The organism is Legionella wadsworthii DSM 21896 = ATCC 33877, from assembly GCF_000701265.1.
Classification (GTDB): domain Bacteria; phylum Pseudomonadota; class Gammaproteobacteria; order Legionellales; family Legionellaceae; genus Legionella; species Legionella wadsworthii.
Genome location: NZ_JNIA01000001.1, coordinates 1 through 57,142 on the forward strand (window position 1 = coordinate 1; position 57,142 = coordinate 57,142).

Genomic DNA, 57,142 nt, shown 5'->3' on the forward strand with positions numbered 1-57,142 from the left:
TGTTGTGGTTGATGAATGCTGAGCCAATTAAGTTATTATTTCTTTGCACGGGGAACTCTTGTCGGTCCATTATGGCTGAGGCAATAACTAATCATTACTCGAATGGTCGCTATCTGGCTTTTAGTGCAGGTAGCGCTCCGACTGGAAACGTACATCCGATTGCAATTGAAACCCTTACGCGCCATGGTATCAAACCCAATATTCTTCGCAGCAAATCCTGGAATGAATTTAAAGCAAAATCTATTGATTTAGTCATCACAGTCTGTGACCAGGCAGCTAGTGAAAGCTGTCCAATTTTCCAGGGTCAACCAAAGAAACTCCATTGGAGTATCCCTGATCCTGCCCAAGTAGAAGGTTCAGAAATGGAAATCAATACAGCATTTGAAGCGATTTTTAATCAACTGAAACAACGAATAGAAAAGGAGCTGCTGTCATGACCACTTGCAGCACCCGTCGCCTTTCTTTTTTAGATAGATATTTAACGTTATGGATTTTCCTGACAATGGCTATTGGCGTTGTTATCGGTTCACTCTTTACCGGAACACCACAATTTTTAAATTCATTATCTATTGGTTCCACCAATATTCCCATTGCGATTGGACTCATTTTAATGATGTACCCTCCACTGGCCCGGGTAAAATATGAAGAATTACCACTAGTATTCAAAGATTGGCGAATTTTATTATTGTCCCTAATTCAAAACTGGCTTATCAGTCCATTTCTCATGTTTGGTCTCGCTGTTTTATTCTTACATGGATATCCTGAGTACATGACTGGACTTATCCTCATCGGCTTAGCGCGTTGTATTGCTATGGTGATTGTATGGAATCAGCTGGCAGAAGGCGACAATCAGTATGTTGCAGCTTTAGTGGCGTTTAATAGTATTTTTCAACTGCTTTTCTTTAGTGTCTATGCCTGGTTTTTTCTAACAGTCTTGCCGCCCCTGGTTGGCATGACTGGACAAATAGTCCACATTGATTTTATAACCATTGCAGAAAGCGTCTTTATTTATCTGGGCATTCCTTTTTTTGCAGGTTTTCTGACTCGCCTTATACTGATAAAGAGAAAAGGGCTGGCCTGGTATGAAACTAATTTTTTACCAAAAATTTCACCCATTACCCTGATTGCCCTATTGTTTACGATTCTGACGATGTTTTCTTTAAAAGGCTCGATGGTATTGCAACTTCCCTTAGGTGTAATTCGGATTGCAATTCCTCTGACTATCTATTTTATTGTGATGTTTCTTGTCAGTTTTGCGATGGGCAAGCTTATCGGTGCTAACTATGAAAAAACAACAGCCGCTTCATTTACCGCAGCTAGCAATAATTTTGAATTGGCAATTGCTGTGGCCATTTCTGCCTTTGGGCTTAATTCTGCTGTCGCATTTACAACAGTTATTGGCCCTCTTGTTGAAGTGCCTGTACTCATTTCACTTGTGAATGTAGCATTTTGGTTGAGATGGCAATGGTTTGATAAAGCAAATAAAGCGTATTAGTTACCTGTGTTTTATGAGGTTGTGATGGCATTGATTAAACTTATGAGTTTTCGTAATTCTCGTTTTTTACGTAAGTATTAAGATCGATATGGTGTACACCCTAGAAAATAGCGGTCGCAATGAAGGCTTTAGCAAACCAATGCGGTCATAGTGATGTAATGTTTGTACCGAAACACCAGTTAATTTGCTTAAGTCTTTTACGAACCATTGAGTCATAGTATTGCCTCCTTAAGAACAAAAGTAAGGTATATAAGAAGATTTGATAAACAAGCTAAAAACCTACGCCAGATAATGGATAGAATCAGGTTTTATTTTTCAAATGCATCAATTACACATGTACCCTGACTTGCCCCATCTTTCCGCTCCAATGATTGTCATCCCTTATTTCTGTTTACCACGCAGATATAAAACTTTTGTGTTAGATCCTGGATTAACTCGTTCTTCCGTTTCAAAAATGTCTGGTTTTCCTTTAACCAAATCGCTTAGCTTCTTGAAGCCATAAAGCCTGGAATCAAAATCAGGCTTTAACTTAGTTAAATAACCACCAAATGTTCCTATGTATGCCCAACCAGTATCATCGTATGAGTTATTTAATGCTTCTAGAATGAATTCTTTTGGAAATTCTTGTGCTGAGGGTTCATTAGCTTTCGCCTGTTTAACAGGCTGCTTTCTCTTTTTTGATTGACTAATTGATTGATCAGGTGGTGCTACAGGGCGTAGTACTTCAGTGAAAATGAATTTATTGCAGGCATTACGAAATGCCTCTGGTGTTTTTTTCTCTCCAAATCCAAAAACTTGCAACCCTTCTTCACGAATACGGTTAGCAAGACTTGTAAAATCACTATCGCTTGACACGATACAAAAACCACCAAACCGATGCGTATAAAGTAGATCCATAGCATCAATGATAAGCGCACTATCAGTTGCGTTTTTTCCAGAAGTGAAAGCAAACTGCTGTACTGGTTTTATAGCATATTTATGTAACACCTTTTTCCATTGCGCGCTAGATGGTGAGGTAAAATCACCATAAATTCTTCTTACGATAGCGTCTCCATAACCAGCAATCTCGGTCAAGAGACCATCAATAATTACTGCCCGAGCATTATCGGCATCAATAAGGACAGCTAATTTTAGAGCAGTTTCTTCTGTTGTAATTTTTGTCATGTCATTGACCTTATTTATCAATAAGCAATCATTTTCACTCTACGTCTTTTTCTTTGTTTAAAAATAATGTTGCCTCTTGATATTCTCGCCTGATTTCTTCCTTCAATTGTTCAACAGTTGGCAAATGAAGTTGATATTTTCTAGCAAATATTTGTTTGTTATTTTCTGGCAGGGTAAATTTTACGACCGCATCATTTTTTTCGGCGCAAAGAAGTAGACCTATTGTCGGATTATCATCATTCTGCTTGATTTCACGATCATAATAGTTAACATACATCTGCATTTGCCCAACATCACCATGTGTTAGGTGATTAATTTTTAAGTCAATTATTGTATAGCACTTTAAAATCGTGTGATAAAAAATTAAGTCGGGATAAAAATGATCGCCGTCGATTGTGATCCTTTTTTGTCTACCAATAAAAGCAAAACCTTTACCCATTTCAAGCAGAAACTCTTGCAAATGATCAATAATGGCGGATTCAAGATCGCTTTCCGTATAGGTGTGATGCTCTTTATACCCTAAAAATTCTAATATCACTGGATTTTTTAATGAATCTTCGGCAGTTGTAATAATCTGGCCTTTATTAGCCAACGCCAATACCGCTTGTTCATCCTGACTTGCTGCTAAACGATCAAATAAAAAAGTTCCCATTTGCCTTTGAAGTTGAGGTACAGACCAGTAATTATTAGCAGTCTCAATTTCATAAAATTTGCGAGCATTCCGCCTTGTCTCACGCATTAAAAGACGATAATGAGACCAACTCAGATTTGGATTAAATTGAGGTACTTCAAATTGGTCACCAGGCTTGTGACTAATTTCATTTTGATAGGTTAAATAGAATTGGCGCATGTATTTGAGGTTTGTAACTCCAAATCCCTTCCCAAATTCCTCATTAAGGCGAGTAGACAAGCGTTCTAACAGCGCTTTACCATAAGCTGCCCTATTTTCACCATGTTGCTCTTGTTCAATAATATTTTTTCCTATGTTCCAATATGCAATAACCTGCTCATGATTAACAGCTTTCAATACATTTGATCGGGCTTGACGGATATGCTCCACAATTACTTGATAGACCTTTTCAAGACTTTTATCAATGGATGTGTCAGTCATTTCAATAAGTCCCTCATTCACAGATTAATAACGCATTCATTTTATTGAGCTTAATTTGCATATGCTCCACATACGAATTCTAATTTGTTCATTTTATCAAACCTTGATTTTTAATAATAGATATTAAGGTATGGACGAGCTCCAGCTATCTCGATATAGATATAAATCACATACACGCAATTAACCGCGCTGACCAAAAAACCTAAACCAACAAAAGTTCTAGATGGAAACCTGTTAGTTGAGGCCATACCAATTTGCTTCTTTCGTCATAATTTATTGTATTAGATTGGAAAGGGCAGATTAAACCCTAACTAAATTGCAAAAATAACCTATGTTTCAACGAGGAGTTTGTTGTAAAAAATCAAACAGAATCAGGCCATTGTCGCGAGCTATGAAATACTCTTAATATTTCAATGTGATTTTGTTTAACTCGATAAGGAACAATGAATGGAGTCCCGTTAATGACTAATTCTCTGGTATCAAAAATTCTGCCAGCCCTTCCCATCAAAGGGTTATCCGCAAACATTTCAACTGATTTAATTATTTTCAATACTGTATCAATGGCTGCATTCGGATTGTCCTTTGCTATATAGCTTTCAACTTGTTTTAAATTTTGACTGGCTCCTCTTGTCCATTGAATTTTCAATCTCTCTTGCTCTCCCAATAGGTAACAATGCTTTCATGATCCACTAATTGACCGGAATCAGCTTCAGAAATACCTTTTATAATTTCATTAAGTTGCCATTCTTGCGTTTCAAGATAGCTGTTTATTGCTTCTGAGGCTAAGAACGATTTACTGCGATGAGTCAGCTCCGCCAATTTATTCAAACGTATTTTAGCCTGGGTATCCAGGCGGACTGTCATAGTTGTTGAAGTCATGGTTTTTCTCATTGTGTTACCATGTACACATTATAGCACTATTTTCTGAGATTAGAAAAAAATCCATAATGCACGATAAACCCCTTCGGTAAACAAATGTGGTCCATGATGGTTGAAGACTTTAAATCACATGACGTGAGTAGGTTCAAATTATGGAGCGACCCCGGTGCTGAAGCATTTTATAAGAAAATGGGATGCATCAAAATTGGTGTTAAAAAATCTCCCATGATGCCAAATAGATATCCCGTTATTTTTGAGTATGAGATTTTGAAGGAACCTTGATAAGTTTCTTTTCTATTTTATCCCGTGCAAATGTGACTTTTTTGAGCAACCCAAACCGTTGCTTCTCCACAATCTGGGTCCCTAATCTTATGTACAAGGACTTTAAAGTGACACTCTAGAAGGATTTGAGTATATTCCTCAGACGAAAGAGAGGCATGATATAAATCATATCCTCCATTATCACCCCAAACTTCTCCGTATTCCGGTCCGGAAGTAAATATTAATAAACCATTTTGCTCCACTAAAGAGGCAAGTGATTTTAATGTTTTTCGTTGATCGTCATGAGGTAAATGAAAGAAACTATGCCAAGCAATGACAGCATCGAATTTCTCTTGTAAATCTAAAGTCCTCATATCAGCAAGCAACCATTTTGCATTTGGAAATCGTTTTTGCATTGGTTAATCATTAGTTAACCGCTGAACGAGTTTGATGGGTGTTTCGGAAGAAGCTGAAACATGTTTTAAATGAGCAGGAATTTCTATAGGTTTGCTACTCATCACTACAGTTGGAAGCTCATCGTAAGGCCAAGGGTCAAATGATAATACTTTCTCAAAAGAATGCCTACCCATAATGAGTCCATCGACCGTAGATATGAACTCTTTATAACCACCATCCTCACCAGAGGGCACAAGCGCATTTGCTTTCGTTAGCCAATCAATAGAACCATCCTCTCTTGAAATAAAGCCATCAAGACTTGTGGCAATAAAAACAGAGCATTTAGTAAACATCATTATTTATCCTTTGTATACAGATTTATTGATTGAGTTCATGCAGCATAATAGCATTTCCTTCAGAGTCGATGATAATTGCCATTCTACATACAGGTGACGAAAAGATATCCAACTTGAATGTTACCCCATTCTTTTTTAATTGTTGCGTTAAGGAATCCAAATCTTCCACTTCAAAAGCAATACTACCTCCGGACACCGCACTTGGTTTAACACCTTCTGCAAGGGTTGTAATCGCAAAGCATCCGCCTTGTGGTAGGTCGTACTCTATCCAATGACCATTCGCAGATACTGTGCTAGGTGTTAGACCAAGGTTTTTTTTATAAAAATCCATCGCGCGATCTAAATTTTCGGCGGGATACATGGTAAACGCTACTTTTTTTAACATGGTTTTTCCTTTAAATAATTTTTCCCACTATTATAAGCTCGCATTATTTCTGCTCATAGTCCACTATCACTACCGTTTCAATGACAAATCGGCAACGCTCTTCAATCGTTTTATTAGGCACAAGCACAATTTCAAAACCAAACTCTTTGTATACATCTATGTGAATTTGCTCAAAAATAAGGGCGTCTTCATAACTGATTTTGCGAGCGGAAGTTGGTTCAATAAAACCCAGGTTCTTAAAAAAGAATACTTTGCATTGATAGATACCCGCTTTTAGGCAACGGTCAACTTCAGCTAATAAGATAGATGAGGGTGTAAAATCACGATTATGCCAATGAGCGGAATAACGTCCTAATGCATATGCACAAAATGGCGATCGATCATAAAACTGCAAAGCACCTTGAGCATTCAATTGCCGTAATTTTTGTGTTAAAACAATCTTATCTACAAAATCAGTCTGTTCCCATGGGCGCATAGCTCCCTTTGCCTGCTCCTCTGCAATGACATCTGTTGCAGACTCAGGAATCACTACATACCCTAATCTTTTCAATGCCAAAATAACAGAAGTTTTTCCACTGCCTGGGGTGCCAGTAAAGATAAAACGATTTGCTAGTTCTAACTTATTCATGTAATTCAAATCTTTTTTTGACCTCGCCGTTTATCTCAATGTTTTCAAGAAACAGTTTAAGAGGTCGAACCCATAGTTCAAAATCGCCGTAAAGCGCTCTGTACAACACCATATCTTCCAAGCTTTCTGAGTGCCTAGCAACATCAATCACTTCATATAGATTGCCTTTATAATGACGGTATATTCCTTTTTTTATAAAACTCATAGTACCTTCTTCATATAATAACGCTTATGACCCTTAGGGCAGTCATCCAGAACCCCAAACTCTTCATAACCATGTTTGAGATAAAAATCTTTTGCTTGAAATTCAAAGGTATCGAGGTGAATTAAAGTAACTCCTAATTCTTTTGCTTTCTCCTCAACTTTATTGAGTAAAATGGTACCCAAACCTTGGTTTCGATATTTTTCCTCAACAAAAAAGACACTGATGTACAGGATCTTCCATGTATAAACCTCCGAACAAATACCCGCTATTACCTCATCACCGTTTTTAATCGTAACGTTTATATCAATTACTTCAGGTTTTTGTGTTGCAGAGACGCACGATTTATTAAACTCAAACAACTTTTGATCGATAATTTTAAATGAATCTTTGGCATTGAACTCCAATTTATATTTTGTATTTGGTACATACACATCGCAGCTATCAGTTGTTTTTTTAGTTACAGTATCACTTTCTGCATGAAAATTTTTGGTTAATTTTTTGGTAAACCACAAAATTAAATCATCATCCAAGGGATATGTTTCCCCCGGAATAGTTAGTTTATAATCATAAGTTACCCCTAAACCATCAGGAATATAACCTCGGTTAACATAAAGTCGTTGAGCTTGTCCATATCCGCCATCAGGACCACCATATAATCCAACACCAATTCCTACAACATCAAACTGAGTGGCCGCCTTGTCTTCAGCAACAGTGAGCAAAGCACTGGCTATTCCATGCTTGCGAAAAGCAGGCAATACATTTAAGTCCATAATTTCTGGGATACCTTTATGAGCAAAGGATTCATAGTGTGAGGCCCATTTTAGAGTAACATAGCCCGCAATTTGGTCTTGAACATAGGCTACCCAAACTACTCGCTCAGATTGTAGTTGTTCTTGATGGTACCCTTCAAACAAGACGTAAGGTTTTTGCCAATTTGCTTTTTGAAAGGCATCAACAAGAACAGGAATATCGGATAATTCCAGTGGCTTAATACGAATTGACTGTTGTTTTACTTCTATGGGTTCAAGCTGTTTCATCATGTACACCATATTCCACTCATATCCTGCAGGTTTTAAATCAAAAAGAGCGTTAAAACCAACGGACTGATAGAATCGGTAGGTTTTAAGGTAATTCTCTTCCAATTCAGAGGGGCTTAGGGTTTCAACGGTTATAGTTTTAGCACCTTGTGTTGCAGCAAAATGGCAAGCCGCTTTGATTAATTGCTTTCCTACACCTTGACGATGATAATCACGTTTTACAGCCATCCAGTAAATATTAGCATTATCAGGATAGGGAAAATCAATTGAAACAAGGCCAAACGTATTATCCCCATCTTTTGCCGCAAAATTAGTGCGTGTGGTCACACCTATTGCGTAGTGCTCGTTCGCTTCTGGCAAACCAAAGTATTCTGGCAAATCCATTTGAATGGTTCGAGATAAGGATTGAGCTAAATCTCCCGTTATTTTTTCGATTTGAATCATAGTATTTTCCCTACTGCAGTATCTCTCGCATCACCTTCATAGCCATCTGGATCATTAAATGGCATGTCGATGTAATCATTATTTCTATAAAATCTTAGCGCATCCGGTGAGGACTCCACGTGCAAGCTTTGATAGCCTTGGGTTTTGAGCCACTTTTCACATAAAGCCAAGAATTGGCTACCGTATTGATGGTTTCTTTTTTCCTCATCAATCACAATGATACGCAAAGCTGCTCTCTTGTGAGGCCATAATTGCAGATGGGCATAACCAATGATGTCATTTCCCTGAGATAAAACGAAATGAACGTGAGCATCATGCTCAAAAGTCCAAGTGTACGGGTCAGAATGACCTGCTTTATCAAAAAAATAGAACTGTCTGAAATGACGTACTTTATCCCATTCGCGCGGTGTTAATGCCTTCACCACTCTTAATCCATTAAACCCTGCTTTTTTATCAATTGTTGCAATAAAGTTTTCTTTACCCAGGCAATAGGCAGAAATGTCATAGGGATGTTGATCCGCCAACTCTTGTTTTAAGCGTACATAAGCTTCTTTATCTTCCGGATGTGCTCTCATCCAGTCCCTAAATTTTAAATGTCGCTCGATTTCGGAACTTCCAAGTTCAAAAATATGAGCATGATGTGTTCGTAGGTTATCTCCCTTTTGGAAATAGCGGCGAAAAGGGATGCCGTATTCTCCCTTTGCTTCATATCCAAGTACTTGCATGGCAGCATTGGCACTGTCTACTTTGCTAATATCTAAAACAACTGGAATCATATCGATGATTGGTTTTGCAGCCAAATCAGGTACTGATGTGGAGCCGATATGATGAATTTCAATGCAATTACTACCTAATGCTTTTTTAATTCGCTCTGCTTCCTGTTCAAATTGCATAGGCCAATTAGCATCATAAGAAACTACTTCGATAAGCCGTTGTTCGTTGACTTCCATCATCTATTCTCTCTCTTGAATATGCTGAACCATTTCATCCACAAATGCAGTGACTTCTTGATAGGTTTCTTCGGTCAAGATATCGCTTGCATGATTTAGTTCCGCTTTAGTTAATGCTCGTTGAATTAAAGCTCGCCATTTTGGGAATTGATTTTTAGCCCAAGTTCCAGCTTTTAATTTAGAGCCTTGTTCCTGATATTGGAGCACATACAAAGCCCTGCATAGAGTTAATACAGCATAATATTGGTACCCTAAAGAATTTCTGGTATGAATAACCCAATCTTGCCACTCAATGGCTTGTTTTTTGACATGCTCTATAAATTCACTGTCTGATACAGGAGCAATAATCGACTTTGCTGATGGACCATATAGAATGAAGCTATTTGTTTGCAACAAATAATAATTAATAAGCCAGTCAGTCCCCGCCTGTTTGAGGTGAAACGGTTCTCCTGGGCTAATGACAGCGATTTGACCTTGCTCAGTCTTAAAATGTTGTAACATTCTATGCGACGCATAAGCTACTTCAATTCGGTCATTCCAATCTGGAAAATGCTGAACCAGATTTGCATGCAAATCATCCAAAGCCGTGAATTCTTCTGGTGTCATTTCTTGGTTTAATGTCACAAGAACATCAATGTCGCTGGTTGTTTCATCAAAATCACCCCAGATGAATGAACCATACAGATAAACACCCAACAAATGTTCTTTTAAAATTGATTGCAAGCCGGATAGTAAATCATTAAGTAAATGATTCACTTCCGAATAATCTGTGTGTAATTTACTCATTCACTACCCCACTATTGGCTGACTCTTCAGCTTCTTCGTTTCGCACATCAGGTAAGAATCCACCGACCTGCGCATCCCACAAGGTTTTGTACAAACCACCGCGATTCAACAGCTCAGCATGCGTCCCGTCTTCAACAATATGACCTTTATCGAATACTAAAATTCGGTCCATATGCAGCAGAGTCGATAAACGATGCGCAACTACTAAGGTTGTTTTTCCCTGCATCAACTCCCAAAGACTGTCTTGAATGTTGGATTCCGTAATGGAATCGAGCTGAGACGTGGCTTCGTCCAACATTAAAATGGGTGCATTTTTTAAAATCGCGCGAGCAATGGCAATGCGCTGGCGCTGACCTCCTGAGAGCTTCACGCCACGTTCACCAACTAAGGTTTCATAACCTTCTGGTAAAAGACTGATGAATTCATGCGCATGGGCCTTCTTGGAGGCTGAAATGACTTCCTCATCCGAGGCTTTTGTCCTGCCATAACGAATATTATCCATGAGGCTTCGATGAAAAAGAGTTGGGTCTTGTGGAATCATGGCAATGGCTTGTCTTAAACTCTCTTGAGTCACTTCGGATAGGTTTTGACCATCGATTAGAATTTGCCCATCCACTACTTCATAAAGTCGCAAAATCAAATTAACAAAAGTGGACTTACCGCTTCCTGAATAGCCCACTAACCCCACTTTTTGGCCTGCTTCAATGGTTACCGACTTATTCTGGAACAGGGAGTAACCACCTTGGTAATGAAATTTTACCTTTGAAAATTCAATTTGTCCTTGCGTGACCACTAATTCGGATGCATTGTTTTTATCCTGTATCTCATGGGGGATGACCAATGCATTTAAACTTTGTCTTGCCTTGCCTAAAGCTTGGTTAAATTGGTCCACTTGGTACATGGTATACCACATCATATGCCCCAATTCCATGGAAAGCCCAAGAATCAAAGCAAAATCACCAATGCTCACCAGTCCCTTGCCATATAAGTGAATTAAGGTGATCGAGGACAAACCCATCATCACTGCAATCATACCGCCTTGTGCACAGCATAACAAAACAATAAACAACTCTTTTCTTTGAAAAGCTCGTTGTACCATGCTAAAAAACGTGTTCATACGTTCCACTTCATACGTTTTCCGTGAAAAGATACGAATATTGGATTGATTCGCCAAGCTATCGACTAATTGCCCAGAAAGCTGCGATTCAGAACTGGCATGGTCATCAGACAATTGGACTAATCGTGCTGACATCCAAATACTAAATGACGCAAAGGCAATGAACCATAAGAATAAAATATAAAAGAACAGGACATTAACAAAATAGGCTGTAATAAAGGAAACCACTAACAATGAAGCGCCACGAAGAAAATCGACAGACACGCGATGCAAAATAATCTCAAGATTATCAGCAAGAGTCGTAATTTGTGTGGCAATTCGCCCAGATAAATTATCCTGAAAAAATTGCGTACTACTTCCCAGCACATACTCAAACATTTGGCTAATAATTTGGTTTTTAATCACCACCTCGTATTTATAGTTCAAGTACCCGATTGTTCGCCAAGTGATATTGTCAAAAACAATAAAGTTCGCTACTAATAATCCAGCGATCCAATACAAAGAGGGAAAATCAGTATTTGCCTTTGCCGCCAAGGTATTAATGAAAGACTTAACCAATAAACTATTAAAGGGTCCCCAAAATCCAGCCATTAAAGCAAGCAGAATAAATAAAAAAACCATGCGGCGATACGGTTTTAAAAAATGCCACATAAAAGAACCGATGTGATTAGGTAAACGATTAGTCATGATGAGCACCCTCTAATTGTTTCCCATTGAAATGATGTATCTTGCCTTGATAAATGTGATACCTGGTTTCAATGTGAATTGATTCTAAAAAGTCATGGTCGTGAGAAATAACTAACATTGCTCCTGGAAATTCACGTAATACTTCGATGATATGAGTGCGTGTTTCCAAATCTACATTGTTGGTTACCTCATCTAAGATAAGTAGCTTAGGCGGTTTGGCAGCAATTAAGGCTAAAGAAAGTCTTGCCTTTTCACCACCAGAAAGATATTTGACCTTTATTTCTACCTCTTCATTTTTGCGAAATAAAAAGTCATTTAAATGGGCACGAAGTTCAGCATGAGAAGCATGGGGTATCTGACTTTTCATCAAATCCAGGACTGTTTCGTCACAATCCAGATGTTGATAATGCTGATCGAGATACCCAACTGTATTGCACTGAGGAAGAGTCCACTCACCTGTTCTCTTAATTTGGCTATCCCCCAAGAGTGCTTTGACAAAGGTGGACTTCCCTGATGCGTTGTCCCCATACAATGCCACCCGTTCCCAGCCATTCAAGTGAAAATGAATCCCTTCAAGAATCACATCGAAAGCCTCGTAGGCAATAGAAGCGTCTTGAATCCTGATGAAGGGCTTTTGGTGATCAAGACCGTTTAATTTAAATTTTGGCTTAATCGTTTGAGGAAGGTTTAGAGAAGAAAGCTCTTCAAGCACCTGTTGTTTTTTATGATTAATTTGACTTAACCGTTTATTTCCTGTTGTCAATGCCTTGGCGAGTTTTGTATGAGACCGAATCGTTGGCCATTTGCGTTGGGCTATCTTTTTTTCACCTGAAACACGAGAACGTTTATTACGTTCTTGTGTCTTCATTAGAGCAAGATGTGATTCTTTTTTCTCACGTGCAATCCGTGTTAACTCCTGTTCAATCGATGCCTTCTTGTCTTCAAGCATCTGCTGATACTCAAAATAAGCCCCTCTAAATACAGTGAGCTTGCCCAAATCAATATGCCATAGAGTATCTACGACTGTATTGATGAGCTCCGTATCATGAGAAGCAATGACCAACGTCCCCGGATAATGCTGAAGCTTACGCATTAAAGAACGACGATTGCGACTGTCCAGATGATTTGTGGGTTCATCTAACAGCAAAACATTCGGATCTTCAGACAATATTTTGGTTAATACTTGGTTTAATCGTTGACCACCACTTAATTCAGGAAATTCTTCAATCACTTGGGGTAAATAACCAAAACGAACATCTTGTGGCACTTGAATTTCGCCAGAGGCCGAACAAAGACCTGCAAGCAACTTAAGTAAGGTTGATTTTCCTGAGCCATTTCGGCCAATCAATGCAATACGCTCACCAAAATGGATTTCACCACTGAAGTCTTGAAAACAGATTTTATGCGGATAGATAAGACCTAGGTCTTTAAATTGAATCGGTTTATGGTGCATAGTTTACTCTTAAGCATGTCTTTTAGGACAATAAAAAATGAAAATCAAAAATGATTTTCTCTCTTCGCCCTATAGATGGGCGTACTTAAGATGTAATTTTCATGGCGTTATAAACCTACTTTTGAGGGTTTTTCATATTATTTCAAATTTTAAAGCAAAATAATCACTAAAGTCAATATGAATTTTTGACTGCAACGGAGTGTACATAACTGGGTATTTAAGCAATCGAGAAGGCATTAATGGATCAGGTTTGGATTGATGCTCTAAAAGAAAATAAAGATAGGCTTTTTTATTGTCTATCGTTGTTTTATAACACATCAACTTCAGACTCTTGACGTACCTCATTAATATAGGGGCGAGGCTGCATTTCTAATTTAGAAAAATCAATGCACTCGCGTTATCATGTGGCAACCAAGCGTTCAAAAAATCACGTGCAACCCGAAGGTCTGCCATAGCTGTTCGAAAAAATTGATCGTGTGGGTTAGTAATTTGGTTTTTATTTTTTCATTCTGTGGCTGATCGAGATCTGAAATACCAGCCCCGTATTATTGCTATTAAATCAAATAAAAATTCCTGAAAAGATTATTTTTTTGATGATTTATATGGAATTATGATGTAGCAACTTCAAGAAGACTGGCTGATATTTTTGGACCTTCCAACTATAATATTTAAGAGTAGTGATAGCACTTTATCATAAATAAAAACCATATTCTATTGATAGTAAAAACAAGGGATTTTAAAAAAGGGTAAAATTTATCACAGGGGTGTACTTTAGTGATAGCCCATATGAAATAGAAAAATTGAAAATGTAACGCATTTGTAATACAATTAAAGTATAAGTATTTTGGGAGTAACTAAGATGAATAAGGCGGCAACAATTAATGCTCGTATTGAGCCTGCTCTTAAAATGCAGGCAGAAGCGATTTTGCATAAGGTAGGTTTATCTACAGCCGAGGCGATTCGACTGTTCTATAGCCAGGTCTGCCTCCAAAATGGCCTGCCGTTTGAGGTAAAAATACCGAACAAAGAGACAAGAGAGGCCATGGCAGAGCTGGAATCAGGAAAAGGCGAGCGATTTAAAACAATGAAGGATGTATGGGATTCTGTAGATAATGCTTGAATTAGAGTTGGCGACACAGTTTAAGCGTGATTTGAAAAAGATTACGAAGCAAGGGAAAAAAAGGAAGCTCTTAGACTCTATTGTAGAGCAATTGCAAAAGGAAGAATCCCTGGATCTAAAGCATAATGATCACAATCTTTCCGGAAATTGGGATGGTTATCGTGAATGTCACATTACCCCTGATTGGTTATTAATTTATAAGATCATTAAAGATGATCGCATACAATTGTTGCGATTATCACGAACAGGATCACATAGTGATTTGTTTGGGTGAGTTCTAACGGTGTCACTCTCTGTTGCAATACCGATCCCTATGAAATCCGAGTTAATCGAGGTATCTCTATTTTGAGATAAGCCTATACTTGTTCAACCAATTCAACGGTTAGTAAAGTAAAATAATGCCAACAGTATTCTATCGAAATGCTGATTTTTATTTTTTACCTAGTATATATAAAGTGCTCAGGTTTTTTTTGTTTTAAAAGCAGTTGTATAGTTGGCGATAATATCATTAGCCTCTAACTTGTATTGTGTCAGATGTTGTTTGACAGCTTGACTGTCTTCAAACTTATTTTCAGTGGCTATAGATCGTATAAATTTACGAGCGTTATTAACTAACTTTTCTAGTAAGCTCTTATTTATTATTTTTATATTGTTACTTGGAGGACATGCATACTCAAAACAAGTAGATAAATGAATCATAATAGGTACACATTTGGCACCATTGCCATAATTATTATTAAACCAAATTTCAGAACCATTTAGCTGATTACAATCGTGTTTGCAAATAAGATCGGCGGTTGCACCATTTTTACATTCAATAGCTAAAAATTTTAAATCATCCAACAGCCAGAGATTATCTGGTCCTTTTCCATAATCATTTTCGGGACGTTGGCCTATAAAGCCGAGAAGGTACGCTAACTCGTTAAAAGCATCCTCAAATATATTTGCAGTACCTTCACTAAATACAAGTTTTGAAAATACTCCCTCTGTATAGATAATAAGTTTGTTTCCATCTTTAAATTTGTCTTTTAAATAGGTAGAACATCGTATTGCTTGTGATCCTGTATGGGTTTTTAATGGTTTATAACCGATGCCTTCGATTGGTTTAAGAACTCTCAAATTATCAGAAATAGCGGATAGTTGGGTTTTTTGCGATTCCACCTTATCGTACTTGTTTATATACTCCGACATGTATTGTTTTAATACGCCTTTTAATAAAAGATCATCGTTTGAGTTATTGATTTCATTCAAAATTCTGTTTGCTGCTTCTTGTGGTTTCCTTGAGCGATCTAAATCGTAAGCTTCTCTTAAAGCGATTTTTATTGAGTCAGATGTATTTTTATTGGAATAATTTAGGTCAGCCATAATACCTCTACTTAACTCAACCCATTGAGGGTCTCTTTTTAGACAGTAGTTTATTACGGTTCTAATTTCCTCAACTCCTTTATCTTTTATTTGATCTGCTACCCTTTCTGATAATTCTAGTTGAGCCTTTGTCGCCGGTGAAAATAGTTCTAAAGTTTCGCCCGTATAAAGCTGAGAAGTCAGATCTTTTCCCATAAGAAAAATGACGCAATAATCATCATTAGATCTAACACCTCTCCCCATCCCCTGTTCTACTTTATGAACGATTTGATTTACTCTTTTTGAACTACCCGCAAGCTCGCTCTGGCGAATTTTATCAATATTATTTCGAGCGGCTGGTAATCCATCTATAACTAACAACCGACAAGCATTTTCGGGCAAATCAATCCCATCATATTTGTTAACTAAAATCGTTAAGCCAATATGAGTCGTTTTAAGTTGTTTAATTCCTTGAAGGATAGTGTCTTTATTTAAAATGAGATCAGCCGCATCTTCCCAAAACTCCACTCGTTTGTTAGATGGAACAATAACTACCACGTTATATTCTTTGGATAATTCCAAACATAATGCTTTAACATCACTATCGAACATATTTGTGTTGAGAGCTTGTGGTAATAGGATTAATCGATCTCCTACATCTCCCGCTGAATCTGGAGTGATAGGGTTATTAAGATATTGACAGCTAACACCAAAATGGGTCGTTAAGATGCTATCGTCTGATAATGTCGCGGTCATAAATATTTTTCTTAATGCATTACTAATAGAAGGAATCACATCAATTGGAATACAATTACTCGTAATTTCAATGGAATGCTTGCTAATTACGCAACTGCATCGCTCTAAATTTTCTTTTATTAATGGCCATTTAAATTTTATGTCTTCATGATTTTTGTTTTCAATTAAAACCTGCGTTACCTTACTTAGATTTTCTTGCCAGTTCCAATATGGGATCAGAATGTAAGCAAAGGGGTCTCCTGCTTCAATCTCCAAATATTTTGCTTCCGACTGCCTTTTCATTGCTTCTTCAAAAAGGCTAAATAATTTTTTATATGTTGGGTTAGATGATGATACGTTCAAAGTGAATTGTTCTTCGACTGTGTTTACGCACGCATGAGCATCATCAATAAGGAGTGTCTTAATGGGTATTTTTGCTCCCTCATCGCCAACACCAAATACTGATTTCCCGTTAATTAATTTATATATATTAGTTACTAGAATTGCTTTTCCTTTTAAAAAGCTCTCATTTTCAGGGTTATCAACGGCATTTAATCCAAGATCTTTGGCTTCGGATAACACTTGCTCTACTAAAAAATTATCTGGAACTATATAAACTACAGGCCCTTTCTTCTCATTCAAGCAACTTTTTAAAATTAAAAGGCCAACCACTGTTTTACCGCCACCAGTATTCATTTTTATAACCATGTTGCGTTCTTCTTTGCGGTCAAACCATTTGCTCCATACTTGAGATTGCACATCGCGGGGGTAATGGAATTTGTTTGGTTTTTTATTTGGTAAGGCGCTAAAAATTTCTCTTGGCTTTAAGACTGTATCAACAGTTTGTCCTGTACTAAGTTTGGAAAAATCTAATGCCATTTTATGTCCTTTAAAAAGTACTGTTATTCGATGTTGACCAAATGTTTATTAGGCTTGTAATTGCAATTTTAAGTGCATGTTGAGCGCATCAGCGACCTTTACCAACGTTTCTAATGAGGGAATAAAGGAGCTATTGCCGCTTTCAAGACGAGAAATAACCGATTGCTTAGTTCCAATTTTATTGGCCAACTCGGATTGAGTCATATGCCGCTTTTTACGGGCATTCACAATCATGACGGCAATGTTATTAATGATTTGCTCACGCTCATAGTGCCTGGCAAATTCTTCGTCCTTATTGATTTTGTCGTCAATAAACTCATTTAAGGTAAGTGCTTTCATGGTCGTATACCTCCATCATTCGTTTTTCAGCCAGTTCAATTTCTTGCTTTGGCGCTTTTTGTGATTGTTTTTTGTAGGCGTGTAAAAGAACAATGACTTCTTTTTGAATACACACATAGAAAAAACGATAACCACTGCGCGATGTTTTAATCTTAATTTCCCAAAGCGAGCCTTTAATTTGCCTGAATTGTACCCTTGGGCTATCAAAACCCAGCTCTTCAACATTCTTTAAACAACCGGCAAGTCGCGCGATTTCATCGGACGGCAAATCATTTAGGAATTCCGCCACAGGATTTTTGCCTGATTGTTTTTGGTAAAATTTTATTCTCATAGTATTTTATAGCATAAATGTGATATTTTGGAAAGTCTTTAACTAAAATCAGTCATGGAATTTAGTTTACTGCTTAACATTTCCGAGTTATTCAAAGACCCTAAGTTATCAAGTAATTCCTTGAGTGGTCTATGATTTTTTAGCAAGGGAGTAGCCCATAAAAAAAAGATGTCGTTATCAGATAATATTTTTTGCACAATATCTGGTTTTTCTTCCAGTAAAATCTCTATGGCACAGGCCACTAACCATTTGGAGGTTGATAATTCCCCCTTTGCGATTTCTTCAATGGTTTTCGGAGCAATACTTTTATCTTTATTAAAAAGCACTCTGGCTTTTTGGTACAGTTTTTCTGATTTATTGTGAATGGACAATAATTCAGAGAATACCGCCTGTATTTTCAAGGAAACATCCGTTTTTACATTTTCTGACAGTCCAAGTTGATTAAGAAGAATCAGAGCTTGCTGCTTTTTGTCATCAGGAAGGCTTGCTGTCTTGATTTTAAGTTGCCCAATAGCCGCACTAATCATGGCATCATAAACATTTAAGTTAATGTGTTCCTCAAAGCATAGCTTGCTTATTTCATCTATAGCATCCATAAAACTGCCGGGCAATCTGATCCTAAAATCTTTTTGTTCTGACAGAGCCTTTATAGAAAAGTAATGCTCAATAGCCCCCAGATTATTCATATAATGTTTTAACTCAATGGTTTCTTCCTGGCTTAATTTTTCCCAGCCATCAAATTCATCGCAATTATTTGCTTGAAATGAGCCATAGGTTGCTTTTTTATCTGCTGATTGCACATGAACTCTAGGTGGTTTATTCATGTTTGCCTTAACGGCAAACGATAATTTTTTCATGAAGCGACTCCTGTTGATAGCCTACTCCCGTCATAGATAGGGAGTAGGGTGCTAGTCAATATTTATAATCGGGTATTTTTTCTATTCTATTATCAATGAATTCAACCAGTTGATCGCAATAAACTCCTTTCATCGGTTTATAGGGTATTACTGGCCACACCTGCATGTCTTGAAAGTCTTTATTCAAGTAAAAGAATATAGTGTATAAGTCTTGCGCCTCATCCAACTCGATACAGACAAAACCATCTAAGTAACGCGCATGAACTCTCATTGCGAGGGCATTTTCTGATAAAGCATACCATTTAGATACGCCCCACGACCGAACGATTGCTTTATTCGTGTGCAGCAATTGGTGTTGGATACTTTCTGGAATAGTCATGTTGTTTTCCTATGTTTTTACTATTGGTCATTAAGACAAGAACAGTATAACAAGAGCATTCTAAAACATCAACATTTATAATAAAATAATATTATAAATGTATTTTATAAACTAAGTTGACGTTAGGTCGATTTTTTGCGATACTATATTTGTTCCTTGAGAACAATAGTAAAAACATAGGAGAACAACATGTTACCAGTATTATCAAAAGATAAATTATTCAAATTAGCGCCATCCATATTCACACAAGCCAGTTCTTATAAAACGAGCACCAAGTATTCACCCATTTCAACCGAGCAAATCATTGACAAATTAATGTCAGAAGGGTTTTTCCCAACTTGGGCAGCTCAGACCAAAAGCCAGAACCAAGAAGCGAAAGTATTTGCAAAGCACATGCTCCGTTTTCAACGCCATGATGTCCTGCAAAATAATCAGGGGCTTTATCCCGAACTGGTTCTTATTAACTCTCATGATGGCTTGTCTTCTTACCGCTTAATGGCAGGTCTTTTTCGGGTTGTGTGCAGTAATGGAATGATCGCTGGACAAGCGTATAACGAAATTAGAATTAAACATCAGGGGGATGTTCTTGGGAATGTCATTGAAGGCACCTACAAAGTGATTGAGACAGCAAATAACATGCTTGATGTATCCGATGATATGGCTTCAATTCATTTGAATGACGATGAAAAAATGATTTTTGCAGAAGCGGCTCATTCACTAAAATTCTCTGATACAGAGGGGGGTATTATCGTTAATCCTAAGAGTTTATTGCAACCAAGGCGTTATGTGGATCAAAAAGATAATGATCTATTTACCGTGTTTAATGTTCTTCAAGAAAATTTAATTAAAGGCGGTATCCGTGGTCATCGTTTAAATAAATACGGTTATACCACTCGAACCAAAACCAGAGAAGTAAAAGCCATTGATCAAAATGTGAAATTAAATCGTGCGTTATGGACTCTTACTGAGAAAATGATGGAAATAAAAAGATAAGCAGGCATTGATGAGCAAAGGAGTATTTCTTTGTTCATCTTCTACTGATGACAAGCAAATCAATCAATTTTAAAGGACAATTATGAAATTAAGATTATATCATGGACGCAATAATCCAGAACAAGAAATGGATGATTGGGGATTTGAAGGCGCAACCCTTAATGATGTTAATGGGATTATATGGACTTATGGAGTACCAAGGATCTTTTTTGTTACTGAGAGCACATTGAAGGAGGCCAAGGATTTAACGGGGTGGGATGAATTAGGGGATGGTTTAGAAATGTGCGTTTATGAGGATTTAATTAAAACCAAAGAGGGATACTTTGGGGATTGGGAATTAATTTGAATTGCAAGAGGTGTTTTTTGCTAGTCTTTATGCCTCATCTTGTTAGTTTTATACCTTGAATATGCTTTGATAATTAATAGTATGTTGATTGATAAGATCACCGAATAGTAAAAAATTTGGTGATCTAAAATTAGAATGTCCAATTTGTTGATTATTAGAGTTAAAAAGCTTTTCATGTAAGAAAAAATAGCTTTACTATTTATCAGGAAAATAATGAATAAAAGTAACGCCACCTTCCGTTTAATTAAAGAAAAACATAAAACTATAGAATGTGCTTTTATTTGAAGAGTTCGAATATTCATTTTTAGGATAATACCTTACCTGACACAAGTGCGACTGCTTCTAAAGGTATGGTTTTCGACTCATCAGCACACTTTATCTCGCTAATTTTTGCGACTATTTTCCCTGATTTATAATCAGTTTTTAAAATGGAATCAGAGATTGCGGTGCACGAAATGGAGTTGATATTTATTTTAAACTGTAATTGATTAGGACTATCAGAATCATGAAAGGGAGCGATGACAAATGCACTAAAAATTTTGCCCATAGGTATGGATTTTGATTCCTTAATCTCCGGTGTTGAAAATTTAAATTTTTTGATGACTATAACTTCCCCAAAATTGCTTGCTGGCACATAAATTTTTTTTGATTCTGAGGTAATTTCCTTTTTATGTTCAGACAGTAATTTGAGAGACTCATTCTTATTAATAAAAGCGACAGGGATAAACCAATCCATAATAGCAATTACTGCCTTATCCAAAAAAGTTGGCTCAACACCTCGATTTTTCGCGGCAAGTTCGGATAACTCTTTTATAGTAATATAGGTTTGTTTTTCTTTCTGCTCTAGTTTTGATTGCACTGAATAAGAGTGAAAAATAAATATGCTAATAATAGCTATTGGTACTATGTATTTATACATATTTTTAATACTGTTTTTCACTCGAATATCCTTTTTTAAATTGATTATGCTAAAGTTAATTTTTTCTCTTTTCTGTGTTGCTTCCACTCTTTGTCTTTAGAGAAAATCATCGTAGATGATTCTTCAAAAAAATGGCTAATGTCATCAATGCCAGCCCATAAGCAGTATTCTTTTATTTCTGAGTAAATATCTTTACTAATTTCGATCTTAATTTTTTCAGTTTCAGGTGCTTTTCTAGCGCTGATTAAAGCCATAATAAATCCTCAATTTAATATAAAAATTAGTGTCGTTAATAGCGATTGTTAAATGGATCATAACTGCTGCTATTGTACGTTGAATAATGATGATAATCATTATTCCAATAATTGTCTCTATCGGATGCACTGGAACCAAAAGAATTTCCCATGCTGTCTAAAGCTCCAATCATCGGTAATCCTGTAGCAGGATTAATTTCTATATTATTTGATTTGGAATAAGAACGAAAAGAATGCTGTTTAGCATATTTTGCTTTTTCGTTTTCAGTCCATTCACTATATGGTCGAAAATGAATGATTTTAGCAATTTTTTTTAGAATTGTTTTTAATATGCCCATGATATAAATATCCCTGTCAGTGACACTGATTATAAATAAGAGAATCCAATGAATCACAAGTACGCAATTATTATGCGCTTTCCAAAATACTAATTTAAATAAACTATACTAAAACGGCCAGTGAAACATGCACAAAAAAGCAAAATCTAAATAAAAAAGAACACACACCCCTCGCAATGTTTATTGCTTAAAACATTTTATTATTATTCAGTAAGTTACGTGCGGATTGGCATTTTAAGAGCTGCTAACACCCCTATTTTATATAGGTGTGCATCCACTCTTTAATAATAATCAATAAGTTATAAAATATCAACACCTAATCCACACCCATTAAATGAGTAAAAAATATCTATTGAACAAAGATACACACCTATTCGACACCCATTATTAAATGATATAATTATTCAGAATCAGCCAAAATCAATGCACTGAACCTGCATTATAAATTTAAAAGAGGATTTTATGCCCAAGGCTTATTGTTATTTAAATCAAAAAATTATTGATCAGCTCGAATCCATTAAAAAAGATGAAGGGCATGATTCATCGTCTCAAACAATGAAAGAAATGATTGAGTTAGGGATAAAGGTTTACCTCCATAATAAAGATAATCCAGTAATCAGCGAGGATGAAAAAAGACGCTTAGAAAAAGAGGAGGAATTGAATCGTCAACACACGACTCATCTTTTAAGATTACTGGGAATAAGTGCTGATATTTTTCGCTGTGTATATGATAAAAATAAACTTGCAGGTGAATCAAATAATGCCGAAGAACATATCGCAGAACTTAAGAAGAAAGTAGATAATTTCATTGAAGGATATATCAATAATTAAGTTAGTATTAATGGTATTTACCAGTTAAATTTAAAAATAATATGGCTTATTTTAAGCTTCAAATTTTACTCTGAATAAGACATTAATTGTTTCATCTGGAAATAAGTTGTCAATCCAATTAAAGCAAATGCCACTAATGAAATAGCCAAACCACCATAATAAAATAGTTCATTCCCTTTAGGAAAATGAACTATTCGATCAATGTATATGATAAACATAAAATACAAGAACCAGATTAAAAATAAACATAAAGTCAATCCATTTTTTACATTAAAATAATAGCAATGAATACGACTTAATATTGCTAAAACCATAAAAATTGGAAACGATATAAAGTAAAAAATCATTTGCATTCCGGATGGCTCATAAGCAACCTGAAGCAGGTTATTCACTTTGGTGGAGCACGCTATTGAAACATAGAGATAAATGAGGTAGACCGATGATCCATTTATCAATAAAAGAGAAATTACTCCAAACATTTTTTTCATATAAAATTCCTAGATGCACTGCGTTCAAGTAATTAATATATTTCCATTTCTTCTCGCTGCAGGGTTTTCAGTTTCTCAATTGGATTATTTTTATTTTCAGGAAGTTCGAGATTCATTTGTCGAGAAATGCTCTCAAGACACTTCTTAATTTGATCTTGATTCATATCTATTTTATTAGGGCAGCCAATAAATTTATCGACATTCGTTGCTTTATTTAATATATCTACCACTCCTTGAACCCCACTGCTTTTATTCACATCATTAAAGTCTTTTTGATGTAACGGAATGGCAATTTCTACAGTTTTTCCATGCTGTTTTAATCGTTCAATGGTTTGAATGATTACCTTATCTTCTTTAATTGATTTGCCATCATTATCCATACAAATGACTATTTTATCTGTAAGTAATGCCATATCGATATTTACAAAATTTTCTTTCCCAAGAGTCGCTATAACCCGTTCATTTTGAACTGCATCTCTAACGCTTAATCCGGTTTCCACGCCTTCTGTAATGTAGGTGACACTTTCATGTCCTGTACCCTCGCTTAATACGACGCCAACGCCTGCTTTTGAGCCATAAGATTTCTTGGGCTTTATCTTCATTATTGCTTTATTTGCCGTTTTATTATCCAGGTATACCACTTCAACGCAGGCCACCTTATTGTCTTTGTCTCGTGCAATATTTAACAGTGCTGGCCTGTAGCGTACTTCCTCAGTATCTTTGGTATAGACATTAGGATGAAAGCGAATATTTTCCCCAGATACATTATGTATCTTTCTAATTTCTTTTAAATACCTTTCGGCTATAGTGCCTGATATAGGTTTGGATTCTCGCACCAATTGCAAACCATAATCTGATGTTTTTCTTTTCTTATCAGTGTCTTTCACTTGCAAATTATTGGGGTTTTTGCTTGCTATTTTAATACGTTCCTTTAGGTCATCACCTGTTAATTTGGCAGCATATTCAAGGCTTTCTTTAAAATTAAGATTCAATGTTTTTTGGATCAAATGAAGCATGTTTCCTTTTTCTTTTGTTTCAAAGTTATGCCAAACTCCTCTTTTTTCTCCGCTTAAACAGAGGCTTAAGCTGCCGTGAGTACCATATCGATATTCTGTTTTGGAAGAAAGCGCTTGATTAGGCTGCCCTAGCAATGATTCTATTACCAGCTCTGCCTGGTCGGATAAGTGTTGTGACAGCATATTCGCATCATAACGAGGCTCCTGGTACTTCATTATGGGCATGCTTTGCGCTGCTTTGAGTGAGGTTGATGGTGCATTGGGTATTGGGGGCTTTGTTTGGACATTCAGATGGTTAAGTGATTCCAATGCAGAAGTTTTCTCAGGAGTAACGCGAAGTTGTTTTTGCAGCTTTTTATAATTGTCTGTATAAATCATTGCATGCAAGGAGCCTCGCGTTACCATAATATAAAACGACCGCAGGTGATTTACTAACGCATTTTTAGTCTCAGCAACCCCAATAACAAATGGGGATGAAGCCCCTTGAATTGAATAGCTGGTAGCCGTATAACTATAATCCCAATGGGAGTCGCTCATCAATTTTTTTTGTAGCACGTGTTCCACACCACTACTGTCTTTTACGGTAAATGACTCATTATTTACCTCCGTCACCTGCACCCTTTCATTAGCGAATCGGCCTAAAGTCTTATCGGATTTTTTAAAATGAATTTTTTCACCAACTGAAACCCGTCCTGGCATCGATTGAAACAATTCAATTTTCCAGTCTTTATTTTCTTTTTCAGGGACAAAGAGGCATTTATTTCCTTTCACATCGTTTAATACTACCACTTTCGCTGATTCATCTACCGAAACCACTTTGAAATAGTGCTCCCCTTTCTTTAAAAAATACTCCTCTTGCTTTTTTAAGCAATCCCGATATGTTTCACAATAATAAAGCTCTGCAGTCGTGTAATTAGTGCTTAACAGCCTCGGAAATTCTTTGTTTTCGGAGCCTAAAGTAGATTCTTTCATAAGGGCATCTCTTATCAAACCATTTGCAACTTCCCGTTTTTTATTTTCATGAATGATAACAATCGTGTTATCACGGCATGATGGTGTACGAGATAAATAATCTCCTACAGCCATTTCGATGGGGTTCTTTTGTTTTAATTCTTCCTGGAATGGATCTATTGATTGCTGTTGTGTGCTTTCCAGTTGCAGGTAGTCTTTGGTCGAATCGCCTGTTTCAATAATTGAAGAGGTAATGTCATGGTAAGGGCTAACCGCTTTAGTGCGGGTGATTGAGTCTAAGGGTTGATTGGCTAACTGAGCTAAGGCCTGGTCAATATCACCAGCGATTAATGTTTCGATTGCCTTTTTGTATTCGATAGCTTGTTGTCTTACCAAATCATCCATACAGGCCACCCTGATGCTTCCCTCCTGAATTAATATCTTGCTTGGCTTACCGCTTTCAATACTTTGATGTTGGCTAATATCGCCAAGCATGGCACAACGAGCGCCAGAATGATGAATTTTTTGCATGAGGTTTGCGCAATCTCGATTAGAGACCATGGATGATTCATCGAGAAGAACAAGTGTTTTTTTGCTTAATGTCGATTCCTGTTCTTGTTCAATAAGGAAGCTCTTTAATGTTTGGGCTTCAATTCCCAGAGCCCTCATTTCTTTTACAGCCTGGTGAGTGGGCGCAACCGCAATCAGTTCAACCTCTTCATGAGTCATAGATTGGGCATGCTTGATGGTATCAATAGCACTCCGAGTCATGGTTGTTTTTCCAGTTCCTGCATACCCCTGAATCATAATAAACTGATCGGATGTAGTCGTGATTAACTCACAGGCTTCTTTTTGGCCTTTGGTAAGATCTGTCAGTTCTAATTGTTTTCGGGCTTCACCACTGCTCATCAATGGCTTAAGAATGTTAATACCCGCTTTAACATTCTTTATAATTGATTCTTCAAATGCCACCGCTTCTTTGGTGGTTAAAAACTCGTTCCCTCCAGATATTAAGTCGCCACTGTTTATGGCATTACCAAGGACGTTATCTATTTCATTAAGACCCGCCTTTCCCATAGCCTGATGAACGGCCACTTCAAGTAAATCTGATCGAGTAAAGGCTGCCTCTCGTTCTGAAAGGTGAGCAATTGCAAAATTCAGCGCTTTTTCCGCATCACTTTTTTGGGGTTTTTTAGCGGTTAAAAGGGTTAAGGCCTGCTCCAGTGAACTGAGTAGATCACTCGTTGTTCTATGGTCAATAATCTGTGCACCATGATTTGTTTTGGCGGCATCCAAAGTCAGCGATATAGCGGAGGATTTTGTCGCTGTTTTCATTGCAAATCGATTTGCCTTATCCACATTATCCGTAATAATCATTACTTTTTCTTTACTGGATTCGCATAAAAGCGACATAGTATTTTGTTTGAGCGCATAGGCTGGCAGTGTCATGATGGTTTGTTTCACGGATTTAAGATCATCGGAATACATGGTTTTGGCATAGGCATGGCTTAATGGGAAATGTTTTTCGTTACTCGTGATAAGATGAATACTTCTTTTCCCATCTCTTATTTTTATTCCATGACGAGTAAATGCAGTAACCTCATATCGGTTTCCAATTTTTAATCCTTCAAAGGATAAACTGGCAGTAGCCACTAATTGATCCCCGATTCCTACCGATAAAGGTGTTTGTTCATAAATCTGCATGGAATCTGTAATATTTTTAGCAGCAAGTAGTGATCTTGCCCCATTGGAATTACGAACAATCAATTGATTGTCTTTTTCATTAATACCGAGTACCGTGAATTTTTTTGATTCAGTACGGGTGTTATGGATTAATATCCAATTGGACTGATAACTTTTAGCCAGTTTTTTTTCACTGAGGGTCAAGGGAATACGGGTTAATGTATTTATAGTCTTTTCATCTGATGAAATCTCTCCCTGCTCTTTTAACTGAGTACGGATTGCTTCATTGACTTCTTTAGCTTCGAGCTTTGAGACAGTAAATACTTTTGTATTTTGCCTCTGGTTTACTGGCAAGTTACAGTACATTTGCGCTGTTTTTAGAATACGTCCCTCAACGGTTTGGGCTTCTATAAGATTGATGCTGGTGGCCGGCACCTTTTTGTCATCAACCTCAAATGATTTTATACTGGCTTTATTCAGCAAGTCGGGAATATCGGATTTAAAGCCAGACAGAGATTGTGATTTTTCCAGAAAAATGACCTTGGCACATCGCCTATCGGCAATAGATAATAAAGTATTCATCTCGTCAGGAGCCAGGCGCTGTGCTTCATCCACAATTAGTACTTCGCGCTCCTTTTTACTATGAAAAAAGGGTAATTTATGTTCTGAACCATGGCGATAATTAAAGCCTGCTACTGTTTCACACAAATCCTGTTTCCCAATAGATAAAATCCATTGCCACAGTGTAGGAGCTGATTTGGCCATATCCTTATTGATTGTATTTGCAGAAAAAGCAGAGGGACAAAGGATACGAATTTTTTTGGAGTCCTGTGAATAATCAATTAAAGTACTTAAAAGCTCACGCGAGGTAGCGCTTTGCTGTTTGATGCGTACAACTCCATCTTTACTAAATAAGGCTTGAGTTACTGCCTTTTGAATGGACTCATTATCGGTGAGTTTGCACACTTTATCCGTATTTCGTTCGATGCCTTTTTTTTGGTGTGTGAAGTTCACGATTTTTTTTATGAGCTCTTGTTCTTTGTTAATGAGCTTACTCGTTGTAAAACAGGAGTTTTCTGTATTAAGAGCAATCAGATTTTGTGCATCAATTTCTTGATCAATTCGTGACATCAGTGCTTCAAATCCCTGTTCTCCTAAGGAAAAATAGAGACTTGTCTGTAACACTTCCTGATAGGTAAATGTAAGTTTTTTCTCTTCTAAATGCGCAATTGCATCAAGTACACTTTTGTCGAGCTCTTTATTCGACATGACTGCTTGAAGCTCATGAGATTCTTTGGTTTTATCCTTTAAAGTGGCCAGATAGGTGGCAGGATTTACTCCCAGCGCTTCACTTTCTGCTTTCCATCGCATGCGTAATTCCTCTGGGGAAACCACTTCCTTTGACTTTCTTGAATCCAGAGTTGCTCTGTCATATGCTTTTAACGAATTAGAGTGCATCCCTTTAATGTGTTCTTCAACCTGGGTACGGCGTTTAGACATTCGTTCCAGCAATGTCTTATCAAAATGTTTGATTTCAAATAAACCATGGGCATCGCCTGTATGTTCTATTTCGAGCCCCATTTCTTTTAAACCAAGAGCAATTTCAGACCGGTACACAAGCCCTAAAAAGATTTGGTTGTCCATAATCCATTCCATAGTGCCGTGATTACGACTGATATCAGAGGCTAAAGCACGCCACTTGCCATCAAGACGTTCAGTAAAATTCATCAAAAGTGCATGCACATGGAGCTGAGGATCTTGCTCGCGGGAGGTGTCATGGAGGATGGTCGCAAAACACAGATTGCCAGTCTTTTCATACTCCATACCCTCTTTTCCTGATTTGCGTGCTTCGGCAGCTTCCTTCTCAATTAGTTTTAATACCGTTTTTATGGCATTTAAATGCAAATCAATAAACTCTTTATGGCCACAAACCAAACCAAGATAGGACACCGATTTAGGCGCGGAGAAGGTCAGATCATATCCGCCACGATGCTTGATTTCGCCGGATTGGGTTTTGAGGCCAATGACATCGCCGCTCGGTAATGCACCACGAACAACGGCCTCAAGGGATAGTACGTTAACCTCTCCAGAAAGGTTTTGTCGCTCAGCACTTAACCCCACCCATTCAGTGGTCAATTGATTTGAAAAGTAATAATTTTCCTTATCAAAATAATAACCTGGCATTTTAATCGGTTTAACTCGCAGACTTAACATAATTTATTCCTCTATCAAAAAATAGATTCAATCTCGTATTCACCTTGGAAACGCTTGGAATTAGTCGACTCTTGCACATTAAAGCGACTTTCTGAGGACTCATTAACAACAGGCAAATGTTTAATGCTGGTATTAGAAACAGGAAGAGACGGTATGGCACGAGGTAGAAAACCTGAAGCCTTCGCACTTCTTTTTTGATAATGAAGCTCCAATTTTGTTATAGGATATTGACCTGGCAATCGCAGATAACAAGTAAGCGGATCAAGCCCCATAATTTCAGGATAAGTCACCAAGGGTCGTGTAATACGGTTTTTTCCTAAGGAAATCCCATCACGAATGGAGTTAGCTCCATAAGAATAATTTTCTCGGGTATCATCAATTTCCTCATCCCCAAGTTCCTTACTGACAAGTTGCGCCATTTCATGACTTGGACTTGCAAAAAAGGCTCGGGTATTAAGCAAGTCAAAAATTTCAGCCGCCCCACTACGCCCATATACCTTCTCCAATTGACTAAAGCTCTGCATTCCCAGCAGAAAGCAGCCGCCAAATTTCCTGACTTCAGCAATGGTTTCACCCAATATGGGTAATTTATGTAGACTGGGTAATTCATCACAAATAAACCAAATTCGCCTGTTTGCGTCTTCTGGCAAACTTAAGAGTGTCAGTGATGCCATTGCAATCCACATCGAAATCAATGGCTTTAAAGATTTATGCTGTTCCCCATTGCTTGATATAAAAAGCCAACCCTCCAAATCTTTATTTAACAGATAATCACGAATGGAAAAGGAAGGCTTCCCAGACTCATCAAGCCCACTTAACGACTGCATTGATTTAAGGTAGGTTGTAATGACGGAGCGAATGGAGATGGCTGTTTTTTCTATTTTATTACTGACCAAAGTCGCGGCAGCCGTGCCGCTGAGATAAGGTTCCAACTCGCTAAACTCGCCCGTTACCAGTAACCCTAACAGCTTGGATAAGGAACGTTCCTTATCCTCACGCATTTGACTTGCAAGACAGGCAAACACGGTACGCGCTGCATTAACCCAAAACGGATCGTTTTCTCCATGCATAGGGATGAGACTTTCTGCCATATTTTCCAGTAATTCATCTTTTGGGGCTTCCAGCCATAAATCCCAATTAGCACAGCGTGCATCAAAAGGATTGAGTAAGACATCATGACCTTCCTGAAAATACGCCTGAGTGAACGTGCACCCCTTATCATAAACAATGACTCGGTCGCCCCGTGCACGTAAACAATCCATCAATTTCATAATGAACTGACTTTTCCCCATCCCAACCGTGCCATGCACCAATAAATGCTGCACCTCTGCACCTTGCAACAAGGGAAATCCATCAAGATGTAAATCAGATGCTTTTTTTTGTTTGATGATCTGTTTTTTAAGTGTTTCTGATGGGACTAAACTCGCCCCTCGTATAAATTGGTTTTGTGTTTGTACCTTTCCTCGATAAATGAAATATCGGCTCACCAAAAGTGCCACAATCAACGATAAGGGAAAACTCCATAGAGTTGACTGTAACAGGAGTGTCAGTAAACGATCTGAGGTTGCAGAAAAATAGTGATTGTGGAGAAGCTGTTCGACAGTCTGTGATGCATACCCCCCTTTAACAGGGATAGAAAATACATGTGGCACCCCTGCCAGGTGATAAAAATGAGCCGCGTGATAGGACACAGTCTGTCTTATCATTCCATGAGGGGCAAAGATACAGGTCAATACAATGCTTAACCCTGCCCAAATGAATAAGTAAACATGAAATAGCGCTTTGTTAATCTGAAACCACATCCGCAGATTATGGAATGAGATCTGACCGCCCCGGGTATAATGTTTGTAATTGGATTCATGGCTCATTTTATCTTTCTCCTGCTTGTTTTGGGCAAAGCAGCGGCTTCCACTGCTTGTATTTGTGGCTAAAAATTATTCTTTTTGATGTGTTTTGTTTATTTTAGGGGTATTGCCGCACTGGCATTTTTGTCCTTATCAAAATAATTCTTTATGAGAGTAAACAGCACGCTGATGCCTATCCTATTGAGCTCCATTTCAACAAGGATGCTCGTTAAAATCCCGCTAATGAAAAACGCGCCAAAGGATATGAAGAATGCAGCACTGGGAAACAAGAACAGTGAAGGAATCAAAACAATCCCCGCAAATATTCGATAGGCTATAGTTCCAGCCCGCCTTATTTGTTTTACAATCAATGAGCCTGTTCTTAGTTTGTGTTTCAATTGATAGTCAATCAAAATGTATTGATTTAATGAGCTGTAAATGAATAGAAAAACAAAAAGGCATAGTCCCAGAGCCATTAATGGCAGCCAGAAAAACATGTAGGTGAGCTCGTGCGTTGAAGTCTCCACCATCAACACCTTCCAATAAAAAGGGAGTGGAAGTAAAAATCCTAGAAGTATTGTTCCATATAGTTTAAAAAAAACATGCAAAAACAAACTCCTGTTCGCCTGGTAATACTCCTTGGCCGGCATAATATCCACGTCCAATGTTTTTAATGTTTCTATATCCAAGGCGATGGCCTCTTTTAATTCTTGTGAATTCATTTCTTCATTATTCATGGATAAGCTCCTTCTTTGGGGCTGATTTATCATGATGATCAACCCATTTAGTAAAATAGGCGGGTATAACTGCGTTGACGTTACTTTGCCCCAGTTTTTTCCCCTCGCCTACATCGTTGTTTGTTGTTTCAACCGCTTGCTGGTATTGACTCTTTAAACGCCCTCCTCCACTGCTTGTTTTATTTACCGCCGTATCGACCTGATTATTAATTTTTTGCTGCATGCTTTCGGCTCTTGATGCATCCATGCCAACTCCCAGAGTCCTTCCAGAATCCTCCAATGCATTACTGTTTTTGTGGTAGTCAGTTCTCATTTGTGACTCTTTGGTTCTTAATGGATTTGTTGCATCCTGATAAAAGGAGTCAATCCGAGCATTTTTAGAAGCATTGCCGTATCGCGCGATTAAACCTTCTCGTTGTTCACTGATAAACTCATTAGCTAGCATTTGTAATTGTTTTAATGAGGCCAGATCTGAAGGATTGGAATACAATTCATCTCGTGCTTTCTCGCCAATGCGGTGTGCCACAAAGCCAGGAAATGCCTGATTAAGATCGGTGGTAATCTGATCGGAGTTGGATTCCACATAACTCCTGGCCGTGCTGATGCGAGCGGCTTTAGACATCGAGGCATCGTAGTTTTGACTTGCCGTTTGCGCTTCCCTTAAATCGGTACCCATTTGATTCGAAAGGCTTGCCCCTTCCGAATGGCTGTTATCAAAATGATGGTTTTGTGCAAACTGGCTCACGTAATTAAGCGCCTGATTAAAGTCTTCTGCTTCCTTCGCTGACATGCTGCTGTCCGTACCTTCATGGTAACGATCACTGCTCGTTGATGACCGATCGAACTTGGCATGACTATCAGCACCTCCTGTTGCCCCAAAAGCCAACCGCCCAATACTTCCCAGCATACTTTTTTCACTTGCGACTCCAACGTGGGCATTTAATCCAACTGAGGTCATATGAGCCAGCGCATCCTCTTGGCTTATCCCTTCGCGTTTAGCTACATCCGAGGCAATATGCGTCATGGTCGATAAGGCCTGGCTGTATTGGCCGGATTCACTTTCAGATACTCCATCGCCTAAACGCATATCATGTCCCTGCATTTTCGATAATTGTACGGCACTGTGCGCAAAACTGGATAAGGACGTTTGATAATGCTGACTTTCATTGGCTGCAGCCTGCCTGGATTCCTCAAAAGCCTGATTTAAAGAGCCACTTAAGGCCTTTGTATCTGAGATGTGTACGGGTCCTCGTGACATCCCAGGACTTACATCAAAAACAGCATCTCCATGGCCTGTGGTCGTCTTAAGCACACCACTTCCCAATTGTTCCGTGTGCATCCCATGCATGTTCGTCCAATTGGTATCGTGCTTGTTAGCCGAAACGTTATTGGCGCTGGTATTTTCATAGTTCATATTCCACCCGCTGTAAGTTGCCATTGAGATGTTACCTGCAGCTGCAGATTGCGCTTCACTGACTGACAAGGATTGCGCCATACCACCAAAATGCTGGGAGGATGTACTCAAAATCTGTCCCAATCCTTTCGTGATGTACAGGGCAATAACAGGAACACTTGCCGCCAATGCACCTGCCGTATAAGCAAAATTACTGTGCATGCTGGCTAACGAATCGATATTAGAGAAGGTCACACCTCCTGTTTTTTGACCAAACAAAGTAATGGTGGTACTTGAGGCCATGGAAACAAACCAATGAAAAATAATAAACATCGGAGGCCATGACCAAAGGTAGATTTGAGATTGTACCCACAAGAAATAAGCGTTACTCAGGGTCGGAAAAAATGAAATTAAAACAACTAATGGAAAAATACACAGCGTTAGCATCCACATCACGGTCATATAATAGGGTAAGCGAAATCCTGCAAGCCAAAAGCTATTGGCTTCAGCAATGTGCATTTTTTGAGTGCTGTCTGTATTGGTGTAATTCATGAGCGCCGCATCAGCTCCTGAAAAAGCAAAAGCATCGGCAGCAGCATCTCGGGTCGCATTAATTAAGATATTCTGCGTGAGTGTTTCAGCCGCATCTTCGGTAATGTTCATGTAATATTTGTGAGCAGCTTGCAGCCTGTCACCAAAAGTCTTTTCGCCTGGTAAAGAACTGCTGTCCGTGTTGCGTGACCCTAAAGCACCTGTGGTTACCAGATGATTAAGACGCTCCAACTCTAATTTGGCTGCAACGGGCAATCGAGTTTTTAAATTGGCTGCTGCATCACCACAACTTAAATTGTCTCCATTGTGCAGAATCACCCGATAAATGGGCGAGGGGCTCTCAAAATAGGTTTTAGATAGATTGGCACTTTGGGTAAGCTCCTGAGGGCTTAATTGGTGACTTGCCAAAAGTTTTGCCGTAAACACGCATTGACGGATATAAGATGATAGATCTTGCGCCAAATCAGGCGACATGGAGAGCCTTGTCTGGGTTGCCGCAAGCCAGGTTCTTGCACCAAAAATCATTCCGGTTTTGTTGTACTCCAGGCTATCTGGCATGTGAAATACATCACTAAAAGCAGTTGTTATTCCGTACCCCATGCCACTAATGACTGCTGCAGGTAATGCAACACCTAAAGGCACATGATCCACTGTTAATGCCTCTCCTGCTCCTTCGGCTGTCTGCATGTCAATAAGTGCCACAGGCACTTTAATACCCAGAACGCAATACATGACTAAAAAAGTGGTCAGCATAAAGCGAGTCAGTGATTCCAGCTTTTTACCCATTACGTACTGATAACTGACCATACCAACGGATAAAATCATGACAATGTCACACGCGGTGCTAAACGTGGATTCGCCAAGCAAAGCGGCCATACCATCAAGCAACTCTTTTAAATAAATCCCATTTTGTGGGGTGTAGATTAATAATGGGCTCATTGTGCCCCTCCGGTATATGATTTTCTTAAGATGGGATTAAGGGCATTAAGTGCCTGCTTCACGTTGTTTTGCACTAACTGATTGGTGGTCAGTGCGGCATTAAAACGTGCTCGTGATTCGCTATTAAAATTATCTACAAATTGTTGTGCCACCTGCAGGTTTTTAAATAATTTCTCTTCATGATCACTACCTAAATCACGCCCTGCAAGGGATGCTCGAATCACTTCAAGTGAATTTGCAAGATACTGGGCAAGCAAATCCGTTGCTACACTCTGAGCAAGTTCATAACTGCTTTGTATGCCGATATTCTGTTGTGCACTGGCTGAAATGAGCTGAAATACAGACGGCTGGGTTAGTTCAATTAACCCTTTTTGTTGTGGCGTCAAGGCCGTCCCTGATTTGATATTCTCATAAACTCCCTGCAGGATGGCTTGTACCTGAGAAACCAGAGCATCTTTGCTGCTGATCTCCTGGCTTCCTTTCACATTGATGGCAACACATTTTATGGGCTTGTTCGAATCAGTGCACTTATAGCTGGGTAATTTGCCTCCATAGAGCAAGGCTTTTACAAAATCCTGATTAGTCGCTAAAGAGGGATACGTTTGCATCCCTCCTTTGGCATCAAATACCAGTGTTCCTGAAATCGACATATAGACTTCTGAAATTTCTGTATCTGATTTGATGAATTCATTCAGTTGTAATGCATCCCAAACTACGTTGGTATTCAAAAGAGCCCTGTCTTTATATTCTGAATCGTTTTTTGCCTGTTCCAATCGCTTTTCAATCTCCCCTCCTGTCGAACATTTATGTCGGGCTTCTGCCCAATCGGTGTATACATTACGATTACGCCCGATGTCCTCACACAAACGCTGATGTGCCGCTCTATTTTTGGGATAAAGCGCTGCAGTCAGGTTTTCTCCCATCTCACACGAATTAAAATTTGTCCCATTAATGTCATTTGCCAACTTTTGCATGTATTGCATGGCATGAGCAATTTCAGGCAGCTCGGTCTCCAGTGCAAGGTTCATTGCATAGCCTGCCCCGTTACTTAAAATATTCTGCATGAAGGAAACAATCTGCTCTGATTTAATAAAGGAAAAACCACCTGCAAAAATATCAATTCCGCCACATCCTGAGCGAAACCCAGGTACATCAACGTGAGCTATCTGAATGGAACGCACCTGATTTCTGGCATAGACAGAGCCTAATGATGCAAATCCTGCTGCCTGTGATTCATAGGATGAGGCACCTGTGACATTCGCAGAATAACCAAGATTATTAAAAAAATGATTTAAATCGGCACTGGCTGATGCATGAACACCATTTCCTGTCACGCAAGTAAAAGACGCAACAACGGTTAGCACAAGAGCTCTAATCATTAAATTTCTCCTCAATGTGTTGCTTTAATTCATGTACTCTTTGTGCCAGCTGATAAGGAGTTGCTTCTCCAAACAAGACAGCGTAGGCCTCCAGGGTATGTCGATTGACTAAAAACAAGGCGGGAACCGTAGGCTTATACCCTCCTGATACATAGAACGTTTGAAAAAGCTCAGGTGTTAATGGTGTGGTATCGAGTCCATCCAGGGACTCTCCATCCAGGCTAAAAGCACGAACCTTAATATGAAATGTTTCTGAAAAATCCTTTAAAACAGGGGAGAATTTTTTACAATGTGGGCAGGTGCTTCGATAAATAAATGCAAAGTAATAATTTTGGGATAAATCTTTAGCTTCTGCTGATTCCTTCTGTGCAAAAGCTTTAGGGGCTTGCTTTTTCAATAACAGTGCATTGAGTTCTTCAACTGCCACATTGGCGTGTAATGGATTAATTACAGAAAAAAGCAGTAAAAAAATGATGCGGACAATCATGCTTCAAACCCCTCATAGCTGTATCGTTTGTAATGAGTCGCCACATCCAGCAGGCGTTCTTTTAACTCGGTTGTGGAGACGAAACCATAAGATAAAGGCGACATTTTTTGTGTTTTTAAATCAACAAGAAACAATGCTGGCATGTAGCGTGATTGCAAATTCATTGTTTTTTGTATTTCATTAAGGGGTATGTTTTTAGGATTAGGCAAACCTTCAATGGGTTGACCATCTGTCGTGACCGAAATCATTGAAAAGTGGGTCTGATTGACGAATGGCACAAGATGAGTGATGAATTTTTGCGAAATGGAACTGTTCCCTTTGTAAAAAAGGATTAATCCATAACGTTTAGCCCCTTCTCGGACTACCCTCTCCATTAAAAGATTCATTGAATCATTGCGAATGGCCACAGCCGTATTGTCAGTTGGAAAATTTAAGGAATGATCCAGCTCAGGATGAGACAACAGCACCTGTTGCCAGTACTGGACAAATTTCTGATTGTTTTTGGCATACACCTGCTGGGCTTTCATGTACTCATAGGTTGCATCAAATGATGGGGCAATTAATGCCGTTGCGAGCTTATTCATTGTGGCTTTGCGGACTTCCATGAGCTGCTCATAGGGAGTCAGCGAAGGCTTTGACACCTTTGGAATTTGAACAGGTTTCATCTGAGGCTCTTTGTTTTCTGTACTGTACCAATGAAACCCATGAGCGGGTGGACTTACTAAATCAGCCATGACCGGCATGGAAAGTAACATTAAAATAATAGTGAATAATCTCATTTTTGTTCTGCCTTTTTCTGGACTCGCCGTTTGATTTCATCCATTGCTTTTGAAGCGTCGGGGCTATTTAAAACGACATCGCCTACAATTCCTGCTTCTTTTGTTGGTTGTCCTTGGGGAAATGGATAGACAGGGTTTAAAAAATCGATGCGCCCCATGTCAAGGCTTTGTAATTCATTCACACTGAGCCCCGCGCAGCGTGTATGCTCCGCATCTCCTAAAGCATTGGGATTTAATTGTCTTAAACGTCCTTCGGCCTGGATAATGCGTGCCATTTTGCTGTCAAAGACGCAATAGGTGCGTTTGTGCTCCAGACAGGTGCCAAAAATGGGATCTTTCTGACTGCAGAATTCGCCTACATAATGAGCCAGATAATTGAGTTTGGCTTTGCCTAAAGCCTTATCTTCTTCGCGACACAAATCGATATGGAGCTTGTCAGCCCAGCCTTCATTCGAACAACAATCAATAATGTCCCAAACCCAGATTTTGCACTGCACGGGATGGCCTGAAAATAAGGTGGCCTGCGTTTTACCAAACTCAGTGCCAGCAGCTCCTGCAACGGCCATAGGTGCCATCGCCTCTCCAAAACCATCATTCTGAGTTGCAGTATGTTCCGTACAGTCTCCATCAGCACAAAAGAGATCACGCACACAAGCCACAGGCTGTGGGCAGACTGTCTCATCGCAACGATATACCTGCTCATAGAGTGAACAGGCATTATTGTTCATTAATGTACAGCGCGAACTTGCCTGTAAGCATCCTTTTTCATGTTGCGTTTTACATTCATCAGCTGCAGCGGATGCGCATTGATATCGTGCATTAAGCTCCCAGCAATCGCGGGTGACGGGCAGGCCATTAATGACACGGGTTGGATTGGAATCAGTACACTGCTCTTGTGTTTTTTGACATAGGTTGTTTGTCTCAAGACTGGCGCATTCATTATCCCAGTGCTCTTCTTCCACATAGGATTTAGAATGAGCATTAATCGTTAATGCCACTTGAATTGGGTAATAGCGACTGAACTTATCTGAAATATACAGGGTGATCACTCCTCCATTCTGGCAGGTTGGAAGTCCCACAACACGCACCCAATGAGCAGAACCACCATTGTTTAAAATGGAATGAACTGTGGCTTTCATTTCTTCGCAGGGATGATTTAATTTAATGGGATTAGTTAAGTGACCTCCTGCGCTATTGGTCATCGCGCCCGTTATAAGATTAACCGCTATGAGTCCAGTCCATTTTTTATGAACCCATACCTCAAAGTCAGCTCTTTGACTCCATCGTTCTGTGTTCACGGTTACTTTGCGTTTTTTTAAACACTGTTGTTCTGGTAATTGCCTTGATGTATGACAGATTTCCTCATGCGATTTAATCTCACAAGCCTGTGGCTTTTCATCGCATCTGATCCGCTCATTAGATTGTCCATGGGTAATCGCATAACTTTCTTCTTCAATTAATTTGGCGTTTTTAATCGCTTCATTTTTAGTATTGATTTCAAATTGGCGCTGACCAAAATGCTCGGTCACAGTACGTCCACCGGCATCATTTTTTAAGGCATTCGCAGCCAAGGTACTTAAATCCGTTTTTTCAGTTTCAACCCCCTGATAATGAAGCGATTGCGAGGGATTTTCCGTATAGTCTTTGAAGGTATTCTGGGGCTTAAATTCATTCATGGCGCTCAGTGGCTGATTCCCCAAAGATTTTGCGTATTCTTTTAATTTCTGAAAGTCCTGCGCTGTTGTATTGGCAGCTGAGAAAGTGCCAAATCCAAAAATACAGACAATGGCCAACATGCATCTAAACATGGCCTTTCTCCAATATGGTGGCTGCTAATGTGGCTCCTGCATCTCCTTTCTGGGCGATGAGCTCCAGTCCTTTTTTTATGCTTGCATTGCCATACACTACATCAAAGGGTTGATTGGTACAGGACTGCCCTGAACCGCAAGACTTGGAGGGTTCTGTGACTACAAGCGCTGGAACCGTTGTAATGTGGAATTGACTAAACCAGACCGGATCAATAGAAATTCCCTTAAAATTTAAATGCTGCTTTTGAGCTTCGCTATTAAGGTGTTTAAATGTTTCTATGGTTTGTTTAAAGTCACCATCCAGTAATCCATTAATGACCACGGGAATATGAAACCGTGCTGCTTCATCGCTCAATGCAAATAGAAGTGAGTCGGGCATGGAAAAGGATACAAATAAAATAGCACCTTCAGCTCCTTGCGGTTTTTGATTGCTTTGTAAACCGTCCGTGCTGCGTTGCATGAGTGTATCAATCAATGATTGGTGCTCTGATTGATTCCGAGAGGACGTACGCTTTAGCATTTCGATTGTCTTACTCGGAATGGTTGATACCTGATGAGCCCCCTCCTCTTGATAATGCCTTAATTCATCATTAGTGTTTGCAAAACATCCGCCAATCCCGGTCAGAAACAGGATAATGATTTTAATGTAGTGCGCCATTAAAGGCCTCCTTATAAAAAACAACAATTTCTCTTGCGCCAAATCATGAAGCCAAAATTATCTCCATCTCCAGGGTAGGTATGTCCGGCCTCCCAGGTAATGACTGAACGGCCAAAGGGCTGGCAGCGTTTCGCATCAGGTAATGTATTGACTAACTGGTAGCGATACCGGCTTTTAGGCAAAATGGAAGAGTGATAGGTGCGACAAAGTGCAGCCCAATCTTTACCAACAGAATCTTTAATTGCTCCAAGGCGATGAAGCTTAAAGTCGGTGCGTTCTGTCAGGAGTGTTGCAGCACTAATGGGACTCGCCTGATTCGCCACAAAACCATTGAGCGGGTAGGTAGATCCTTGAGCGCCCTGGCACCAGAATAGAGAATCCATGGCCGTTCCTGCCAATGCTTTGGTTGCATCTGCTGCACAAGACGCACGTACTGGCGATGTGGTAAATAAGGTGGCCTCAGGATTAAGAACAAAAGCAAACTCCGAGTCATTCCATGTTGGATCAAGTTCACTCAAATACATCACATCAAAATCTTCTGTCTCCATACAGCCGATGGATGTAAGGACCTGCAGCCAATACATCAGAGGGTATTTGTACCAATGCACGTAATAAAATGCGCCTCGCCCATCCGTATCGGGCATTTGTGAACCACCAAGACCCTGGTCTTTAATATGTAGTTGCACCCCAAGATTCACCATGCAATATGGCTTTCGTGTCACATCGACTAACGCAAATGGTTCCCAATAACCTATAGTAACTCCTAAAAGTTGTAATTTGTTTGGGCAGGAACAGATAGGGTTCCCAGGATTTTTAGTATCAGGATACTGGCTTTTTACTACTTCGGAGGAACCAATGGTTAAAGGGAACAAACAATCCCAGCAAATGTCGGTAATAGGATTGACAAAATGCCCTTTACACTGTGACGCGTGCAATGTACAGATGAAGAATAAACCTGCAGCAATTGAACAGAAAAGTCGTTTATTCATCATTCACTCCAATTTCTTTAATTTGCCAATCAAGACCTACCTGACTGACTATGCTTGGAACGTGTTGAAGCTGCAGCCGAGATGAAATGATGCCGTTCACATCAAAATAAATTCGACCAAAAAGCTCTGCGGCAACTCGAACATCACCACCGGTTAAAATAAACTTAACGTGCTTAAAATTGGTGTAATGTTTTTTAACCCAGGTAACCTGTCTTGCATCATCCGCATTAAAGAAAATCAGGGTTTTGAGGAAGTGAACACGCTCAAATGGGTTTATACGCGTCCCTGCTTTTGCAATTAAGTACCCATCAGGTGTCCAGATATCATGAGATACAGTCACTGCCGGTGAGATGCGAAACGTCTTAGGCGCGCGAGTCGTGCTCAATGCCAAAGGGTGTGGTCTCATCGCCTGACGCGCTGCTTTCTGCTCTAAATCGCGCTGAACATGCTCTAAATCACCGCTTTGCTGCAATGCATTGAGTTTGTTCATAATGACTTTTCTTATATCCTCTTCCCTGACAGGGAATGTCTGGCCATACTGACCAATATTTTTTGCATGACTTACAGGCTCTAATAAGGAGGCCAGACCAAGAATCAAGGAAAAAAATCGTTTGTTAGTGCGCTTCATGCTTTATCCTTGCTATGGTCAAAGCAATGAGCTCGTCTGTTACATCCACTTGGGAGGGTTTGTAACCAGTTAATACGGGTGCGCTAACTAAGGTTACCCGATGAGACCTTCCATAGTCCTTGATGACTTCTGGAAGGGTGCGTGAAAAGCGATCCATAATGTTTAATTGTTCTTCATGAGTCAGTTTAGAACGGGCAAGCAGCACCGAAGGTGCCTCTATGGCACGATTCATATCAACCACCAAAAGAGGTAAAGGCTTAGGCCACATCATAAACATACCCGCCAGGACTCCAATGAACCCATCAACTCCCGCAATGATCCAATATGTGGTGTTTAAGCGATTAAATGGCATAACCCCTCCCATAATGCAGTTCTGCGACATGCGATACCGCATCAAGAAATGCAATCCCTTGTGCCACATAATTAATGACCGCCTGATAATCATCTCCATCAGAAGATAAAAGCACGCGAGTAAACGGATCAACGAACAAGCGATGAAAGGAGGAAATACCGTTGGCGCGCAACAAGACTTGCGAAAAGCCAGCTTCTTTCGCTATTGGGAATGATTTCAGAATAGTCATCTCATAGCCCGAAAAAGTCTCATGTTTTTTTTGATGCTCTAAAAGCGGTGATTCTTCTTGTAAAAAAACAAGCTTTAAAGCGGAGTTTTCCCATGCGGCACGGGCTTCTGAGAATTCAAAATAATCCTCAATTCCCTGAGTAATCGTGACAAATGATGCTTTATGCCGCCGACCAGTACGAAAGCCTTTGGTGATAAAGTTCACTGCAATTGAATCTCCTGTAAAAAAAGACCAGGCCTCATCAATGATGCACATCTTTTGTTTGTTCCTGTCTGAGTTGAACATACGTCTTTGAAACTGGGAAATAACGGACAGGAGAACCGGGGCGCGAATGCTTTGATTGTCTTCAATTTCCTTCAAGTCAACTACAATTATGCGGGCATCAGGCGATAGCTGGGATGGCTCATTAAACGCTTTTCCATGCTCTGAGGCAGAACAGTAACGCTGAAGATTTTTAGACAAAATGCGCGCTGTAGGATAGGTTTCGCGGTCGTGCTCGTACAACGACAATAAGACTCCTGCAACCTCATCAATGCGCGTTTGATTCTGAGTTGTTCCAAAAGCGGTTAAAATGGCTTCTCTTAAAGTGCCTCTGTCGTCATCTGTAGCACCGCTGGTCGGGCAAGTTAATAATTCAAACAAGGCAATAATGTCATCAATCTCTCGTAAAATGTCCGTAACATGGGTAAAGGGATTCATCGCCAAATTGCTGTATTCAAGATAAGTCCCACCGAGCGCCTCACACAGTTTTCTGTAGCTCCCGCCTACATCAATAATAAAAATATCCCCGCCATTAAATAAAATATTGAGCATCAGCATCTGAATGAAAAAACTTTTTCCACCGCCCGATGTGCCGGTTACAGCCATATTGTAATTGCTGCCAAATGCACCCGAGAAAGGATCGATGCAGGCAAACTGATCGCGCATGGTGGGCAACAAAATACCCTTGCCCACCCCGCGCCAGTCAGAAAGAATTGGCATGTATTGGGTTGCATTCCATGAAGAAATTGGCCACATCATGGTTGGAAGAGAAAAATCCTTAGCCAGATTTCCCGTGAAAAAAAACGGCATCGAGACTAAAAAATATGGACATTGCATACGTTTACACAATGCCAGTTTAATGTCATTGAACGCAAATACCGTGCGAGCAGCTTCCACATCACGCTCTTTTTCATGAGGTCTTGAAAAAAGAACCACGTTATAAAGCATCTTTACAGAACGAGTCTTCTGTGAGGATAAATCATCTCGAAAAGTACGCCATACTCTTGCCTGCTCCTCAGTTCCCGCTACATTCAAGGCATAATCACTTTTAGATTTTTTATCCAAATCACGGGTCTTGCGGTTCGCCCTACCCTGAGCACGTCCCTGCTCTTCAACCAGATAGATGACCGAGATGATGTGATTACAGGATATTCTTTTATCAGGATGAAAAATGTTGCTGGTATTATTGATGTTCTCCCATAAACAATACTGACGAGGCAGGCGATCAATGGTCAGAACAGATACAGCTGTTTCATAAGCATGTCCAGCTTCATTAGCCCCTTGAATTACTACTTCATTGTTTTTAATTTCAATATCAAAGTCATGAGACAGCGCCTGCTCTTTAAGTAATTTGGTTTTGTCGTATATAACAGGGCGTGGGGTAATTGCATCAGGGCAATTATCCAGATAAAACTGAAGCAAATGCAAAAAATCAGTCGCATCCGCTTGCTTAAATCCAATTTTTGCAGCACTTAAGGATGCTTCAAACGAAACGCGAAACTGGCCAAAACAGGCTTTTAAATCACTCTCGGATTCTTTTTTGATTTTATCAATGACGATATAGCAATCCGTATGAGTTAATCGAGGTGCAAGCATCGTGTTGGTTTTAAAACCGTGTATGGCGGCTTTTTGATAAAATGCCTTAAGGTTATCTCCTAACAGGCTTAAATTTTCAAATTCGTTTTTTGTGAACTGCGAAGTAAATGCCTCAATATCTTTCCCTACTTGATTGTGTTTGACGCAAATCAACTGCAAGGTGAACTCATGAGACACTTTAGATTGAAGCAGCGTATCCAGCTGCTCTGCTATGTGTTCATTCGCACCCGTTAAAGGAACAATGCGATAAATTAAACCCGCATTGTGTTCATTAAAAAACAGCTTCGATTCCTCATCAAAATATTGATAAGGTAATAGCTCCTCAGTAAAAGAAGGATATTGATGCGCCTTGAGGTCAAAAGCGGCTCCGTTATCGGCTAGCCCTTTGTCATTCCAGGTCTCCTTTAGCAACTGATAAGTATCTTGAACCCATTCTATAGCATTTGTAAGCATTGTTTCTCTCCTGTATTCGTGCCAGCGCCTATTTATAATCTGAATACAGATCTTGAATTCTTGCCTGCTGCACGAATTGACCATCGGGTGTGTAGCGTTTTTCCTGCACCATACGATTCACCATTTCCATACTTTGACAACCACCCCTGTCAGCAAAGGGACATCTTGCATCCTGATTGTCGAGGATGGATTTCGAGCAGGCACATAACTGCGACACTAAGAAAAGGGTACTCAATAAAAATAGAGGTTTAGTCATGAAGTGGCTCCTCATTTTGTACGGTTGAAAATAATGGGGTAGAGGGTTGTCCTGGTTGATTTAAGAGGGGATTCTCAACAGGATTAACGGTTTGAACCATGGGCTCTGGATTATTGGACTGCATCAATGAAGCGCCATTCACAGGGTGTGTATTTAATTCATAGGCACGGCTTACAGTGGTTGTAACCCCAGACTCGTTTTGGGCATGTCCTTCATTGATAGCGCGTCCTGACTCGTACACCTGATGTTCTTTGTCTATCCAAAAGCCTTTAGTAAATAAAACGGACACACGACGACCAGCACGTGCCACAACCAGTGGATGATAAATATCAGCAATGCGCATTACATAGTCTGAAATACGATTGGCAGGATTACTAAGCGCACCACCAGCAGCCGATTGAGCAAGGGTTGATGCCTGCCCGTAGGTCGTAATGGTGCCAGCCCCTGGATTGATTGTTTGAGCGGTATTTAAATTCTTTAAGCCATCACCAAATCCTGCCAGCATGCCTGCCGCTGCCGAATAGGTTAAGAGCGGCTTTGTTTTTAGAATGGATGTTCCGCGTAAATCCTGCATGGCATCCAAATCAAATACAGAGCCGTAAGCCTTTTGTTCAAAATTGATGTTATTTCCGGCGCAAGACAGTGTTTCTAAATGCATCACCACGGAACTTCCTGATAAATCACCATAAGTGGATACCAGAGCGACACAGTCTTCCAGATGAGAACGCTGGTTGTTGGGCATGATTCCTCCGCTGGTAAGGCGGATTAAAGCAGTTCCCATGTTTTTTGAGCCGTTTATTCCTGCATCACCTAAAACCCCAGTCAGCAACACCCCTTCAACAAAGGTTCCCGCCCAAACATAATTTTTAGAGGTTCGTACTTCCTTGTTTTTTTTCTTCCGGTTGTTAAATTGCACTGTTTCCAGTCCTGATTTTGCTAGCAGTTCGCGCTCTGCCTGATGCTTTTTCTTTTGCTGTGCTTCCATTTCTTCGCGAGTTGGCGGCCTAACGGTGACCAGGCTTGCCTGACGGGTAGAAACCAGTGCAACCTGTAATTGTTCGTTCATTTTTTTATTTTCTTCTTCAAGGTGTGCAAGCTGTTCTTTCATGGCCTGGATCAAGGTTTTTGTTTCCGAATTTTCTGTATTCACAGGTGCTGCTTCCTGCTGTTTTTTATGATGTTCTGCCATTAACTCTTTTAAAGAATCAATTTGTTGCTGCTGTTGCAGAAGGAGTGCTTCGTCGCTGCCCTGATTAAAAGTACTTTCAAAAATACTCTCGAACGGAGCTTCTTCCTGGTGGACTGGTTTTTTTTTCTCAGCTGATGAGTAACAATAAAATCCATAGGATGCGCCACCCACCAGTAATAAAATGGCCGCGTGCTTCAATTGTTCCTTTTTAGCCAGTTTATTGGCATTTTGAGGTTTTAGCGTCAACCATTGTTTTATTTTTTTAAACATTACCTACTCTCCTTCCAACTCATTTTAGGCACCTCCTGGTTTATCCCTGATTGCTGTATAACCCATATAAGTAAGCGATTTTTTTAGGTGGGAGCGCCTCATCACTTAATGACAGGGATTCTGCGTCCTTATGGGCAAATAAGGCGGTTGTAAGCGCTAGCTCATGATTTGATGTATTTTCTAACCGATAGACATAGCCTGCGAAACGCTTACCCTGATATTGCTTTTCCAGGGTTACCTTGATGCCCTTTTTAATGTAAAAAGAACGTGGAGTAATTCGTTTCTCATTAAATTCTTTAGGCGTCTCCCCTGCTTTCATGGCAGCGATTGCTTCATCTACTTCACTGGCATCAGGGGTATCCAGTTTTACAAATTTCAATTTTGTTTGAGCGCGCGGCACAAGCCTTAAGGTTTTTCCAACCGATTCATCAGGTGTCAGGGTAAGTGATACGTGATGTCCTTTATCTGTAGTTAGGAACAGGGTAATGGGAACTTGAAAATTGGGCTTTATATACACCGAAGAATCCGTGCTTTCAGGATTATCCATCTCACTTTTATCGACTGTAATAGCATGCTCTGGGTAACTTAATTTAGTGATCGATTCCCCTTCAATAAACACACGATTAAAGTTAATACTCGATAAGGTCAGATTAAACTGCTCTCCTTCTTCAAAAGCGATGACCGAAGGAGGAGTGCTTGCACAAACAATTCCTGAGCACAAACAACTTATAAGAAGAATGGTTTTTTTAGCTTGATCATAAATTGAGTTAGTCATGGTGTATCTCCTGAATGGACACAAGATTTAAAAGGCCTGATTGATGTGAAAACTGCACTCGATACATTTTGTGTTGTGGCTTTAATTGAAGCCCATGGCTTGTGCGATACAATTGCCCTTCGATTTGACCTTGATTCTTAGAGACATCCACGGATACTTTTTCAGCGTAAAAAACTGAGCTTACATTTTTGTCATGTACTGTTTTGCGCTCGGCATCCAATAGTTTGGAAAACGATTCCTGATATTTCGCTGGAATCAGATGAGACAGCATGGTGTAACGCGCATCAATGGTCTCAGGATTGTAGGTCAGGCGTAAGTCAGCAGCTTTCTGCGTCATTTCTTTCAGGTATTCGGGTGAATAGCCTTTATCGCCAATGCTAAACTCTAGACCAGTACACACTGGAAGCCAGTGAACCTGCTTATGCAGTAAGGTATAAAAATTTAAGGCGCAAAGAACAATAACTGCAAACGTACTCGATAGCGCCCAAATCAGAGTCAGCTTGAATAACAGTCTGTTTTTTGCAATCGCATTATCACGAAATGAAGTATCCATTAAATCACCTGATATAAATTCGGTTGGCAGAATCGGGCAAAGCTCGAAATAACAGAGACGTTAACCTGTGAGGCAGCGACCAATACACGATGGCAAACAGACTCCGCAGAGGTAGTCCGCCATACTTGATATGCATCGCAACGCTTAGGGCTGCGCCTATCATAAAAAGCTGATAGGCAAGTCCTGTTAAAAGCCCAATTCCCGTGAGTAAAAAAATGGGCAGGCCTGTGGTAACAGGAATACCCGCAATTTTAGGCTCATCAGAGAGCATGAATGTTTGGTAGTTACGAGCCATTATTTCAATGCCCAGTGAGTGAACACCATCAATACAGGAACACCCGCAAGGACTGCGATATTTTTGGTTTTGATGTAGGCATAAGCCCCTGCAAGCCCTTCTGCTAACAAAAGAAAATAAGGGAGATCTGAATCCGCTCCAAAGGTTGCCTTTACTTCCTCTTTTAATCCAGAAAGCCGATTCTCAGCAGCAAAACAGGAGTCTGGCATCAGGCACAGCAGCGCCAAACCAATCATTAAAAACGGGAGCAGTTGCCTGGCATAGAGATATCCTTTAAGGCTCAAATCGTTCATTGCTGTTCTGTATTTCATCACATTCTCCTTTTTTTGGTTAAAAAAATCCCCTGAGCCCTAATTTGTGCTCATTTTTTATTCTTTTTATTTAATGAATCGTGTTTTTGTGGTTTTAAAAAGAGCGTTTATCCATTCATGGTTACTCCTTTATCGAGCATGCTTTGACTTAATAGGTGGTTGTTCTTTTTAAGTTCAACTAAAATTTGCGTCAGTAGGTGATTTGCAGAATCCAGTTTTTTGAACAAAGCCACATACTCAACTGTTTTGGATAAGTCAGGAACTTCCTTGTCCATTGATAGCAAAAACGTAAAAAGCGCCCCACCGGAAAGAATGCGTTTAAAATATTCGACATCCTGTTCATCATTTTCAGTTGAAACGGCAGTCAGATTCTGATTAATCTTAAAGTTTTTTTCAGGCAGTGTTGTGGGCTCTGCGTGAATAACTCCACTCACAACGATGAGGGTCATCGACAGCATGAGTGTTTTAATTAGGTTCATTAAGCGCTCCTTTTATTTTTGTTATGAACTTAAGCTTTTAAAATTAGTCCGATGTTTGGTCTGTTTCTGGCATGTTGATGTTCTCAAGTTCACTTTTCATCACAATAACTCGTGCAAGATAGGGTTTTACCTTCGGTGATAAATGTGTACAGTAGCTTCTTACATTGCTGATTTCTTTTAATTCATTGTGTCCATAGGCCATGGAAACCAGCGCCCCATCCTTTTTATGATGTTGCAATTGGGCTCCTGCAGATTCCAGATAGGCTGCTGCAATTGCGACATCTCCAGAACATAAATCGGAGTTGTTTTCTTTGGCAATCTGGTTTAGTTGATAAGACGTATCAAAAATTCGTCTTTCTAAATCGTAGTGATTCGAACTGGTTGCAACAGCACAAGGTGAACCCAGTGCGGTGATGATAAGTCCTGCTATTACATTGATTCTCATTACTATTCCCTCTTTAACTCATTATTGTTTTTTAAATCCTATGCACTTTTTTTCATGAAACTCTAATCAGGCTGCATCAAAAAATGCCCGCTAATGTTTTTACCAGACCTTGTTCTAGTGCTGGTCGTGCTTCTGCAAAACTCAGATTGACTTTATCGGCATTGGATACCAACCGCGTTCTATAGCGTTGGTAATCACTGTGTTTGCTCAATGTCTGGGTGGTTCCAGATGCAGTGCCATTTTGAAGGTTGGAATTAAACTGCTCATGAACGGTACCTTTTCCAACGCGTTCAGAAATTTGTACATCGGTAATCATCGTGTAATTCACTGCCTTGACTAGAGAATCTGCAGCCAAACCAATAATTCCTCCACCTATACCTGCACCAATCATGGTGCTTGAATGACCGCTTAATGCACCCAGTGCAGTTCCTGTTGCTGCCCCTGCCAATGCACTACCATACCCACCACCTAGCGCGGATTGGCTTGCAGACACGCTCATTTTTCCAACCTTAAGAATATTGGCCTGCAGCAGGTAATGGGCTTTGGATGGATTTCCAACCACTTTATAGCCATGTTCTTCTAATGCCTGCTTTAGTGACTTATCAATGGATAATGACTCTTGAGAAGTATTCTTAACCGTGATGTAAATCGTTTTTTGACTTTGAGCTACAGGATCAAGAAAAATCGTTTGGCTGAGTTTTGTATCTGTTTCTAAGTTGCGATGTTCGATCACTGTTGATGTTGCAGCACAGCTCACCAATAGGGCAAAAGATCCAGTTAAAGCTAAAGTGGTAATTGCCTTTTGTATCTGGTTAATGCATGGTTTCATTTTATTCCCTTAACTCGTTAGTATGGTGATTTGGTTGGTTAATGAGTCTGTACGCCCCGTGGTTCCTTCCTCTGACCAGGCGTATTTAAAAACAGAGATTGTTCTTTTTTAATTTTTTGATGTATTTCCTGACGGTGAATAATTACATCTTGTGGTGCATCGAACCCTAAGCGGACTTGATTACCCTTAACACCGAGCACGGTGATATAAATGTCATCATTGATTAGTACGGTTTCGCCTATTCTACGTGTAAGTATTAACATGCTGTGTTCCTTTTATTGGTTAGTGAATTGAATATTCTTTTTTTTGTGAATCAATCTCGAATCGAAGCGCTTCGCATGCCAATCGTGCCTCCATTGCAATGTGCCAGAAATCGCATTCAGGGATTTCCTGATAGGCTAGAGCTAATGACTCAGAGCAGGCGTTTAAAAGACAGTACAGCTCTTCCTTTGTAAACAGTTTTAAACATGGAATTTGTTTCATCATGCAACTCCCAATAACTGGCGAATTTTCGCAAGGTGTGTTGTTGCAATGTCTTTTGATTGAGGCAAAGCGCACAGCACCTTCTCTTTAATTTCCGGGATCTGGTGTCCTTGTCTCATTAAATGACATACCTGTTCATATGCCTCTTTAAATACTGCAAAAGAATGGCCTTCATTATCAATTTCCAGAAATTTAAGCCCTAGTCTTTTAGCCGTAAATTTAACCACTGCGTGACTCCAATTTGGGTTCGCTGAATAGGCGCTGTTTAAAACTTCCCTATGTGCCTCGGCAGCAGAAGGCAGGCGTAAATCACTATAAAAGCCAAGACATAAAGCACGAAACTGCAGGCAGTTGGGTGGAAATTCACAAAACTTGTCACCTTTACTCAATGTCATTAATCGCTCCACACCACTGTCTAATGCTTTTGGAGTTAAATCTTTAAGTGCAGCAAACCAAACTCCTGTATCTTTCACTCCATGCTTACTGATAAAAAGTTGCCCGTATATTGCAGTCAGTTTCATCCAGAGGCTGGACAAGTGTTCCTTCGATAAATGCACCGGAGTTGAGTTCACTGCCTGAGGTGTCCCAGAGTGAGTCGCTTGAAATGCCATGATGCTCGCTGACTCGTTCAAGTGCTGTTTGGTTAAGAGTGCTTTGATTGGTACCACGCTCATTGTGATGACTCCTTAATTGTCCTTGTGCCTTTTGTAGTTGTTTTTTCATGTATTGGGCATCTCGATCCAGCCAGTTAATGAATACTGGATTAAAGTCAGCCCATAGAGTGTTATGTTTCTTGTTGTGCTTGATAAACGCCTGAATTTCTTCTTTGTCAGTGACTTTGGTTAGTCCCATGGAAAATGCCATTTCGATGGTTTTTGTGTTTGGGTAAAAGTCATCGCTAATTTGCTTTTTGTTGCAAGAAAAATCATTGCCCGCAGTTTGAGTTTGTTTGTTTGAGTTAGTTATATTAAATATATTAATATTCTTTGCAGAGCTCTTTAGTGTGTTAGCTTCTCTGTTAACTTCTATGTTAGATTTTCCCTCTGAATCTCCTTCTCTATCAGAATCTATAAGGGATTTAGGTGAATTAAGATCTGTGTTAACTTCTTTCTTTATAATCAATTGATTATAGATCTTAGGGACCTCTGGGAATATAAATTTTAAATTTTGCCCTTCAGTTATAACTTGAAAGTATTCGCTACACTCATGTTCTATAGACTTTATGAAATTTCTGATGGTTTGCTTAGATGGAACACCACTGTTGATTCGACCTGGAGCGGTTTTAATCTCTAAGGATCTTGATAGATCACGATAACTAATGTCAGATACAATTCCCGTAAGAGGATTTGCAAGATTTAATAGTTCATAAATAATTAATCTAGGACCATAGGGTAATAATTGAAACTTTTTTTCTATTTGTTTCCTAGCATTAATGTATAACTCAACATCAAACTTCATCAACAAATCCTTTTATTTATCTAATTTATTAGATAAGACTATCAGCCAATGGTAAAAATTACAATAATTTTTTTACCATTAAGGTAAATTTATAATGATTTGCCATACCTAATATGCTATAACGCATTGTATTTTGATGTTTTTTATACTATTTTTTTGGTAAATTCTTACGAAGATTTATTAACCATTTTGGTATATCATAGAATAAACATGCACCTGACTGAATTATTTAAATATGAGCAATCCTGTAATAGACAATGTTTCATCCCCCGAGTCTCGGGGCAAGAGAATAAGATTCATACGCGAGCATCTCCTGTCTTTTACACGAGAAGATTTTTGTCGCGATTCTAATTTTACTGCTCAATCATTAAAAGGATGGGAATTAGCATGGGGAGGAGGTTTATCCCAGCAGGGGGCTGTAAAAATCGTTAAACGAGCTAAAGAGTTAAATATTTATTGCACAGAATCATGGTTAATGCATGGCATTGGTAAAAATGCCACAAAAATCACAAAAGATTTAGATATCCAAGAGGGTGACGAAAGCCACATAGCTAAAGAATTACTACTATTCAGAGAACTACAACACTCTATTGACACCGTTATAAAAGATGATGGCATGATCCCTCTCTTATACCCTGGGAATTATGTTGGCGGTATAATAGTCAACAACATTGAGAGTGCCATTGGCAAAGATTGTATTATTATTGCAGACAATGATGAAGTATTTGTCAGGATCTTAAGGCATGGACAAGAACCAGCTCGCTATGACTTAGTTTGTTTAAATGAAAAAACTACATTAGTGAAAAAAGAAATAAAAAATACCGCCATTAAATTTGCAGCCCCAATTGTATGGATCCGCAGAATATTTCGAGAAAATAATTACTAATGAAAGCTTACAAAAAAGATATTTTGCCACATCAAGAATTTTATATAATCAGATTTACTAAAAGCTCGAGTCTACCTTATGCTCTTTTCATTCATGGTGGCCCTGGTCTCAATTGTGGAACCATAGAGTATCTTATTGATCATCATAATTTATTTAATTCTCTCGAGTGCAATATTATTCTGTATGATCAACGAAATTGCGGTAAATCTAATAAAATTAAAAAGTTAGTATTACAGCAAGATAATATAAATGATTTGCAAAAAATAATTCTATACCTTGATGACCATTTTAATCTTAACATCCATGCTTTGATTGGACATAGTTATGGTGCAAAACTTCTTTTTGATTACTACAAAAATTATGAGTCAACCATCCCTGGTGTTTTTGTTTCTACCGCTCAATCAATACTAACACCTCGTTTGAATAATTTAATGCTAGACCTATCCTATCTGAAAAAAAGTAATTTAGAGCTATATAACAAAATATATAATGAAATTAATAATCTTGACCTTAATAAAATCTGGGAACTATCAGAACAATTAACTCCAGTTTTCCAAGAAAATAAAGACAGACCTTATTTATATTGGGCCAATTTAGACTATTATAATTTGGTTAAAAATGCACAGAAAAAGATCAATCTACCATTGGATATGAACACGTTTATCAGTGTAAGAAAAGATCTTTATTCAAAAGAAGCCAATTTTTCTGTTAATATTAATGAGCTTAAAATACGTAAATTATGGATAAATGGTTTTCACGATTTTGTCATGAACGGACACCAAATAGCATTGTCGAACATTCATGAAATTATAACTTTCAATAAATCTTCTCACTACCCACATCTAGAAGAGAATGATCGTTTTAGTGAGCTTTTAAATGAATTTATTAAATAGCTCTAAGGCAATCATCTTATTGTTTTCTATACTAATATCCCCCGTTGTTCACGCACAATCTAAAATTAAAATATGTTTGACCGGTAGGATTGTAGAAAATTTAAAATCATATGGTCAGTCTTTTTTAAATGCAGCATATCTTGCCAAAGAAGAAAATGATCTCTCTAACAAAGTTGTGATTAAGAGTTATTTTTATAATAACAGACCATTGGAGCCAATGCATATTTATAATCAAATGGTAAATGACTCTTGCTCTGCAATTATTGGGTTTGAATATCTATCAGACTTGTTATTAGCTGTAAAAGAACAGAAAAATGACACCATTCCTATTTTTACTTCCTACGCTAGCACCACCAACTCTGATCAATTACCTAAGAATATTTTTATCTTTATGCCAAGCTATAATTACCAAGCTGAAAAAATGATGAGCTACTTACATGAGCGCTATAAAAATATAAACAACGTGTTGCTTATAACAGAAATTAACCGTGATGAGATGCTAAAGTATAAGGAAGTGTATTCCAGCATTCTAAAAAAAGAACACGTACAATATTCTACATTCGATTTTCTAGAAAATGACAGCGATATAGAGGGAAAATTGAGAATTTTTTTGAATGAACGAAAATATCAATATGTTTTTTTATTGTCAGGTGCAATAGCATCAGCAAAAATTGCCAATATTATGAATAACCATAGCACTGTTTTTATTGGCACAGAAAACTTTGGTTCTTCAGTTAGTCAAACATTTTTTATGCGACTAAATGATAAAGTAATTCACTCTCATTTTATCCGCAATTTAGATTTTATACAGCCCTATGATGCTTTAACTAAATTTGAAAATATTTATATTCAAAAATTCCATGAAAAACCCACTGTATTGGCAGCATACACTTATGATTCGATGAAGATTATTTTGAAAGCATTGAATAGAACCGGTATCGTCAATACAAACAGCATATTAAGTACTGATTATATTGGCATTACCGGGGCTTATTTAAATAATGGTCAATTTTATCGATCGACCAATTACGTTATTTTATCAGTTAATAGCAATGGATATGCTTATGAAAAATAAAAGCTCTTCAATCAAAGCAATTTTTATCAAGAAAATGGCATATTCTGCTCTTATCCAATTTATTATTTTTGGATTTATACTCATGCTTGCAAAAGATTATTTTCATAATCAGATGAGTGTCTTTTCCAGAAATTTAATTATTAATGACTCATTTACCACTGATGAAATTGGTAGATATCAGCTTCTTAATAATAAGGATGCTCTTGATTTAGTCCTATACAATTTAGGTAATGAACGCAAACTAGACTCAATAAAATTTGTTCCTTTAAAAAATAAAATTGAAGATGTAGGTACTTGCGAAGAAAACAGCAAAAATAATTACCTTCTATGCAAAAAAGATAATGGGCAAATTTCTGGTATAACATTAATTAAAAATGATGAAAAGATATTGGGCTCGGTGGTTGCAAGTAAGCAATATAATTCTATCTATACTTTGCCAATGTCCTATGGGCTTTTGTTAATTTTATTGATCGTACTTGGAATATTTCTTTTTAATTTCTTATTTCTATTCCTTTCTATGAGAAAAAAAATAGCAAACAATACCGAATACTTGCTTGATTTTATTTCATCACATCAAACTAATAATGCTGTTGATTTTGCAAAAGTTGAAATTAATGAATATAGACAAATTGCTAATAAATTTATTGATGAACATCGAGAAATAATCAATTTACAGAAAGAAAAAGCCTATTACGAGGTAAGAAAAAATATTGCTGAGCTTGTTGCTCACGATATCCGATCACCATTAGCGGCAATAAACACCGCAGTATCAGATGTAACATCGATTCCTGAAAATAAACGCATTATGATCAGAAATGCAGCTAAAAGAATCAATGATATTGCTAATAACCTACTCTTACAATCTAAAAATAATTTGCTTGACTGTAAAAGTAGTGAAATATATATGAATAATTCTCCAGAATTAATATTTGTAGTTTTAGATAATATCGTTGCAGAAAAAAGATATGAATATTACGCAACCAAAATCCAAATCAACTTACTTGGGTCCGACCACTCATATAATTGTTTTTCTAAGATACACCCTGATTCTTTTAAGCGCGTTCTATCTAATCTCATTAATAATGGTATTGAGGCAGTTAATTCTAATGGATCTATTATTATCTCTCTAACATGCAATACTACGCATGTCGAAATTATTATTGAAGATAATGGCTGCGGCATTCCTCCCGATATCTTGCCAAAGGTTACAGAGCAAGGATTTAGCTTTAATAAGAAAACTGGAGCTGGTTTTGGTTTATCTTATGCTAAACAATATTTAGAGCAGATCAATGGTTCAATGCATATTCACTCTGAAGAAAAAGTTGGGACAAAAATTCATATCACTCTAATTAGGTCTAACCCCCCTAGTTGGTTCTGTGACTCAATGAATATTAGGTATGGTACTAATATTGTCGTATTAGATGACGATATATCCATCCATGACGCATGGAATGAACGGTTTTCAAATATTTCACACGTTAAAATGTTTCATTTTTATAACGCGATCGACTTAGTTCAGTATAAAGTTGATCCAGAAACTCCAATATTATATTTAGTGGATTATGAGTTGCTCGCTGATATTAAAAATGGTTTAGATGTGATTGAAGAGCTTAATTTAAATGGTAAAGCTATTTTAGTTACCAGTTGCTTTGAAGATATTGCTATACGAAATCGATGTGAAAATATTGGCGTTAAAATCATACCAAAATCTTATGTACCTTATATTAAAATTCTTGAGACTCCAGAGAAAGAACTTATAAATACGGTGGTTTTTATTGATGATGATGAAATGATGCGAATGACTTGGATCTTTGCGGCTGAAGAGGCTGGACAAAGTATTTCAACCTATTCGTCATTTGATGAGTTCGTAAATGAAATAAATAATTATTGTAAGAATACTCTTATTTATATTGACTCAGATCTAGGAAACAATGTTAGAGGCGAGGATTGCGCAAAACTCCTTTTTGATAAGGGGTTTATTGACGTTCATCTTGCCACTGGCCATTCGCGAGATCGATTTCGCCAAGTGCCATGGATTAAAACAATTGTTGGTAAAGAGCCACCTTTTCAATTTGCACACGGGAATTCAACATGAACTCTACGGATAAAGATAAATTAAAACACGATTTTTTAAACTCAATTGTTATCATCAACAGCATGACAAAATCTGCTTCGAGTTTCATGAATACAATTTCACAGTCAATGGATACCGTCGATATTAACCAAAAGCAGATGGAAAAATTTTTATATTCTATGAGCGCTATACGTGAGCAAACTTCAAAGATTGAAAATTATTTTTTATCTCTTTTTAATGAATAATTGTGACAAATTATCTCTCTGCTAGATATGAGGAATATGAAACCACCCTTCCCCAATCTATAGAATCAGTTAAATGATCTTTGGTAATACTGTAGTAGTAATTGTTATCTAGCTTTTGCGCATCAAATAAATAGTTAATCCACTCAGCTATTGGTTTTTTATATTCTTTTT

The 57,142-nt window shown here is 38.6% G+C and carries 61 protein-coding genes and 2 pseudogenes (1 of these 63 cut by a window edge); 12 read left to right on the forward strand and 51 right to left on the reverse strand.

The genetic code is table 11. The features are described from left to right. Together BU07_RS0100005 and arsB are read left to right on the forward strand one after the other, a co-directional pair. Positions 1–437 (forward strand): arsenate reductase ArsC (locus BU07_RS0100005; RefSeq protein ID WP_345940170.1); only part of this gene is annotated, 437 nt, incomplete at its 5' end. After that, positions 434–1,495: an ACR3 family arsenite efflux transporter gene (gene arsB / locus BU07_RS0100010; RefSeq protein WP_031562395.1), complete on the forward strand. Its 1,062-nt coding sequence runs from the start codon at positions 434–436 to the stop codon at positions 1,493–1,495. The genes BU07_RS0100005 and arsB, both read left to right, overlap by 4 nt. A gap of 66 nt (positions 1,496–1,561) precedes the next feature. Here the strand turns inward: arsB and BU07_RS17105 are convergent, their stop codons facing one another. From BU07_RS17105 to BU07_RS17835, 15 genes and pseudogenes are all read right to left on the reverse strand, one after another. Further along, complete coding sequence (locus tag BU07_RS17105; RefSeq protein WP_278030610.1) at positions 1,562–1,711, reverse strand: MerR family DNA-binding transcriptional regulator; 150 nt, start codon at positions 1,709–1,711, stop codon at positions 1,562–1,564. Between the two features lie 165 nt (positions 1,712–1,876). Continuing rightward, a complete protein-coding gene (locus BU07_RS0100015) occupies positions 1,877–2,659 on the reverse strand; it encodes an NYN domain-containing protein (RefSeq protein WP_019235340.1) in 783 nt (260 codons plus the stop codon). A gap of 34 nt (positions 2,660–2,693) precedes the next feature. Further along, entirely contained in the window at positions 2,694–3,770 is a 1,077-nt protein-coding gene (locus BU07_RS0100020) for a PDDEXK nuclease domain-containing protein (RefSeq protein ID WP_031562399.1), read from the reverse strand. Between the two features lie 361 nt (positions 3,771–4,131). After that, positions 4,132–4,416, reverse strand: coding sequence for a type II toxin-antitoxin system RelE/ParE family toxin (locus BU07_RS0100025; RefSeq protein WP_031562402.1), 285 nt, complete (start codon positions 4,414–4,416; stop codon positions 4,132–4,134). Beyond that, a complete protein-coding gene (locus BU07_RS0100030) occupies positions 4,413–4,649 on the reverse strand; it encodes a CopG family ribbon-helix-helix protein (protein WP_019235333.1) in 237 nt (78 codons plus the stop codon). Before BU07_RS0100030 ends, BU07_RS0100025 begins: the two co-directional genes overlap by 4 nt. Positions 4,650–4,948: 299 nt before the next feature. Further along, positions 4,949–5,659, reverse strand: a pseudogene (locus BU07_RS16895) (methyltransferase domain-containing protein). 25 nt (positions 5,660–5,684) lie between these two features. Beyond that, complete coding sequence (locus BU07_RS0100045; RefSeq protein WP_031562404.1) at positions 5,685–6,047, reverse strand: VOC family protein; 363 nt, start codon at positions 6,045–6,047, stop codon at positions 5,685–5,687. A 43-nt stretch (positions 6,048–6,090) separates the two neighbouring features. Beyond that, on the reverse strand, positions 6,091–6,675 hold the full coding sequence (locus BU07_RS0100050; RefSeq protein WP_031562406.1) for an AAA family ATPase: 585 nt from the start codon (positions 6,673–6,675) through the stop codon (positions 6,091–6,093). Further along, positions 6,668–6,880, reverse strand: a complete 213-nt coding sequence (locus BU07_RS0100055; RefSeq protein WP_031562409.1) for a DUF1653 domain-containing protein — start codon at positions 6,878–6,880, stop codon at positions 6,668–6,670. Before BU07_RS0100055 ends, BU07_RS0100050 begins: the two co-directional genes overlap by 8 nt. Next, the gene (locus BU07_RS0100060; RefSeq protein WP_031562410.1) at positions 6,877–8,361 is read right to left on the reverse strand and encodes a GNAT family N-acetyltransferase; all 1,485 of its coding nucleotides are present in this window, start codon (positions 8,359–8,361) and stop codon (positions 6,877–6,879) included. The genes BU07_RS0100055 and BU07_RS0100060 overlap by 4 nt, the downstream gene beginning before the upstream one ends. Further along, the gene (locus tag BU07_RS0100065) at positions 8,358–9,314 is read right to left on the reverse strand and encodes a GNAT family N-acetyltransferase (RefSeq protein WP_031562412.1); all 957 of its coding nucleotides are present in this window, start codon (positions 9,312–9,314) and stop codon (positions 8,358–8,360) included. The genes BU07_RS0100060 and BU07_RS0100065 overlap by 4 nt, the downstream gene beginning before the upstream one ends. Further along, the gene (locus BU07_RS0100070; protein WP_031562414.1) at positions 9,315–10,097 is read right to left on the reverse strand and encodes an aminoglycoside adenylyltransferase domain-containing protein; all 783 of its coding nucleotides are present in this window, start codon (positions 10,095–10,097) and stop codon (positions 9,315–9,317) included. It abuts the gene before it with no gap. Next, positions 10,090–11,901 carry an ABC transporter ATP-binding protein gene (locus tag BU07_RS0100075; protein WP_031562416.1) on the reverse strand — a complete coding sequence of 604 codons (1,812 nt, stop codon included), beginning with the start codon at positions 11,899–11,901 and terminating at the stop codon, positions 10,090–10,092. Before BU07_RS0100075 ends, BU07_RS0100070 begins: the two co-directional genes overlap by 8 nt. Further along, positions 11,894–13,354, reverse strand: coding sequence for an ABC-F family ATP-binding cassette domain-containing protein (locus BU07_RS0100080; protein WP_031562418.1), 1,461 nt, complete (start codon positions 13,352–13,354; stop codon positions 11,894–11,896). The genes BU07_RS0100075 and BU07_RS0100080 overlap by 8 nt, the downstream gene beginning before the upstream one ends. Before the next feature lie 132 nt (positions 13,355–13,486). Beyond that, positions 13,487–13,843: pseudogene (locus tag BU07_RS17835) on the reverse strand (Rpn family recombination-promoting nuclease/putative transposase). Positions 13,844–14,213: 370 nt separating this feature from the next. Here BU07_RS17835 and BU07_RS0100090 point away from each other — a divergent pair. Next, positions 14,214–14,474, forward strand: coding sequence for a type II toxin-antitoxin system RelB/DinJ family antitoxin (locus BU07_RS0100090; RefSeq protein ID WP_014845121.1), 261 nt, complete (start codon positions 14,214–14,216; stop codon positions 14,472–14,474). Further along, complete coding sequence (locus tag BU07_RS0100095) at positions 14,467–14,748, forward strand: type II toxin-antitoxin system RelE/ParE family toxin (RefSeq protein WP_031562423.1); 282 nt, start codon at positions 14,467–14,469, stop codon at positions 14,746–14,748. The genes BU07_RS0100090 and BU07_RS0100095 overlap by 8 nt, the downstream gene beginning before the upstream one ends. Before the next feature lie 185 nt (positions 14,749–14,933). On the opposite strand, the gene BU07_RS0100100 is transcribed toward BU07_RS0100095, so the two are convergent. Genes BU07_RS0100100 through BU07_RS0100120 form a run of 5 tightly spaced genes read right to left on the reverse strand, consistent with a single transcriptional unit; the run spans position 14,934 to position 19,338 of the window. Beyond that, a complete protein-coding gene (locus BU07_RS0100100; protein WP_031562425.1) occupies positions 14,934–17,432 on the reverse strand; it encodes a DEAD/DEAH box helicase family protein in 2,499 nt (832 codons plus the stop codon). Positions 17,433–17,480: 48 nt separating this feature from the next. After that, positions 17,481–17,771 carry a helix-turn-helix domain-containing protein gene (locus BU07_RS0100105; RefSeq protein ID WP_031562427.1) on the reverse strand — a complete coding sequence of 97 codons (291 nt, stop codon included), beginning with the start codon at positions 17,769–17,771 and terminating at the stop codon, positions 17,481–17,483. Further along, on the reverse strand, positions 17,749–18,102 hold the full coding sequence (locus tag BU07_RS0100110) for a type II toxin-antitoxin system RelE/ParE family toxin (RefSeq protein WP_031562429.1): 354 nt from the start codon (positions 18,100–18,102) through the stop codon (positions 17,749–17,751). The genes BU07_RS0100105 and BU07_RS0100110 overlap by 23 nt, the downstream gene beginning before the upstream one ends. A 38-nt stretch (positions 18,103–18,140) precedes the next feature. Beyond that, positions 18,141–18,959, reverse strand: a complete 819-nt coding sequence (locus BU07_RS0100115) for a hypothetical protein (RefSeq protein WP_031562430.1) — start codon at positions 18,957–18,959, stop codon at positions 18,141–18,143. 55 nt (positions 18,960–19,014) lie between these two features. Continuing rightward, positions 19,015–19,338, reverse strand: coding sequence for a hypothetical protein (locus tag BU07_RS0100120; protein WP_031562432.1), 324 nt, complete (start codon positions 19,336–19,338; stop codon positions 19,015–19,017). 189 nt (positions 19,339–19,527) lie between these two features. On the opposite strand from BU07_RS0100120, the gene BU07_RS0100125 reads away from it, so the two are divergent. Together BU07_RS0100125 and BU07_RS0100130 are read left to right on the forward strand one after the other, a co-directional pair. After that, the gene (locus BU07_RS0100125; protein WP_031562434.1) at positions 19,528–20,331 is read left to right on the forward strand and encodes a DUF932 domain-containing protein; all 804 of its coding nucleotides are present in this window, start codon (positions 19,528–19,530) and stop codon (positions 20,329–20,331) included. A gap of 82 nt (positions 20,332–20,413) precedes the next feature. Beyond that, on the forward strand, positions 20,414–20,677 hold the full coding sequence (locus BU07_RS0100130; protein WP_031562436.1) for a hypothetical protein: 264 nt from the start codon (positions 20,414–20,416) through the stop codon (positions 20,675–20,677). Positions 20,678–20,981: 304 nt separating this feature from the next. Here the strand turns inward: BU07_RS0100130 and BU07_RS0100135 are convergent, their stop codons facing one another. The 3 genes from BU07_RS0100135 to BU07_RS0100145 are packed head-to-tail and all read right to left on the reverse strand — an operon-like array spanning position 20,982 to position 22,188. After that, positions 20,982–21,617: a hypothetical protein gene (locus BU07_RS0100135; RefSeq protein ID WP_031562438.1), complete on the reverse strand. Its 636-nt coding sequence runs from the start codon at positions 21,615–21,617 to the stop codon at positions 20,982–20,984. A 23-nt stretch (positions 21,618–21,640) separates the two neighbouring features. Further along, on the reverse strand, positions 21,641–21,850 hold the full coding sequence (locus BU07_RS0100140) for a hypothetical protein (protein ID WP_031562440.1): 210 nt from the start codon (positions 21,848–21,850) through the stop codon (positions 21,641–21,643). A gap of 35 nt (positions 21,851–21,885) precedes the next feature. Then, a complete protein-coding gene (locus BU07_RS0100145) occupies positions 21,886–22,188 on the reverse strand; it encodes a hypothetical protein (protein WP_031562442.1) in 303 nt (100 codons plus the stop codon). 462 nt (positions 22,189–22,650) lie between these two features. On the opposite strand from BU07_RS0100145, the gene BU07_RS0100150 reads away from it, so the two are divergent. Beyond that, entirely contained in the window at positions 22,651–23,019 is a 369-nt protein-coding gene (locus tag BU07_RS0100150; RefSeq protein WP_031562445.1) for a hypothetical protein, read from the forward strand. A 65-nt stretch (positions 23,020–23,084) separates the two neighbouring features. Here BU07_RS0100150 and BU07_RS0100155 read toward each other — a convergent pair whose 3' ends face one another. The 27 genes from BU07_RS0100155 to BU07_RS0100285 all read right to left on the reverse strand — a co-directional run bounded on the left by BU07_RS0100155 (position 23,085) and on the right by BU07_RS0100285 (position 51,798). Further along, the gene (locus tag BU07_RS0100155) at positions 23,085–23,507 is read right to left on the reverse strand and encodes a hypothetical protein (protein WP_031562447.1); all 423 of its coding nucleotides are present in this window, start codon (positions 23,505–23,507) and stop codon (positions 23,085–23,087) included. Positions 23,508–23,539: 32 nt separating this feature from the next. Then, positions 23,540–29,371, reverse strand: a complete 5,832-nt coding sequence (gene traI, locus BU07_RS0100160; RefSeq protein ID WP_031562449.1) for a conjugative transfer relaxase/helicase TraI — start codon at positions 29,369–29,371, stop codon at positions 23,540–23,542. A 14-nt stretch (positions 29,372–29,385) separates the two neighbouring features. Beyond that, entirely contained in the window at positions 29,386–31,239 is a 1,854-nt protein-coding gene (gene traD / locus BU07_RS0100165; protein WP_031562451.1) for a type IV conjugative transfer system coupling protein TraD, read from the reverse strand. Between the two features lie 89 nt (positions 31,240–31,328). Further along, positions 31,329–31,952: a hypothetical protein gene (locus tag BU07_RS0100170; RefSeq protein WP_031562453.1), complete on the reverse strand. Its 624-nt coding sequence runs from the start codon at positions 31,950–31,952 to the stop codon at positions 31,329–31,331. Then, on the reverse strand, positions 31,945–34,836 hold the full coding sequence (locus tag BU07_RS0100175) for a conjugal transfer protein TraG N-terminal domain-containing protein (RefSeq protein ID WP_051635418.1): 2,892 nt from the start codon (positions 34,834–34,836) through the stop codon (positions 31,945–31,947). Before BU07_RS0100175 ends, BU07_RS0100170 begins: the two co-directional genes overlap by 8 nt. Then, positions 34,833–36,215 (reverse strand): conjugal transfer protein TraH, encoded by a 1,383-nt coding sequence (locus tag BU07_RS0100180; protein WP_031562457.1) that lies wholly within the window; start codon positions 36,213–36,215, stop codon positions 34,833–34,835. The genes BU07_RS0100175 and BU07_RS0100180 overlap by 4 nt, the downstream gene beginning before the upstream one ends. Next, the gene (trbB, locus tag BU07_RS0100185) at positions 36,208–36,702 is read right to left on the reverse strand and encodes a type-F conjugative transfer system pilin assembly thiol-disulfide isomerase TrbB (RefSeq protein WP_031562459.1); all 495 of its coding nucleotides are present in this window, start codon (positions 36,700–36,702) and stop codon (positions 36,208–36,210) included. Before trbB ends, BU07_RS0100180 begins: the two co-directional genes overlap by 8 nt. Beyond that, positions 36,699–37,481: a type-F conjugative transfer system pilin assembly protein TraF gene (traF, locus tag BU07_RS0100190; RefSeq protein ID WP_051635419.1), complete on the reverse strand. Its 783-nt coding sequence runs from the start codon at positions 37,479–37,481 to the stop codon at positions 36,699–36,701. The genes trbB and traF overlap by 4 nt, the downstream gene beginning before the upstream one ends. Next, positions 37,478–39,289: a type-F conjugative transfer system mating-pair stabilization protein TraN gene (gene traN / locus BU07_RS0100195; protein ID WP_031562463.1), complete on the reverse strand. Its 1,812-nt coding sequence runs from the start codon at positions 39,287–39,289 to the stop codon at positions 37,478–37,480. Before traN ends, traF begins: the two co-directional genes overlap by 4 nt. After that, the gene (gene trbC / locus BU07_RS0100200) at positions 39,282–39,947 is read right to left on the reverse strand and encodes a type-F conjugative transfer system pilin assembly protein TrbC (RefSeq protein ID WP_242601927.1); all 666 of its coding nucleotides are present in this window, start codon (positions 39,945–39,947) and stop codon (positions 39,282–39,284) included. The genes traN and trbC overlap by 8 nt, the downstream gene beginning before the upstream one ends. An 11-nt stretch (positions 39,948–39,958) precedes the next feature. Continuing rightward, positions 39,959–40,936 (reverse strand): conjugal transfer pilus assembly protein TraU, encoded by a 978-nt coding sequence (traU, locus tag BU07_RS0100205; RefSeq protein ID WP_031562468.1) that lies wholly within the window; start codon positions 40,934–40,936, stop codon positions 39,959–39,961. Further along, positions 40,929–41,564, reverse strand: coding sequence for a type-F conjugative transfer system protein TraW (gene traW, locus BU07_RS0100210; protein WP_031562470.1), 636 nt, complete (start codon positions 41,562–41,564; stop codon positions 40,929–40,931). The genes traU and traW overlap by 8 nt, the downstream gene beginning before the upstream one ends. Continuing rightward, positions 41,551–41,916 (reverse strand): hypothetical protein, encoded by a 366-nt coding sequence (locus BU07_RS0100215; protein WP_051635420.1) that lies wholly within the window; start codon positions 41,914–41,916, stop codon positions 41,551–41,553. The genes traW and BU07_RS0100215 overlap by 14 nt, the downstream gene beginning before the upstream one ends. After that, complete coding sequence (traC, locus tag BU07_RS0100220; protein ID WP_031562473.1) at positions 41,906–44,455, reverse strand: type IV secretion system protein TraC; 2,550 nt, start codon at positions 44,453–44,455, stop codon at positions 41,906–41,908. Before traC ends, BU07_RS0100215 begins: the two co-directional genes overlap by 11 nt. A 28-nt stretch (positions 44,456–44,483) precedes the next feature. Then, positions 44,484–44,711 carry a hypothetical protein gene (locus BU07_RS0100225; RefSeq protein WP_031562476.1) on the reverse strand — a complete coding sequence of 76 codons (228 nt, stop codon included), beginning with the start codon at positions 44,709–44,711 and terminating at the stop codon, positions 44,484–44,486. Further along, a complete protein-coding gene (locus tag BU07_RS0100230; protein ID WP_031562478.1) occupies positions 44,704–46,170 on the reverse strand; it encodes a TraB/VirB10 family protein in 1,467 nt (488 codons plus the stop codon). Before BU07_RS0100230 ends, BU07_RS0100225 begins: the two co-directional genes overlap by 8 nt. A gap of 40 nt (positions 46,171–46,210) precedes the next feature. Next, a complete protein-coding gene (traK, locus tag BU07_RS0100235; protein WP_051635421.1) occupies positions 46,211–46,945 on the reverse strand; it encodes a type-F conjugative transfer system secretin TraK in 735 nt (244 codons plus the stop codon). After that, positions 46,938–47,498 (reverse strand): TraE/TraK family type IV conjugative transfer system protein, encoded by a 561-nt coding sequence (locus tag BU07_RS0100240; protein ID WP_031562481.1) that lies wholly within the window; start codon positions 47,496–47,498, stop codon positions 46,938–46,940. The genes traK and BU07_RS0100240 overlap by 8 nt, the downstream gene beginning before the upstream one ends. Before the next feature lie 4 nt (positions 47,499–47,502). Next, positions 47,503–47,793, reverse strand: a complete 291-nt coding sequence (traL, locus tag BU07_RS0100245; RefSeq protein WP_021460416.1) for a type IV conjugative transfer system protein TraL — start codon at positions 47,791–47,793, stop codon at positions 47,503–47,505. Further along, positions 47,793–48,104: a type IV conjugative transfer system pilin TraA gene (locus BU07_RS0100250; protein WP_031562484.1), complete on the reverse strand. Its 312-nt coding sequence runs from the start codon at positions 48,102–48,104 to the stop codon at positions 47,793–47,795. Before BU07_RS0100250 ends, traL begins: the two co-directional genes overlap by 1 nt. A 107-nt stretch (positions 48,105–48,211) precedes the next feature. After that, positions 48,212–48,583: a hypothetical protein gene (locus tag BU07_RS0100255; RefSeq protein ID WP_031562487.1), complete on the reverse strand. Its 372-nt coding sequence runs from the start codon at positions 48,581–48,583 to the stop codon at positions 48,212–48,214. Between the two features lie 43 nt (positions 48,584–48,626). After that, positions 48,627–49,028 (reverse strand): hypothetical protein, encoded by a 402-nt coding sequence (locus tag BU07_RS0100260; RefSeq protein ID WP_031562489.1) that lies wholly within the window; start codon positions 49,026–49,028, stop codon positions 48,627–48,629. Positions 49,029–49,104: 76 nt separating this feature from the next. Then, complete coding sequence (locus BU07_RS0100265; RefSeq protein WP_031562490.1) at positions 49,105–49,857, reverse strand: complement resistance protein TraT; 753 nt, start codon at positions 49,855–49,857, stop codon at positions 49,105–49,107. 38 nt (positions 49,858–49,895) lie between these two features. Beyond that, the gene (csrA, locus tag BU07_RS0100270) at positions 49,896–50,120 is read right to left on the reverse strand and encodes a carbon storage regulator CsrA (protein ID WP_031562492.1); all 225 of its coding nucleotides are present in this window, start codon (positions 50,118–50,120) and stop codon (positions 49,896–49,898) included. 19 nt (positions 50,121–50,139) lie between these two features. Then, positions 50,140–50,343 carry a hypothetical protein gene (locus BU07_RS0100275; RefSeq protein ID WP_014845157.1) on the reverse strand — a complete coding sequence of 68 codons (204 nt, stop codon included), beginning with the start codon at positions 50,341–50,343 and terminating at the stop codon, positions 50,140–50,142. Next, positions 50,340–50,813 (reverse strand): hypothetical protein, encoded by a 474-nt coding sequence (locus BU07_RS0100280; protein WP_242601925.1) that lies wholly within the window; start codon positions 50,811–50,813, stop codon positions 50,340–50,342. Before BU07_RS0100280 ends, BU07_RS0100275 begins: the two co-directional genes overlap by 4 nt. Before the next feature lie 7 nt (positions 50,814–50,820). After that, positions 50,821–51,798 (reverse strand): hypothetical protein, encoded by a 978-nt coding sequence (locus BU07_RS0100285; RefSeq protein WP_031562498.1) that lies wholly within the window; start codon positions 51,796–51,798, stop codon positions 50,821–50,823. Positions 51,799–52,033: 235 nt separating this feature from the next. On the opposite strand from BU07_RS0100285, the gene BU07_RS0100290 reads away from it, so the two are divergent. From BU07_RS0100290 to BU07_RS0100310, 5 genes are read left to right on the forward strand one after another with little or no spacing between them, the layout of a single operon-like run. Then, on the forward strand, positions 52,034–52,684 hold the full coding sequence (locus BU07_RS0100290; RefSeq protein WP_014845160.1) for a helix-turn-helix domain-containing protein: 651 nt from the start codon (positions 52,034–52,036) through the stop codon (positions 52,682–52,684). Next, positions 52,684–53,577: an alpha/beta fold hydrolase gene (locus BU07_RS0100295; RefSeq protein ID WP_031562500.1), complete on the forward strand. Its 894-nt coding sequence runs from the start codon at positions 52,684–52,686 to the stop codon at positions 53,575–53,577. The genes BU07_RS0100290 and BU07_RS0100295 overlap by 1 nt, the downstream gene beginning before the upstream one ends. After that, positions 53,561–54,652, forward strand: coding sequence for an ABC transporter substrate-binding protein (locus tag BU07_RS0100300; protein ID WP_031562502.1), 1,092 nt, complete (start codon positions 53,561–53,563; stop codon positions 54,650–54,652). The genes BU07_RS0100295 and BU07_RS0100300 overlap by 17 nt, the downstream gene beginning before the upstream one ends. Further along, positions 54,642–56,747: a sensor histidine kinase gene (locus tag BU07_RS0100305; protein ID WP_035898863.1), complete on the forward strand. Its 2,106-nt coding sequence runs from the start codon at positions 54,642–54,644 to the stop codon at positions 56,745–56,747. Before BU07_RS0100300 ends, BU07_RS0100305 begins: the two co-directional genes overlap by 11 nt. After that, positions 56,744–56,971 (forward strand): hypothetical protein, encoded by a 228-nt coding sequence (locus BU07_RS0100310; protein WP_019350432.1) that lies wholly within the window; start codon positions 56,744–56,746, stop codon positions 56,969–56,971. Before BU07_RS0100305 ends, BU07_RS0100310 begins: the two co-directional genes overlap by 4 nt. Before the next feature lie 10 nt (positions 56,972–56,981). On the opposite strand, the gene BU07_RS0100315 is transcribed toward BU07_RS0100310, so the two are convergent. After that, on the reverse strand, positions 56,982–57,142 hold the end of the coding sequence (locus BU07_RS0100315) for a response regulator (protein ID WP_031562507.1). The gene runs 832 nt beyond the window's last position; only the last 161 of its 993 coding nucleotides appear in the window; its start codon lies off the right edge, out of view; the stop codon is at positions 56,982–56,984.

What these genes read in the sequence shown, in the direction of transcription:
- arsB (WP_031562395.1), top strand. Translation starts at nt 434, where the DNA reads ATGACCACTTGCAGCACCCGTCGCCTTTCTTTTTTAGATAGATATTTA.
- BU07_RS17105 (WP_278030610.1), bottom strand. Translation starts at nt 1,711, where the DNA reads ATGACTCAATGGTTCGTAAAAGACTTAAGCAAATTAACTGGTGTTTCG.
- BU07_RS0100015 (WP_019235340.1), bottom strand. Translation starts at nt 2,659, where the DNA reads ATGACAAAAATTACAACAGAAGAAACTGCTCTAAAATTAGCTGTCCTT.
- BU07_RS0100020 (WP_031562399.1), bottom strand. Translation starts at nt 3,770, where the DNA reads ATGACTGACACATCCATTGATAAAAGTCTTGAAAAGGTCTATCAAGTA.
- BU07_RS0100030 (WP_019235333.1), bottom strand. Translation starts at nt 4,649, where the DNA reads ATGACTTCAACAACTATGACAGTCCGCCTGGATACCCAGGCTAAAATA.
- BU07_RS0100045 (WP_031562404.1), bottom strand. Translation starts at nt 6,047, where the DNA reads ATGTTAAAAAAAGTAGCGTTTACCATGTATCCCGCCGAAAATTTAGAT.
- BU07_RS0100050 (WP_031562406.1), bottom strand. Translation starts at nt 6,675, where the DNA reads ATGAATAAGTTAGAACTAGCAAATCGTTTTATCTTTACTGGCACCCCA.
- BU07_RS0100055 (WP_031562409.1), bottom strand. Translation starts at nt 6,880, where the DNA reads ATGAGTTTTATAAAAAAAGGAATATACCGTCATTATAAAGGCAATCTA.
- BU07_RS0100060 (WP_031562410.1), bottom strand. Translation starts at nt 8,361, where the DNA reads ATGATTCAAATCGAAAAAATAACGGGAGATTTAGCTCAATCCTTATCT.
- BU07_RS0100065 (WP_031562412.1), bottom strand. Translation starts at nt 9,314, where the DNA reads ATGATGGAAGTCAACGAACAACGGCTTATCGAAGTAGTTTCTTATGAT.
- BU07_RS0100070 (WP_031562414.1), bottom strand. Translation starts at nt 10,097, where the DNA reads ATGAGTAAATTACACACAGATTATTCGGAAGTGAATCATTTACTTAAT.
- BU07_RS0100075 (WP_031562416.1), bottom strand. Translation starts at nt 11,901, where the DNA reads ATGACTAATCGTTTACCTAATCACATCGGTTCTTTTATGTGGCATTTT.
- BU07_RS0100080 (WP_031562418.1), bottom strand. Translation starts at nt 13,354, where the DNA reads ATGCACCATAAACCGATTCAATTTAAAGACCTAGGTCTTATCTATCCG.
- BU07_RS0100090 (WP_014845121.1), top strand. Translation starts at nt 14,214, where the DNA reads ATGAATAAGGCGGCAACAATTAATGCTCGTATTGAGCCTGCTCTTAAA.
- BU07_RS0100095 (WP_031562423.1), top strand. Translation starts at nt 14,467, where the DNA reads ATGCTTGAATTAGAGTTGGCGACACAGTTTAAGCGTGATTTGAAAAAG.
- BU07_RS0100100 (WP_031562425.1), bottom strand. Translation starts at nt 17,432, where the DNA reads ATGGCATTAGATTTTTCCAAACTTAGTACAGGACAAACTGTTGATACA.
- BU07_RS0100105 (WP_031562427.1), bottom strand. Translation starts at nt 17,771, where the DNA reads ATGAAAGCACTTACCTTAAATGAGTTTATTGACGACAAAATCAATAAG.
- BU07_RS0100110 (WP_031562429.1), bottom strand. Translation starts at nt 18,102, where the DNA reads ATGAGAATAAAATTTTACCAAAAACAATCAGGCAAAAATCCTGTGGCG.
- BU07_RS0100115 (WP_031562430.1), bottom strand. Translation starts at nt 18,959, where the DNA reads ATGAAAAAATTATCGTTTGCCGTTAAGGCAAACATGAATAAACCACCT.
- BU07_RS0100120 (WP_031562432.1), bottom strand. Translation starts at nt 19,338, where the DNA reads ATGACTATTCCAGAAAGTATCCAACACCAATTGCTGCACACGAATAAA.
- BU07_RS0100125 (WP_031562434.1), top strand. Translation starts at nt 19,528, where the DNA reads ATGTTACCAGTATTATCAAAAGATAAATTATTCAAATTAGCGCCATCC.
- BU07_RS0100130 (WP_031562436.1), top strand. Translation starts at nt 20,414, where the DNA reads ATGAAATTAAGATTATATCATGGACGCAATAATCCAGAACAAGAAATG.
- BU07_RS0100140 (WP_031562440.1), bottom strand. Translation starts at nt 21,850, where the DNA reads ATGGCTTTAATCAGCGCTAGAAAAGCACCTGAAACTGAAAAAATTAAG.
- BU07_RS0100145 (WP_031562442.1), bottom strand. Translation starts at nt 22,188, where the DNA reads ATGGGCATATTAAAAACAATTCTAAAAAAAATTGCTAAAATCATTCAT.
- BU07_RS0100150 (WP_031562445.1), top strand. Translation starts at nt 22,651, where the DNA reads ATGCCCAAGGCTTATTGTTATTTAAATCAAAAAATTATTGATCAGCTC.
- BU07_RS0100155 (WP_031562447.1), bottom strand. Translation starts at nt 23,507, where the DNA reads ATGAAAAAAATGTTTGGAGTAATTTCTCTTTTATTGATAAATGGATCA.
- traI (WP_031562449.1), bottom strand. Translation starts at nt 29,371, where the DNA reads ATGTTAAGTCTGCGAGTTAAACCGATTAAAATGCCAGGTTATTATTTT.
- traD (WP_031562451.1), bottom strand. Translation starts at nt 31,239, where the DNA reads ATGAGCCATGAATCCAATTACAAACATTATACCCGGGGCGGTCAGATC.
- BU07_RS0100170 (WP_031562453.1), bottom strand. Translation starts at nt 31,952, where the DNA reads ATGAATAATGAAGAAATGAATTCACAAGAATTAAAAGAGGCCATCGCC.
- BU07_RS0100175 (WP_051635418.1), bottom strand. Translation starts at nt 34,836, where the DNA reads ATGAGCCCATTATTAATCTACACCCCACAAAATGGGATTTATTTAAAA.
- BU07_RS0100180 (WP_031562457.1), bottom strand. Translation starts at nt 36,215, where the DNA reads ATGATTAGAGCTCTTGTGCTAACCGTTGTTGCGTCTTTTACTTGCGTG.
- trbB (WP_031562459.1), bottom strand. Translation starts at nt 36,702, where the DNA reads ATGATTGTCCGCATCATTTTTTTACTGCTTTTTTCTGTAATTAATCCA.
- traF (WP_051635419.1), bottom strand. Translation starts at nt 37,481, where the DNA reads ATGAGATTATTCACTATTATTTTAATGTTACTTTCCATGCCGGTCATG.
- traN (WP_031562463.1), bottom strand. Translation starts at nt 39,289, where the DNA reads ATGTTTAGATGCATGTTGGCCATTGTCTGTATTTTTGGATTTGGCACT.
- trbC (WP_242601927.1), bottom strand. Translation starts at nt 39,947, where the DNA reads ATGGCGCACTACATTAAAATCATTATCCTGTTTCTGACCGGGATTGGC.
- traU (WP_031562468.1), bottom strand. Translation starts at nt 40,936, where the DNA reads ATGAATAAACGACTTTTCTGTTCAATTGCTGCAGGTTTATTCTTCATC.
- traW (WP_031562470.1), bottom strand. Translation starts at nt 41,564, where the DNA reads ATGAAGCGCACTAACAAACGATTTTTTTCCTTGATTCTTGGTCTGGCC.
- BU07_RS0100215 (WP_051635420.1), bottom strand. Translation starts at nt 41,916, where the DNA reads ATGCCATTTAATCGCTTAAACACCACATATTGGATCATTGCGGGAGTT.
- traC (WP_031562473.1), bottom strand. Translation starts at nt 44,455, where the DNA reads ATGCTTACAAATGCTATAGAATGGGTTCAAGATACTTATCAGTTGCTA.
- BU07_RS0100225 (WP_031562476.1), bottom strand. Translation starts at nt 44,711, where the DNA reads ATGACTAAACCTCTATTTTTATTGAGTACCCTTTTCTTAGTGTCGCAG.
- BU07_RS0100230 (WP_031562478.1), bottom strand. Translation starts at nt 46,170, where the DNA reads ATGTTTAAAAAAATAAAACAATGGTTGACGCTAAAACCTCAAAATGCC.
- traK (WP_051635421.1), bottom strand. Translation starts at nt 46,945, where the DNA reads ATGACTAACTCAATTTATGATCAAGCTAAAAAAACCATTCTTCTTATA.
- BU07_RS0100240 (WP_031562481.1), bottom strand. Translation starts at nt 47,498, where the DNA reads ATGGATACTTCATTTCGTGATAATGCGATTGCAAAAAACAGACTGTTA.
- traL (WP_021460416.1), bottom strand. Translation starts at nt 47,793, where the DNA reads ATGGCTCGTAACTACCAAACATTCATGCTCTCTGATGAGCCTAAAATT.
- BU07_RS0100250 (WP_031562484.1), bottom strand. Translation starts at nt 48,104, where the DNA reads ATGAAATACAGAACAGCAATGAACGATTTGAGCCTTAAAGGATATCTC.
- BU07_RS0100255 (WP_031562487.1), bottom strand. Translation starts at nt 48,583, where the DNA reads ATGAACCTAATTAAAACACTCATGCTGTCGATGACCCTCATCGTTGTG.
- BU07_RS0100260 (WP_031562489.1), bottom strand. Translation starts at nt 49,028, where the DNA reads ATGAGAATCAATGTAATAGCAGGACTTATCATCACCGCACTGGGTTCA.
- BU07_RS0100265 (WP_031562490.1), bottom strand. Translation starts at nt 49,857, where the DNA reads ATGAAACCATGCATTAACCAGATACAAAAGGCAATTACCACTTTAGCT.
- csrA (WP_031562492.1), bottom strand. Translation starts at nt 50,120, where the DNA reads ATGTTAATACTTACACGTAGAATAGGCGAAACCGTACTAATCAATGAT.
- BU07_RS0100275 (WP_014845157.1), bottom strand. Translation starts at nt 50,343, where the DNA reads ATGATGAAACAAATTCCATGTTTAAAACTGTTTACAAAGGAAGAGCTG.
- BU07_RS0100285 (WP_031562498.1), bottom strand. Translation starts at nt 51,798, where the DNA reads ATGAAGTTTGATGTTGAGTTATACATTAATGCTAGGAAACAAATAGAA.
- BU07_RS0100290 (WP_014845160.1), top strand. Translation starts at nt 52,034, where the DNA reads ATGAGCAATCCTGTAATAGACAATGTTTCATCCCCCGAGTCTCGGGGC.
- BU07_RS0100295 (WP_031562500.1), top strand. Translation starts at nt 52,684, where the DNA reads ATGAAAGCTTACAAAAAAGATATTTTGCCACATCAAGAATTTTATATA.
- BU07_RS0100300 (WP_031562502.1), top strand. Translation starts at nt 53,561, where the DNA reads ATGAATTTATTAAATAGCTCTAAGGCAATCATCTTATTGTTTTCTATA.
- BU07_RS0100305 (WP_035898863.1), top strand. Translation starts at nt 54,642, where the DNA reads ATGAAAAATAAAAGCTCTTCAATCAAAGCAATTTTTATCAAGAAAATG.
- BU07_RS0100310 (WP_019350432.1), top strand. Translation starts at nt 56,744, where the DNA reads ATGAACTCTACGGATAAAGATAAATTAAAACACGATTTTTTAAACTCA.